Below are 54,829 nucleotides of genomic sequence, written 5' to 3'. Positions count from 1 at the left end.
CGAGCACCGACAAGGCCGCAACGGGACGCATCCTCTTCCACCTCACGGGTCTCGTCGACGGCGCCGAGGCGGGGTCGTCCATCCGGATCTCCCTGTACCTGTTCCACTCCCAGTACATGGCCGAGCGGCTGGTCGCCGCCCACCGGCGGGGCGTCTCCGTCCAGGTGGTCCTCGACGGCGACAGCACCTCCGGCGCCGCCACCTACCTCGCGACGGAGCTGGCGAAGCCCGGCAGCGCGCCGTCCTGGGTGCGTACCTGCAAGACGTCGGAGGCCTGCCTCGCCCTGGACCCGGGCACCACGGCCGCGAACCCCACCGGCTGGTACACCAACGTCAACCACAACAAGTTCTTCCTGTTCTCCCGTACCAAAGGCAAGGGCGACACCCCCGTCGACAACGTGGTGGTGCAGTCCTCCGGCAACCTCACCGGGCAGGACACGGACGCCTGGTGGAACGACGCCCTGACGGTGGTGGGCAACACGGAACTGTTCGCCGCGTACACCCGCTACTTCGACGACCAGGCGGCGGCGGCCGTCGGGGAGCGGCCGCAGGTCGCGGACTACGCCCACGACACCCAGGCCGGCAAGGCCAAGGTCTACTTCTTCCCCCGGTCCAGCACTGACGTGGTCGTCAACATCCTGAAGACGGTCGCCCCGGCCGGCACCGCGAACCCCTGCGGCGGCAACTCCCCGGGCTTCGGCACCACCGACGGCCGTACGAAGATCCGCATCGCCCAGGGCCACATCACCCGCACCGAGGTGGCGAAGCAGCTGTGGGAGCTCGCGGAGAAGGGCTGCCACGTCGAGATCGTGTACCGCTCCCTTGAGAACTGGGACGCGGCGACCGGGAAGCCCCAGTCCGAGGTGTCCTCCTGGCTGACGAGGCCGACGTCGGGGAAGGGCCGGGTCATCCTGCACAAGCTCGACAACGACAGCCGTGGCGGCTCCGACACCCACACCAAGTACCTGCTGGTCGAGGGCACGTACCTCAACGGCGTCGACAAGAAGATCGTCTTCACCGGCAGCCACACGTACACGGGGATGGCGCTCACGGTCAACGACGAGACGCTGCTCAAGTACGAGGACACGGCCGTCTTCGCCCAGTACGCGGCGAACTTCGAGGCCCAGCGCGCGGCCTCCCTCGCGGAACGCGAGCTGTAGGGGGTACGCGGCTCCCGCCGCCGGTCGGCCCGCACCGCCTCCGCTCCGTACGGTCGCGGGCCGTCAGCCCTCCTCCTCCCCGGTGTCCGCCGCCGCCGCGAGCACCGGGTCGATCACCGTCTCCCCGCGCAGCACCTGCCGGACCGCCTCGGTCAGCTCCTCCACCGGCCCGTCCTTGACCAGGAACCCGGCGGCCCCCGCCTCCCTCGCCCGCCGCAGGTACCCCGGCCGCCCGGAGGTCGCCAGGACCAGCACCCGGCAGTCCGGCACCTCGTCGCGCAGATCCCCGGCGGCGTCGAACGCCGACCGCCCGGGCAGTCCGGCGTCGAGCAACGCCACATCGGGCCGGGCGACGAGCGCCGCGTCCACGACCTCGTCGCCCCGCCCGACCTGCGCGACGACCTCGAAGTCGTGCTCCATCCCGAGCAGCACCGCCAACGCGCTCCGTGCCGCCCGCTGGTCCTCGGCGAGCAGGATCCTGATCATTCCGTGGGCTCCCCGTCGTGCGGGCCGGGGCCGCCACGGGGCTCCGCGGCGACCCGGACCGCCCCGGGGCGGTCCCGGGACAAGCGTGCCGCCTGCGGCCGCGAACCGCGCGCGCAGGACACGCCGACGCCGTTTCTGACGTAACGTCAGGAGGGTTCACAACCGCGATCGGCTCGGCTATACATGGGGACCACCGACCTAGAACGCGTTCTAGAACGGCCGCGTACGGGACGGTCCCCGCACGGCCTCGGTGCGGCCGACGGTGCGGACGGCCGCGCCGAGGTCTTCCACTCCACGAGGAGCAGCAGCCCGATGCCGATCGACCCTGCCAAGGCCGTCGCCGCCGAACCCCGCAGCGCCGAGATCTCCTGGGACCACAAGGACGTCCAGCTCTACCACCTGGGCCTGGGCGCCGGCACCCCGGCGACCGACCCCGACGAGCTCCGCTACACCCTGGAGTCCCGGCTCCACGTCCTGCCCAGCTTCGCCACCGTCGCCGGCGCCGGCATGGGGGTCGTCGGCGGGCTCTCCGCCCCCGGCATCGACATCGACCTCGCCGCCGTCCTCCACGGCGGCCAGTCGATCACGCTCCACCGCCCCGTACCCGTCGCCGGCCGCGCCGTCTCCACCTCCCGCGTCGCCGCCGTGTACGACAAGGGCAAGGCCGCCGTCCTCGTCCTGCGCTCCGAGGCCGCCGACGCGGACGGCCCGCTCTGGACCAGCGACGCCCAGATCTTCGTACGCGGCGAGGGCGGCTGGGGCGGCGACCGGGGGCCCTCCGAGCGCCTCGCCCTCCCCGACCGCGCGCCCGACGTCACCGCCGAACGCCCGGTCCGCGAGGAACAGGCCCTGCTCTACCGGCTCTCCGGGGACTGGAACCCGCTCCACGCCGACCCCGAGTTCGCCAAGCTGGCCGGCTTCGACAGGCCGATCCTGCACGGCCTCTGCTCGTACGGCATGACCCTCAAGGCGGTGGTGGACACGGTGCTCGGCGGAGACGTCGCCCGGGTCCACGCGTACCGCACCCGCTTCGCCGGGGTCGTCTTCCCCGGCGAGACCCTGCGCATCCGGATGTGGACCGGGGACGGCCGCGTCCAGGTGACGGTGACGGCCGTGGAGCGCGACGACGCCCCCGTACTCGCCGACACCCTCGTCGAACACTCCTGACACTTCCGTACCGCCGTACTCCTGAGGGGAGCCGCACCATGCGCGCAGCCGTACTGCACGAGATCGGCCAGGACAAACTCGAAGTCCTCGACGACGTCGAGGCGGTGGGCTTCGGCCCCGGCAAGGTACGGATCCGGGTCAGGGCCACCGGCCTCTGCCACTCCGACGTCTCCGCGATGAGCGGCGTCCTTCCGCAGCCCGCCCCCTTCATCCCCGGCCACGAGGGCGCGGGCGAGATCCTCGACGTCGGCGACGGCGTCACCGGACTCGACCAGGGCCAGCGCGTCCTGCTCTGCTGGCTGCCCGCCTGTGGCAGCTGCCCCGCCTGCAAGCGCGGCCAGACGCAGCTGTGCCTGGCCGGCTTCATGAACGCCGGCACGCCCAACTTCAAGCGCCCCGGCGGCGACCTCTTCGGCTTCGCCGGCACCGGCACCTTCACCGAGGAGGTCGTCGTCGACGCCGGCTGCGCCGTCCCGATCCCCGACGACGTGCCCTTCGAGATCGCCGCCCTCATCGGCTGCGGCGTCACCACCGGCCTCGGCGCCGCCATCAACACGGCCAAGGTGGAGGCCGGTTCGTCGGTCGCCGTCATCGGCTGCGGAGGCGTCGGCATCTCTGCGATCCAGGGCGCCAGGCTCCAGGGCGCCGCCCAGATCATCGCCGTCGACCCCGTCGAGTCGCGGCGCGAGGCCGCGCTCCGCTTCGGTGCCACCGAGGCCGTCGCCCCGGACGCCCTCGCCGACGCCAAGCAGCGGATCACCGGCGGGGAGGGCTTCGACTACGTCTTCGAGGTCGTCGGCAAGTCCGCCACCGCCCGCACCGCGTACGAGACGACCCGGCGCGGCGGCACCCTCTGCGTCGTCGGCGCGGGCGCCCTCGACGACTACCTCCAGCTCAGCATGTTCGAGCTGTTCTTCGACGAGAAGCGGATCCTGCCGTCCATGTACGGCGGCGGGGACGTGCTCCGCTCGTACGAGAGGGCCATCGCGCTCTGGCGGGCGGGCCGCATCGACCTGGAGTCGCTCATCACCCACCGGGTGCCGCTCGCGGGCATCAACGAGGCCCTGGAGCAGATGCGTACGGGCGCCGCCCTCCGCACCTGCATCGAGATCTGAGACTTCCGAGATCCGAGGCTCGAACTCCGAGATCTGAGAGGAACCGACCCATGTCACTCCCTCTTGAGGGGCTGAGCGCGATCGTCACCGGCGCCGGGCGCGGTCTCGGCCGCGCCGAGGCCCTGGAACTCGCCCGGCTCGGCGCCGCCGTCGTCGTCAACGACTACGGGCAGCCCGGCCGCGACGGCTCCGGCGCGGCCTCCGCCGCGCCCGCCGACGAGGTCGCGGCGGAGATCCGCGCGGCGGGCGGCCGCGCGGTCGCGCACCTCGGCGACGTCTCCGACTTCGAGACCGCACGGGCCCTGGTCGACCTGGCCGTCGCCGAGTTCGGCAAACTCGACGTCCTCGTCAACAACGCGGGCATCCTGCGCGACCGGATGGTCTTCTCGATGAGCGAGGACGAGTGGGACTCGGTCGTACGGGTCCACCTCAAGGGCCACTTCAACACCACCCACTTCGCCGCCGTGCACTGGCGGGGGCGGGCCAAGGCCGGGGAGAGCGGCGTCTACGGCCGGATCGTCAACACCTCGTCCGAGGCCTTCCTCGCCGGTTCGGCCGGTCAGCCCAACTACGCGGCGGCCAAGGGCGGCATCGTGGGCCTGACCACCTCGACGGCCCTCGCGCTCGCCCGGTACGGGGTGACGGCCAACGTGATCTGCCCGCGGGCCAGGACGCGGATGACGGAGGACGTGTTCGCGGCCATTCCCGCAATCAAGAGGGGCGCGGAGCCCACGGCCGAGGGCGGGCTCGATCCGCTGTCCCCGGACCACGTGGCGCCGCTCGTCGGCTATCTCGCCTCCCCGGCCGCCTCCGGGGTCAACGGCCAGCTGCTCGTCGTACACGGCGGGATGGTGGCGGTCGTGGACCGGCCGCGGGTGTCGGCCAAGTTCGACACGGCCAAGGAGGCGTTCACGTACGAGGAACTCGACGGCCTGCTCACCCCGCACTACGCCTCCCGCCCGGCGGGGGAGACCTTCGCGGCGGCGGAGGTGCTGGCCCTGAAGAAGGGCTGAGGGCGGCGCGGGGAGGCCGAGGGCCGGCCGTCGGGAGACGGTCCGCGGTGGGGAAGACGAAGGGCCCCGGGGGAGACCCCGGGGCCCTTCGCCTCACCGAACTACCTACTCACTGCGCGTCGGGCTCGCGGCGGTGGCGGCCGTGCGGGGAGGACGCGGAGTCCTCCGTCGGCGCGGCCTCACCGCGGTGCTTGCCGGAACCGTTCGGCTCCTGCCCGTGCGTGCTGTTTTCCGACATGGTCGAACTCACCCCGTTGACATCGGTCTTGCTGTGCAGCCCGAGAGTCTAACCAGCGGGTTTGCGGTCGGTGAGAGGTGCCTGCTGAAGCGGCACCGGACGGCACACCCGGGGCTCCTCGACGACCGCCGCCGCGACCGCGACCGGCACCGGCTCGGGCTCCGGCGGCGCCTGGAGGTCCGCGAGCCCGCAGGGCGCCCCGGGCGTCACGTACGGCAGCCGCAGTACGCCCCCGGCCGTCCACAGCCCCGCTCCCGCCAGCCAGCCCATGGGTGCGGCCACCTGGCCCATCCGCCGCGCCGCGGGCTGCCAGGTCCCGACCCAGCTGCCGCCCGCCGCGTCGATCCGCAGCGCCACCGCGCAGCTCTCCGGCATCAGCACCTGACCCGGCTGCACGGCGAACGGCGTCACCGCCGCGTCGTCGAGCCGCAGGCACTCCGGGAACCGCACCGGAAGCAGACTTCCGAGTACTCCCCAGCCGAGCCGCTCGTGCCCCGGCGACGGCGCGTCGGAGCGGATCAGGAGCAGCCCGCTGTCCGGGTCCGCGAGGAGCAGCCGGTCGTGGCTGTCGTCGGTGATCTGGAGCAGCGGCGTCGTCTCCCCGCCCCGCTCCAGGTCGACGGCGACGGCCTTCACAGGACCGTCGCCGAGCTGCCGGTCGAGCGCGAGCATCCGGCCCGTACGGTCGAGCCACACCCCGCCCGTGCAGCGGCCCTTGACCTCCGCCACCTGCTCCGGGCCGAAGGCGCCGCCCGCGACCAGCCACAGCGTGGTCGTGTCGGGGCCGACGCACATCGCGTACGCGCAGATGCCGTCCGGCGAGGGCGGGAGCAGCACCAGGCGCTCGGAGCCCGGGGCCTCCACGGAGCCGAGCGGGAGTTCGCCGGTGGCCGGGCCGGTGGGGTAGAGCAGCGAGAACGTGTTCCGCCGCCCGTCCACGCGGCGGGCGACGAGGACCCGGCCGTCCGCGAGGGGCCCCAGCTGGGTGCCCGGCTCCTCCGGCTGGCCGAGGGGGAGCGGCACGGCGTACGGCTCCGGCCCGTCGAGGGTCCACCGCTCCACGTACAGGGCGTCCCCGGCGCCCGCGAGCCTCGCCGCGTACGCGCCGTTCGCCGTGATCGTGAACCCCGTCGGCCAGGCGCCGCCGCCGCCGTCCTGCTTCCCGGCGTCGTCGTCCTCGGCCGTCGTTTCGATGGCACACGCTGTCATCGACTCGTCACCTCCGGCCACGAAGCTAGTTTTCGCACTTCCAGCCGAACAACACGAGCAGGGTCACTTCACACATAAGGGTGGTCGTGTGGCGATTCCGCTGAGGGGTGGGGGGTGGGTGTGCTGGAGTTGCCGGTGGTGAGTAAGGTAAGGCGAACCTAAACGGAGCCTGCGGCTCCGGACAGGCGCGCCCGTATCCCCGCCAGGACCCGTACAGGAGCCTCCTCATGTCCCTCCGCCGTCGCGGCACCGCCGCCGTCGTCGCCCTCGCCGCCTCGCTCTCGCTCGCGGCCTGCGGAGGAGGCGACGGAGGATCCGACGCCTCCTCGAAGGAGGACACGGGCAAGAAGAAGGACGTCGCCACCGGCGGCAAGGACTTCGGCGACGCGGCGGCCAAGACGGCGGCCATGGGCACGGACGCGAAGGCGGGCCAGTTCCCCCGCACCCTGACCCACGCCCTCGGCAAGACCGAGCTGAAGGCCGCGCCCAAGCGGGTCGTCGTCCTCGACGTCGGCGAGCTCGACAACGTCGTCTCCCTCGGCATCCAGCCCGTCGGCTACGCCCCCGCCGAGGGCGACGACGGCATCCCCGGCTACCTCAAGAAGGACGCCGGCGCCCCGAAGTCCGTCGGCACCATCAACAACCTCAACCTGGAGGCCATCGCCAACCTCCAGCCCGACCTGATCCTCGGCAGCCAGCTGCGCGCCGCCGACAAGTACGACGAACTGTCGAAGATCGCGCCGACCGTGTTCTCCATCCGTCCGGGCTTCATCTGGAAGGAGAACTACCTCCTCAACGCCGCCGCGCTCGACAAGACCGCAGAGGCGAAGGAGAAGCTCGGCGCGTACGAGACCAAGGCGAAGCAGCTCGGCACGGACATCGGCCCGAACAAGCCGACGATCTCCATGGTCCGCTACCTCCCCGGCAAGATCCGCCTCTACGCCAAGGCGTCCTTCATCGGCACCATCCTCGAGGACACCGGCCTGCCCCGGCCCAAGAACCAGCAGATCAACGACCTGGCGGCCGAGATCAGCCCGGAGAAGATCGACGAGGCCGACGGCGACTGGATCTTCACCGGCGTGTACGGCGACGCCAAGGCCACCAAGAAGGACACCGCCCAGGCCAACCCGCTCTGGAAGAACCTCAAGGCGGTCAAGGCCGGCCAGGCGAAGGACGTCCCGGACGAGACCTGGTACCTCGGCCTCGGCGTGACGGCCGCGAACAGCGTCCTCGACGACCTGCGCGCGGACCTCGTCAAGAAGTAGCCGCGCCGGGGACCGGGCGCCGCGGCGCCCACCGGGCCGGACAGTGGGGCACGCGGGACAGGTAGCCTTTCCTCGTGCCCCGTCTGTCTGAAGTCATCGCCGCGCTCGACGCCCTCTGGCCACCCGAGCGGGCCGAGTCGTGGGACGCCGTCGGCACCGTCTGCGGCGACCCCGACGCCCAGGTCACCCGTGTGCTCTTCGCCGTCGACCCCGTCCAGGAGATCGCCGACGAGGCGATCGCCCTCGGCGCCGACCTGATCGTCACCCACCACCCGCTCTATCTGCGCGGTACGACGACGGTCGCGGCCGGCCACTTCAAGGGCCGTGTCGTGCACGGGCTCATCAAGCACGACATCGCCCTCCACGTCGCCCACACCAACGCCGACACCGCGGACCCCGGCGTCTCCGACGCCCTCGCGGGCGCCCTCGACCTGCGGGTCACCGGCCCCCTCGTACCCGAGAACAACCTCGGCCGGATCTGCGAACTCGACCACCCCGAGACCCTCGCCGACTTCGCCGCACGCGCCGCGAAGCGGCTGCCCGCCACCGCGCAGGGCATCCGGGTGGCGGGCGACCCCACCATGACCGTCCGCCGCGTCGCCGTCAGCGGCGGCTCCGGCGACAGCCTCTTCGACGCCGTACGGGCCGCCGGCGTGGACGCCTTCCTCACCGCCGACCTGCGCCACCACCCCGTCTCCGAGGCCACCCAGCACTCACCGCTCGGTCTCGTCGACGCCGCCCACTGGGCCACCGAATGGCCCTGGTGCCAGCAGGCCGCCACCCAGCTCGACGAGATCTCCGACCGCCACGGCTGGGACCTCCGCGTCCACGTCTCGAAGACGGTCACCGACCCCTGGTCCTCCCACCACACCTCCCCTGGAGCCCCCAACTGAACGCCGCGCCCGCCGACCAGATCCGCCTCCTCGACGTCCAGGCCCTGGACGTCCGCCTCCAGCAGCTCGCCCACAAGCGGCAGTCGCTGCCCGAGCACGCCGAGATCGAGTCGCTGACCAAGGACCTCACCCAGCTGCGCGACCTGCTCGTCGCCGCGCAGACCCAGGAGAGCGACTGCGGCCGTGAGCAGACCAAGGCCGAGCAGGACGTCGACCAGGTCCGCCAGCGGGCCGCGCGCGACCAGCAGCGCCTCGACTCCGGCGCCGTGTCCTCCCCGAAGGACCTGGAGAACCTCCAGCGCGAGATCGTCTCCCTCGCCAAGCGCCAGGGCGACCTGGAGGAGATCGTCCTGGAGGTCATGGAGCGCCGCGAGTCGGTGCAGGAGCGCCTCACCGAGCTGACCGAGCGGGTCTCCGCCGTCCAGTCCAAGACCGACGACGCCACCGCCCGGCGCGACGCCGCCGAGAGCGAGTTCGACGCCGAGGCCGCCTCCGTGGCGAAGGAGCGCGAGCTCATCGCGGGCTCCGTCCCGGCCGACCTCCTCAAGCTGTACGAGAAGCTGCGCGAGCAGCAGGGCGGTGTGGGCGCGGCCCGGCTGTACCAGCGCAAGTGCGAGGGCTGCCACATCGAGCTCAACATCACCGAGCTGAACGAGGTCCGCGCCGCGGCCCGTGACGCGGTCGTACGCTGCGAGAACTGCCGCCGCATCCTCGTCCGCACCTCGGAGTCCGGCCTGTAATGTCCGCCCTTCCGTCTTCGCGAGAGCTGATCGTCGAGGCCGACGGGGGCTCCCGGGGCAACCCGGGTCCCGCCGGCTACGGGGCGGTCGTCCTGGACCCCGCCACGGGCGAGACGCTCGCGGAGGCGGCCGAGTACATCGGCGTGGCGACGAACAACGTCGCCGAGTACAAGGGCCTGGTGGCGGGCCTCAAAGCGGCCAGGGAACTGTTCCCCGACGCCGTCGTCCACGTCCGCATGGACTCCAAGCTGGTCGTCGAGCAGATGTCCGGCCGCTGGAAGATCAAGCACCCGGACATGAAGCCGCTCGCCGCCGAGGCCGGCCGGGTCTTCCCGGCGGGCCGGGTCCGCTACGAGTGGATCCCGCGCGAGCGCAACAAGCACGCGGACCGGCTCGCGAACGAGGCGATGGACGCGGGCAAGCGGGGCCGCCAGTGGGAGCCGTCGGCCTCGACGGCGGCCCTGGACACCTCCGCCGCCCGCAACGCCGCCGCCCCGCCCCCCTCGGGCCCGCCCGGAGACGCGACGGCGGGCGCGGCCCGCGCTCGGGCGGCGCTGGGGGCACGGCTGGGGGGAGTGGACGCCTCCACTCCCGCGCCCGCACAGGGCACCTCCGCCGCAGCCATCCCCGCCGCCTCCACCGCCCCCACCGCCGTCGAGGCGACCGGTGACTTCGAGGTCGAGGCCGCCGTGGCGCGGCCCGCGTCCGCCCTGCCGGCGCAGCCGCAGGCCGTCGCGCCCGCCCCCCGCCAGGGCTGGTCGGGCGGGCCCGACATGGGGGCGCCCGCCACGTTCGTGCTGCTGCGGCACGGCGAGACCGCGCTCACGCCCGAGAAGCGGTTCTCGGGGAGCGGGGGCACCGACCCCGAACTCTCGGCGGCCGGGCTGCGGCAGGCGCAGGCCGTCGCCGACGCGCTCGCCGCGCGCGGCACCATCCAGGAGATCGTCAGCTCGCCGCTCACCCGCTGCCGGCAGACCGCCGCCGCCGTCGCCGCCCGCCTCGGGCTGGACGTGCGGATCGAACAGGGACTGCGCGAGACCGACTTCGGCGCCTGGGAGGGGCTGACCTTCGGCGAGGTCCGGGAGCGCCACCCGGAGGACCTCGACGCCTGGCTCGCCTCCCCGAAGGCCGCGCCGACCGGCGGCGGCGAGAGCTTCGCGACCGTCGCCCGCCGTGTCGCCGCGACCCGGGACCGGCTGGCCGCCGCCCACGCGGGCCGGACCGTCCTCCTCGTCACCCACGTCACGCCGATCAAGACCCTGGTCCGGCTCGCGCTCGGCGCCCCGCCGGAGTCGCTGTTCCGGATGGAGCTCTCGGCCGCGTCGATCTCCGCCGTGGCCTACTACGCGGACGGCAACGCCTCCGTACGGCTCCTCAACGACACCTCGCACCTGAGGACCTGAAAGCCCAGCCGGGACCGGGGCCGGGACCGGGGTCGGCAAAGGGGTGGCGCGGTGCCGTCCCCCCGTACCACCATCCCGTCATGACCTGGCACTTCACCGAGGACGCCCGCGCGTTCCGTACCGCCGCGGCGGACCACCTCGCCGCCGAGCCCGCCCGTAACACCGCCGTACTGACCCTCATGGACCAGGCGGACCGGCTCGGCTGGTGGGCCGAGCCCGACGGACGCGTCACGGGCGTGTTCGCGGAGTCGCCGCCCCGCGTGCCCTCCTTCGGGGCGATGACCGTCGACGCGGCCCGTGCCCTCGCCTTCCCGGCGGGCGCCGAGCCGACGGAGCTGCGCGGCGAGACGGCCGCGGTCGAGGCGTACGCGGAGGCCTCGGGCCGCCCCTGGACGCCCACCGTCCGGATGCGGCTCTTCCGGCTCGGCGAGCTGACCCCGCCGGACCCCGCCCCCGAGGGCCGGGCCCGCGTCGCGGACGGGGTGGACATACCGCTCGTCGCCGCCTGGGCGCGCGGCTTCGCCCGGGACATCGGGGAGGACCCCGAGCAGGACTTCACGGGCCCGGTCACCGAGCGGATCTCCGAGGGCCGGCTGTGGCTCTGGGAGACCCCGGACGGCCGCCCGGTCTCGATGGCCGCGGTCTCCCGCACGATCGAGGGCCAGGCCCGGGTCCACCTCGTCTACACGCCGCCCGCCGACCGCGGCAGGGGCCACGCGGCGGGCGTCACCGCCGCCGTCAGCCGTGCCGCCCAGGACGCGGGTACCGACCAGGTCCTGCTCTTCACGGACCTGGCCAACCCCACGAGCAACGCCCTGTACCAGCGGCTCGGCTACCGCCCGGTGACCGACCACCTGGGCGTGGAGTTCACCGAACCGGCGCCGGCGTCTCGCTGACGGACGCCCCCGGCCCCGCCGCCAGCCTCGCCCCCAGCCCCGCCGCCTCGCGCGCCAGCGTCTCCACCCGCGCCCAGTTGCCGGCGGCGAGGGCGTCGGGCGGCAGCATCCACGTACCGCCGACGCAGCCGACGTTCGGCAGCGACAGGTACGCGGGGGCGGAGGCGAGGGAGACGCCGCCGGTCGGGCAGAAACGGGCCTGGGGGAGCGGGCCCGCGAGCGACTTCAGGTACGGGACGCCGCCCGCCGCCTCGGCCGGGAAGAACTTCATGGCGTCCACGCCCTGTTCGAGCAGCGCCACGACCTCCGAGGCCGTCGAAACCCCCGGCAGGAACGGTACGCCCGACTCCCGCAGCGCGCCGAGCAGCCGCTCCGTCCACCCGGGGCTGACGAGGAAGCGGGCGCCGGCGCCGACCGCGTCCGCGACCCCGGCCGGCGAGACGACCGTCCCCGCGCCGACGACCGCGTCCGGCACCTCGGCCGCGATGGCACGGACGGCGTCGAGCGCGGCCGGGGTGCGCAGGGTGACCTCGATCAGCGGCAGCCCACCGGCCACGAGGGCGCGCGCCAGGGGTACGGCGTCGGCGGCGTCGTCGATCACGACCACGGGGATGACGGGGACGGGCCCGGTGCCTGCGGGGGCGGCGGGGGTCAGATCGAAGACGCTGGTCATCATGAGCGCCATCCTGCCGGGGGTGCGTACCCTCCGCAACGAACGTTGCAGAGCATGCAACGACGGTCAGTGAATCTCGTCCACCAGCACGTCGAGCGCCCCCGCCTTCCCGCCCTCCTCCACCACGTACCCGAGGTCCCGCAGGGCCACCACCAGCTCATCCGGCGACCGCGGAGCCGCGCCCGCCTCCAGGAGGCTCCGTACGATCCGCCCCTTCGTCGCCTTGTTGAAGTGGGAGACCACCTTCCGGGTCGGCGCGTGCAGCACCCGTACCGTCGCCGTCCGCGCCGCCACCTCCCCCTTCGGCTTCCACGCCGACGCGTACGCCGACGACCGCAGGTCCAGGACCAGACCGTCCCCGGCCGCCTCGGGAAGTACGGACGCCATCGCGCCGCGCCAGTGCGCGCCGAGCGCGCCGAGCCCCGGCAGCTTGACCCCCATCGAGCAGCGGTACGACGGAATCCGGTCCGTCACCCGCACCGCGCCCCACAGCCCGGAGAACACGAGCAGCGACCGGTCCGCCCGCTTCCCGGCCGCCGCGTCCAGGGTCGCCAGCCCCAGCGCGTCGTACAGGACACCCGTGTAGATCTCGCCGGCCGGCCGGGCGCCCGCCGTCCGCAGCTCCACGTTCTTCGCGACCTCGCCCCGCAGGCCCTCGCTCAGACCGAGGACCTCCCGAGCCTTCTCCTCGTCGGCCGCGCACAGCTCGACCAGCTCGTCCAGGACCGCCGCCCGCGCCTGGGCGAGCCCCGGCAGGGACAGCGACTCCGGCTTGAGCGGCGCCCCGCGCCCCGAGGAGGCCTTGCCCTCGGAGGGCGGCAACAGCACGAGCACGGTGGTTCTCCTTCGTACGTACGGGACGGGGGTGCGGCCCCGGCAGCCCAGCCTACAAAGCGCGGGACGGGTTCCCCGCCGCCCGCCCGATCCCCGACCGCCCCGACATGCCCCGCGCAGATCCCCGCCCTAGGCTCGGTCCATGCCCCGCCGCCACATTCACGTGACCGGCGCAGCCGAGGCTCCGCTGCGGGCCGCCCTGCGCGCACTCCGTACCGAGCTCGCGATCCCCGAGGACTTCCCGCCCGCCGTCCTCGCCGCGGCCGAGGCCGCCGTGAAGGCCCCCCGGCTTCCCGCGCACGACGCCACCGACCTGCCGTTCTTCACCGTCGACCCGCCCACCTCCACCGACCTCGACCAGGCCATGCACCTGGCCCGCAGGGCCGACGGCGGCTACCGCGTCCACTACGCCATCGCCGACGTCGCCGCCTTCGTCGCCCCGGGCTCCGCCCTCGACGCCGAGGCCCACCGGCGCGTCCTCACCCTCTACTTCCCGGACGGCAGGATCCCGCTCCACCCCCCGGTCCTCTCCGAGGGCGCCGCGAGCCTCCTCCCCGGCGAACCCAGGCCCGCCCTGCTCTGGCGGATCGACCTCGACGCCGAAGGGCGCCGCGTCGCCACCGACGTCCGCCGCGCCCTCGTCCGCAGCCGCGCCAAACTCGACTACGCGGGCGTGCAGCGGAAGATCGACTCCGGTACGGCGGAGGAACCGCTGGCCCTCCTCCGCGAGATCGGCCGGCTCCGCGAGGCCCTCGAAGCCGAACGCGGCGGGATCTCCCTCAACGTCCCCGAGCAGGAGATCGTCGAGCAGGACCCGCGCGGCGAGCGCGGCCGCGACCACCCTGACGTTCCAGCCGATCCCCACGACCGCACCTACTCCCTCGCCTACCGCGCACCGCTCCCCGCCGACGGCTGGAACGCCCAGATCTCCCTCCTCACCGGCATGGCCGCGGCCGACCTCATGACCGCAGCCGGCACCGGCATCCTGCGCACCCTCCCCACCGCCCCCGACGGCGCCGTCGCCCGCCTGCGCCGTTCCGCGCAGGCCCTCGGCGTCGACTGGCCCCACCACGTCTCGTACGCGGACGTCGTCCGCGCCGCCGACCCCGCGAACCCGCGCCACGCCGCCTTCCTCCAGGAGTGCACCACCCTGCTGCGCGGCGCCGGGTACACCGTCTTCACCGACGGCCACGTCCCCACCCCCGCCGTGCACGCCGCCGTCGCCGACGAGTACACCCACTGCACCGCGCCGCTGCGGCGGCTCGTCGACCGTTACGCGGGCGAGCTGTGCCTGGCGGCGGTCGCGGGCGACGAACCGCCCGAGTGGGTACGGGCCGCCCTGCCCGCGCTCCCCGACGAGATGGCCGCCGGCTCGCGCCGCGCCAACGCCGTCGAGCGCGAGAGCGTCGACATCGTCGAGGCGGCCCTGCTGAGGGAGCGGGTCGGTGAGATCTTCGACGCGTACGTGATCGACGTGAAGGAGCGTGAGCCGTCCGTCGGCACCGTCCACCTGGACGACCCGGCGGTCGTCGCCCGGATCGCGGGCGGCGAGACGCGGCTGCCGCTGGGGGAGTGGCTGCGGGTCAGGCTGACGGAGGCGGACCCGGGGACGGCGAAGGTGCTGTTCGCACCCGTGTGAGCGCCTGCGTGAGTTGCTTGTGCAGGGCGCGCGGGTCGTCCGCGTGCACCCGGAAGACGCGTACGGGCCGATGCCCGCCGAGCAGCCGGGGTACGTCCATGGGCTCGGTCAGCTCGATCGTGACGGAGGTCTGGGAGCCGACGGGGAGGTTCAGCTCGCCCTCGGTCTTCTCATGTGTGAAACGCAGCTCGTGGCGGACGGCGGCGATCCGGTCGACGGGGAGGCGCACGTCGACGTGCGCGGCCTGCCGCAGTCGCAGGACGTCCCCGGTGAGGGTGTGCGGGCGGGTCACGGAGGCGGCGTGCAGCCCGAGGACGAAGAGCACGGTGTACACGTCCAGGACGAGGACGACGGCGTGGACGAGGGGCCAGTCGGCGAGCAGGTACGACATGCCGACCGTCTCGACCAGGCACACGAACGCGAAGCCGTACATCAGCGCCGCCTGGTCACGTGCGTGCGGGAACACCGCGTCCGCGCCGTCCACGCCCTGCGGCCGCCGGGCCGCCCACCGCAGCAGACTGGCCATGATCCGCAGCTCGTGACCGATGATCCGCAGCACGGGGAGGGGCACCAGCTCGGCCGCGGCGGCCCGCCGGGAGAGCCCGCGGCGCCGCAGCCGGAGATAGGCGAGACCTTCGGCGAGCAGGAGCACGACGGCGAGGAGTTCGGCGACGGCCCACACGGGCCCGGGTATCCGGACGCCGCCGACGAGCAGGACGGCGAGGACGACCTCGGCGGGAAGGGCGACGTAGGCGAGGAGACGGAGGAGGCGGAGGGGCCGGGTGCGGCGGATGGGGGTCCGGTCCACCCCCGCGGGGCGGCTGCCGTCGATGCCCGTAGTCGTCGTCATCGGCTCTGCTCCCGTCGTTCTCTGACCAGGCGGATCGCCAGGCGGACGGCCGCCGACTGGGCCGGGGCGAGGTCCGCGAAGAAGGTGTCGGCGAGGGAGGCGTCGGCGGAACCGGCGCCAGGGCCGGGGATCTCGACCCCCAGCTCGTCGGGCAGGCAGTCGGCGAGCGCCTGGGCGGCCTCCGTGACCCGGGGGTCGTCCGGCGCCGCCCCGGCGAGCGCGTCGAGGAGCGGGTACAGCACGGGCGCGTGCTCCGCCGTGTCCCGCATCAGGCCCATCAGCCGGGCCCGCTCCTCCTCCGGTACGACGACGTCGAGCAGCGCCAGGATCTCCCGGTCCTTCGCCGCCATGGGGGACTCGGGAAGCTCGCCGAGACCCGCGAGGAGTGCGGCGAGCTCCGGCGACACGGGCCCGTCGGCGGGCAGTCGCCCGGCGCGTGCCTCGGCGAGGAGCGGGGCGAGGCGCTCCCGGCGTACCCGGATCACCGCCTCCTGACGCGCCAGATCCTCCGCCAGCTCCTCCAACACCTCCACGAGCCCCCGCCCCTCGTCGTCCGCGAGCACGTCCCGCACCTCGTCGAGCCCGAGGCCCAGCTCGGTGAGCCGCCGGATCCGGGCGAGCAGGACGGCGTCCCGGACGCCGTACTCCCGATACCCGTTGGCCAGCCGCACGGGCTCGGGCAGCAGCCCCGACTGGTGGTAGTGCCGCACGGCCCGCGGGGTGACCCCGACCAGGGCGGCGATCTCGCCGATACGCATGCGCCCAGTAGAAACCCTGACGCTGCGACAAGGTCAAGCGACGCTCGGGGGACCGTGTCTCTCCTGGGCAGCTCTCCTCCGAGGCCGGCTCCCCGCCGAGGCCGGTTCGCTCCGAATCGGCGGGTAGCATGGGCGGCACGGCAGACGAGCCGGGCGGGCGGCCGCGTGGAGATCCTCGGATCTTCCCGAGGAACGTCCGGGCTCCACAGAGCAGGGTGGTGGCTAACGGCCACCCGGGGTGACCCGCGGGACAGTGCCACAGAAAACAGACCGCCGGGGACCTAGGTCCTCGGTAAGGGTGAAACGGTGGTGTAAGAGACCACCAGCGCCTGAGGTGACTCAGGCGGCTAGGTAAACCCCACTCGGAGCAAGGTCAAGAGGGGACACCCCGGTGTCCCTGCGCGGATGTTCGAGGGCTGCTCGCCCGAGTCCGCGGGTAGACCGCAGGAGGCCGGCGGCAACGCCGGTCCTAGATGGATGGCCGTCGCCCCGACGACCGCGAGGTCCCGGGGCACAGAACCCGGCGTATAGCCCGACTCGTCTGCCGGCCCGCGTGAGGGAAGGGCCCCTGACCAGTTTTCCGCCTGGTCAGGGGCCCTTTCGTGCAGTGCTTGAATGGATCGTCGTCTTCGGCTGAGCAAGGAGAAGCGCTGTGCCCCTGGTGTCCGTCGTGATGCCCGTGTACAACTCGGCAGCGACTCTTGGCGCAGCGGTTCGGTCGGTGCTCTCGCAGACCCACAGCGACCTGGAGCTGCTGATCACGGACGACAAGTCTTCCGATGGTTCGATGGACCTGCTCATGGAGTTGGCCCGGCAGGACGAGCGTGTCCTGCCTGAATCGGCGCCGGAACAGGGCGGCGCCGGCCGGGCACGCAACCTCGCTCTCGAGCGGGCCCGGGGGGACTACGTCGCCTTTCTCGACAGTGACGACATGTGGCTTCCGGAGAAGACCGAGCGGCAGATCGAATTTGCCGCGGCGGGTAGTGCGCCTCTGACGTTCACCTCGTACTTCAAGATGGACGCCGACTACGAGGGCGAGAGCATCGACTTCATCCCGAACGGGCGTGTGGTCCGTGCGCGGGAACACGTGGACTACCGCGCGATGCTGGTCCGGGACCACATCGGCGCTCTGACCGCCATGTACGACCGCACCGTCCTCGGCACGCGGCTGATGCCGGAGATGCGGAAGCGACAGGACTACGCCCTGTGGCTGTCGATCATGCGCGACGGCGCTGACGCCCGGGGTCTGCCCGAGCCGCTCGCGGTGTACAGGGCCCACCAGGCGGGATCGCTGTCCTCCAACAAGTTGTCGCTGGTCCGGTACAACTGGGAGCTGTACCGCGAGCACGAGGGGCTGTCTCTCCCGCGGGCGACACGGGCGCTGGCCGGCGCTGCGTGGCAGTCGATGCGCAACTCGCGGATCTAGGACCCACGGCGGGGCCCGTGCAGCCGCCTGGTGGGGTCCTCGTTCGTCGTCAGGGGCGCCTGACCTCGAAGTGGAAGCAGCCGTACTCGACCGCCCGGACGTGTACCAGGGCCACCGTGGGGTCGGTGAAGGCGTCCGTGAGGGCCTGGTTCAGGGCATCGTCGGGGGTTTCCGGGAGTTCCAGGAGGCGGCCTCCGGTGATGCGGCCCGTTGTGTCGTAGCGGCGGAGGGTGCGGAGGGCGCCGGGGCGGGTGAAGGGGTACGGCGCCGAGGGCGCAGGGCCGTCGCAGGTCTCGGCGTGGATGAAGACCGGGCCCTGTTCGTCGTACGCGCCCGGGTTCGCCCCCGTCTCGGCGGCCCAGCGCCGCAGCGGTGCGTACGAGACGAGCGCGATCCGCTCCCCGGGCGCCGAGGGGCGCAGGCAGCAGCGGAGCGGGTCGCCGGCGTCGGTGGTGGTCGCGGTGTACGGCACGCAGGCGCGTCCGGCGTCGTCGGCGACCCGCAGTTCCGCCAGGGCCGAGGGGGAGATGGGGAGGGGGGTGTGGATCGTCGTGTGGGTGCTCATGCCGTCAGGGTTACGTGGTGGGTGGCCGTGTCGCTGGCGTTATTCGGACGGGGCTTTGGGGCGCTGCCACCGGCCGGAGTTGCCTACCGCTTCGGCCACGGGCGTTGCAGCCATTCCGTGTACCACGCGTGGAAGTTCGGGCTCGCGGGCGTGAAGCCGGCCCAGTCCGGGTCCAGGCGCCAGACCTCGCCCGCTCGCGGGCCCGTCAGGATCAGCCGGATGTACATGCCGCAGCCCTCTTCGGCCAGCGTCAGCGTGCCCGGCGTCAGCTTCTCGGGTGCGGCGAGTGCACCGGGGAGGGGGTCTGGCAGGGGGAACGGTGTGGCCAGTCGGCCCGGGAGGCGGTCCTCCCGCCACTCGTCGTCCACCGCCCAGTCGTCGTCCACCCCCGGCCGGGGCTCCGTCAACGGCAGCACGCCGTAGGCCGGGCCCGCGGGGCCGTTTCCCACCTCCGTCACGAAGGAGCGGTACTCCGCCGGTAGTGCGATGCCGTGCTTCTCCTCGAAGGCGGCGACCTCCCCCTCCGGCAGCGCGGGCGTCAGCTCGTAGCGGTGCATGTCCGACCCGAAGCGCGTGCACTCCGGGTCCTGCGCCGCCATCGCGCGGATCCGCGCGCGTACTCCCGTCCCGTCCCAGCTCGTCATCCCCGGACCCTACGTCTCCGCCGCGAGCCCCGGGCTCACCGGGTCGCCCGGCGCGGGGAGCCGAACCGCACCCGTTCGGCTCTGGGCGCCCGCGGAGATGCGGACCGTTTCTGACCGCATGGGGTGTCAGGGTGGATTCATGGACGCGTCACCCCGCTACGAACGGAGCAGTCCCATGAGCCGCCGGTTCCAGGTCACCTTCGACGCCCACGACCCCCGGGCCCTGTCGTCCTTCTGGCGCGATGTCCTCCGCTACGTGCACCCCGGCCCGCCCGGGGTCGACCTGCCCGAGGGAGCCGACCCGCTGGCCGCGTGGGACGACTTCCTCGCGCGGATCGGCGTACCGGAGGAGCAGCGCAACACGCGGTCCGCCATCGAGGACCCCGAGGGTGCCGGTCCGCGCGTGTTCTTCCAGCAGGTGCCCGAGGACAAGGTCGCCAAGAACCGTGTGCACCTCGACGTCCGCGCGGCCCCCGGCCTTGAGGGAGAGGAGCGGATGGCCGCGCTGGAAACCGAGTGCGAGCGGCTTCTCGCGCTGGGAGCGAAGCGGCTGCGCCGCTTCGAGCCCGAGCCCCCCATGAGCACCGGCTTCATCGTGATGGCCGACCCCGAGGGCAATGAGTTCTGTCTGGACTGAGGCCTAGGTCGGTTGTCGCCGCTGGTGGCGGCTTCCGCTGGTGCTTTCGCCGCCTCAGGGGCAGAACGCCTTGTCCACTACCTTCTCCACGCTCCTCGTGCCCGCGATGTCCGCCGGGATGCTCGTCACCGCGATGTTCGCGGCGCGGCCGTCGTCGGTCGCGCCGCCCCGCGTCTCGTAGCCCACGATGTCGCCGCCGTGGCCCCAGTAGACGCCGCCGCAGGACAGCTTCCTGCTCATGAGCCCGAGGCCGTAGTGGGCGCCGGTGTCCGCGACCGGGACGGTGGTGCGCATCTGGGCGAGCTGGGCGTCCGGGAGGAGTTCGCCGTCCAGGAGCGCGGTGAAGAAACGGTTGAGGTCGGAGTTGGTGGAGATCATCTGGCCGGCCGCCCAGGCCGCCGACGGGTCGATCTCCGTGTAGTCGAGCGGCTTTCCGCCCTCCGTCAGCCAGCGGTAGCCCCTCGGGTGCGGCTCCCTGATGGTCTTGTCACCGGCGGCGGGGAAGTAGGTGTGGCGCAGCCCGATGCGCTTGACGATCCGCCGGTCGATCTCCTCGGCCAGGGGACGGCCGGTGACCTTCTGCACGATCAGGCCGGCCACGATGTAGTTCGTGTTGCTGTACGACCACTTCTTCCCCGGCGCGAACACGGCCGGGTACGCGAGGGCGATGTCCACGAGGTCGCGGGGCTCGAAGTACCGGTGCGCCAGCTCGTCGTCGCCGACGTGCTCCCCGTACTCGGGCAGTCCGCTGGTGTGCTGGAGGAGCTGACGGACGGTGATGCGGCGCCCGTCGATGCCCTTCCCGCGCCCCTTCCCCCGTACGAGGCCCGGGAGGTAGGTGTCCACCGGGGCGTCGAGGGCGACCTTCCCCTCGCCGACCAGTTGCAGGACGACCACGGCGGTGAACGTCTTCGTGTTGCTGCCGATCCGCACCTGGCCGTCCCTCGGCACCTTCGCGCCGGTGGCGAGGTCACCGACGCCCGCGGTGTAGGTACGGGTGCGGCCGTGGCCGTCCTGGACGGTCGCCAGGGCGGCGGGCTGGCCGTCCCGTACCAGCGCTTCCAGGCCCTGCTGCACGGCGTCCGGCCGCGCCATGTCCGCTCGCGCGGTGTCCGGTCGCGCGGCGGCGGACGCCGTCGGCGGTGTCAGGGCGCCCGCCGTCATGACGGCGACGGCCATCGCGGCGGCGGCCATGAGGGCTCCGCGCCGTCGGCCGTGAGGGGTGGGGGCGGGGGCGGCTTGGCTGGTCCGAGTGCGCATGAGTCAGCTCCGTGGAAGTCTCGGGGCCCGTCGACCGGGCAGGCCACGATCATGGATTCCGGGGCCCCGGCGCGCATCGCGGGAAAGCGGGAGAAAGTACTCCCCCGATCGGGGGAGGCCCTGCGTGAGCCGCGCGTCCATACTGGCTGATCATGATCAAGGGACTCCGGCCGCTGCTGCGCCGCTCCACGTACTCGGGTGCGCTGTTCGCCTACGGCGCCGTTCTGGCGAGCCTGCCCCTGCTGTCCTTCGCGCTGCTGCCGGCGCTGGCCTGGCGGTCCGCTCCCGAGGGCGTGCAGGTCGTCGTGGTGGTGGTCGTCTGGGCCGCGCTGATCGGCTTCGTCGGTCTCGCCCGCACCACCCGGCGGGTGCTCGTCGTGTCCGCCCGCCGGCTGCTGAGCGTGGCGCTGCCCGATCCCGTCGCCGGTCCCGTCGCCGATCCAGGTCCCGTACGGACGGCCGCGCGTGCGCCCGATGCCCCGCCGCTCCCCGCCGCCCCCTCCCGGCGCGACCGCTGGCGGACCCCCCTCTGGCTGCTGCTGCACGTGGCGCTCGGCTGGACGGGCGCCCTGGCCAGCGGTGTGCTGCTCTTCGCGGCCCTGACCCTCCCCGGGGGGTGGCTCGACGCCGAGTTGGGCCTGAGCCTGTTCGGCCGGTCGGTCCGGGTCGACGGCGGCTGGCAGAGCTGGGTCGCCGCCCTCGGCTGTCTGCTCCTCGCCGCCGCCGTGTGCGCGGTGGTGACGAAGGCGCTGCGGTGGTCGGCGCCCCGGCTCCTTGGACCGTCGGCGGCCGAGCGGCTCGCGCTGGCGGCCGAGCGGGAACGGCGGCTCGCCGAACGCAACCGGCTGGCCCACGAGTTGCACGACTCGATCGGGCACACGCTGACCACGACCACCATCCAGGCCGCGGTGGCGGGCGAGGTGCTCTCCGCCGACCCGGTGGCGGCGCGGGCCGCCCTGCGCAGCATCGAGGAGTCGGCGCGGGCCGCGCTGGAGGACCTGGACTACGTGCTCGGCGTCCTGCGCGAACGGGAGGCCGAGACGGCGCCGACCCGCACCCTGGCCGACCTGCCCGAGCTGTTCGACCGGTTGCGGCACGCCGGCGCGGTCGTGGAGCCTGAGCTCTCGGGGGACCTGGCGCGGGTGCGCGGGACGCTGTCCCGGGCCGCGTACCGGATCCTCCAGGAAGGGCTGACGAACGCGATGCGGCACGGAGCGGACGGCCCGATCCAGGTCCGCGTGGCCGCCGCGCCTGACAGCCTGGAGCTCGGTGTGGTCAACCCGACCGGGGACGCGGCACGTACGCGCAGGGGACCGGGCACCTTCCCCACGTCCGGGCACGGACTGCCCGGACTCGCCGAACGCGTACGGCTCCTGCACGGGGAGATCGACGCCGGGCCGGACGGGCCCGGGCACTGGCGGCTCGCGGTCCGGCTCCCCGTACGGGTGTCGCCGTGACCGGCCCCGAAGCGGCCGCGGCCGCCCCCGTCACCCTCCTCGTCGCGGACGACGACGAGGTGACCCGCATCGGTCTGCGCACGCTCCTCGCGGCCCAGCCGGGGCTCGCGGTGGTCGGCGAGGCCGCCGACGGCGTCGAGGCGGTCGAGCAGGCGCGGCTGCTGCGCCCGGACGTCGTCCTGATGGATGTACGGATGCCTCGCCGCAACGGGATCGAGGCCACCCGGCACCTGCTCGCCGGGGCCGCCGAACCGCCGAAGGTCGTGGTGATCACCACCTTCGAGAACGACGACTACGTGACCGCCGCGCTCAGCGCCGGGGCCAGCGGGTTCGTACTCAAGCGGCTTCCGGTCCCGCGGATCGCGGAGGCGGTGCGGGTGGTCGCGGCGGGCGAGGCGATCCTCTTCCCCGCGGCCCTGCGCCGGATGGTCGCCGCCCGTCCCCTGGACTCCGCCGAGGCCCTGCCGAGGGCCGCGCTGACCGGGCGGGAGGAGGAGGTTTTGCGGCTGATGGCCACCGGCCTGTCCAACCCGGAGATGGCGGAATCGCTCACGGTGAGCCTGGAGACGGTGAAGACGCACGTCGGGAACGTGCTGACCAAGCTCGGCGCCCAGAACCGGACCCATGCGGTGGTGATCGCGTACGAGTCCGGTCTGGTGGTGCCGGGGGTCGCCGGCTGAGGCGGCGCGGCGCCCCCCGGCCCGGGTGCCGCGACCCGCCCCGGGATGCCGGGTGGGGCGCGGCTCCACGACGTCAGTCCAGGACCTCGATCGTCCACTGGGGGTCGCGGTCGTCCGTACGGACGAAGACGCGCTTGGGGAGCGTGGACCGGTCCTCGAACAGGTCGCGGCCGAGGGCCAGGCCGTTCTGGTCGATCGCGTACGTGCCGTCCCGCAGGTCGGCCAGGGACGTGATCGTCGTGGCGCCGTCGCCGTCGACGCGCTGGATACGCCAGACGGAGGCGGGGGAGTCGTCGGGGCGGACGGCGACCGGGGCGCGCTCGGTGCCCTCCGACGCGACGGTCTCCTCGGTGCCCTTCGCGGTGAGACGGAAGCCGTCGGCCTCGTGGGTGACCAGCCACTCCGGCGCCCGGGCCCGGTCGGGCTCGGCGAGGAAGCCGACCAGGGCTCCGTCCTCGACCCCGACCGGGGCCCCCTTCACGTACAGCTTGACGACCTTGCCGTCGTTCGGCATCGATCCTCCTGGGTTGGATACGGGAGTTCACCCGACCATGCCCCGGGCGGCCCTGTTCGGGGCCGGTGAACACGCAGGTCATAGGCTGGGTGGAGCTGAGAAGTCGTCAGGGAGGTGACAGTTCCGCGCGCCCGGGCGGGGGTGTGCGCCGGCCCGGTGTACGGGTGGGGGCATGACGATTCCCGTGCATCAGCTCACCGATCCCGCCGTGCGTGCCTTCGTCACGGCCCTCAACGCCAACGACGAGGAGGCCTTCCGGGAGGCGCTCGCGCCCGGGGCGACCATGTCCGACGACGGGTCCGACCGTGACGTGGCCGCGTGGACGGAGAAGGAGGTCTTCTCCTCGCGCGGGCACATGGAGGTCGAGTCCGAGAAGGGCGACGGGCGTGACCTCGTCGCCCGCTTCCGCAACGACACCTGGGGCGAGATGCGGACCCGCTGGCGCTTCACGGTCGACGGCGGGAAGATCGCCCGCTTCGAGACCGGTCAGGCCTGACCGGGCGAGGGGCCGGCCCCGCTGGGGTCAGCCCCTCCCGATGTACGGCATCCCCGTCGCCATCACCGTCGCGAACTGCACGTTCGCCTCCAGCGGCAGGGACGCCATGTGCACCACCGTCGCCGCCACGTCCGCCGCGTCCATCACCGGTTCCGCCGCCAGTTGGCCGTTGGCCTGGAGGATCCCGGTCTGCATGCGGGCCGTCATCTCGGTCGCCGCGTTGCCGATGTCGAGCTGGCCGCAGGCGATCCGGTACGGGCGGCCGTCGAGCGACAGGGACTTCGTGAGGCCCGTCATCGCGTGCTTCGTCGCCGTGTACGCGATCGAGTGCGGGCGCGGTACGTGGGCGGAGATCGAGCCGTTGTTGATGATCCGGCCGCCCTGCGGGTCCTGTTCCTTCATGGTCCGGAAGGCGGCCTGGGCGCAGAGGAACGCGCCCGTCAGGTTGACGTCGACGACCGACCGCCAGGTGGCCGGGTCCAGGTCCTCGACGGGGACGCCGCCGCCCGCGAACGTACCGGCGTTGTTGAAGAGCAGGTCGACCCGTCCGTAGCGGTCCCGTACCGCCGCGAAGAGGGCCGCGACCTGCTCGGCCGAGGTGACGTCCGTCGGGACGCACAGCGTCTCCGCGGAGCCCGCGGCCGCCGCCGTCTCCTCCAGGGCCTCGGCCCTGCGCCCCGCCAGGGCCACCGACCAGCCGGCCGCCGCGAGGGCCAGTGCCACGCTCCGGCCGATGCCCGACCCCGCTCCCGTCACCACTGCGATGCTCATGGGCGCGCAGCGTACGCGAGACGCGTGCCCCATGAACTCATCGTTCCGACACGTGGATGTTCTGTACCCGACAACGTGAGGTCGTCGGGCCCCCCTCGAATGACGGACGGACAGCATCCGTCTGGGGAGGGGCACATGCATCACATATCGGGCCACAGCGAGGAACTCCGCGCTGCCGCACGGCACTTCGGGCGTCGGCGCTTCCTGACCGTCACCGGGGCCGCCGCCGCGCTCGCCTTCGCCACCCAGCTGCCGACGGCCGGTGCCGCGGCGGCCGCCGAGCTGGACGGCCGACGTGTCACCGAGGACCCGTTCACCCTGGGGGTGGCCTCCGGCGACCCCCTGCCCGGGTCCGTACTGCTCTGGACGCGGCTCGCGCCCCGCCCCTTCGAGCCGGGTGGCGGGCTGCCGGCCGAGCGCGTCTCCGTCCACTGGGAACTCGCCCGTGACGAGCGCTTCACCCGGACCGTGCGGCGCGGCCGGGCCACCGCGCACCCGGAGTTCAGCCACACCGTCCACGTCGAGGTGGACCACCTCGAAGCCGACCGGGCGTTCTTCTACCGCTTCCGCGTCGGCGACTGGATCAGCCCGGTCGGGCGCACCCGCACCGCGCCCGCCCCCTGGGCCCGCAACTCCGCGCTCAAGCTCGCCGCCGTCTCCTGCCAGGCCTACCACGACGGCTACTTCACGGCCTACCGCCATCTCGCGGAGGAGGACGTCGACGTCGTCTTCCACCTCGGCGACTACCTGTACGAGTACGCCGTGAACGCCACCGGCGGCGCCCGCGCCTACACCGACCGCACCCTCCCGGCCGTCTTCGCCCGCGAGACGATCACCCTGGAGGACTACCGGCTGCGGTACGGCCTCTACAAGACGGACCCCGACCTGCGGGCCGCGCACGCCGCCCACCCCTTCGTCGTCACCTGGGACGACCACGAGACCGAGAACAACTACGCGGGCGGCACCCCCGAGAACGGCGTCCCGCCGGAGGAGTTCCTGCTCCGCCGCGCCGCCGCCTACCGCGCGTACTGGGAGCACCAGCCGCTGCGCCGCCCCCAGCAGCCGGAGGGGCCCGACATGCGGCTCTACCGGCGGCTGCGCTTCGGGAGCCTCGCCCAGTTCGACATCCTCGACACCCGCCAGTACCGCTCCGACCAGGCGTACGGGGACGGCTGGCAGGTCCCGGGGCCGGAGTCCGAGAACCCGGCGCGGACGATGACGGGCGCCGCCCAGGAGCGCTGGCTGCTCGACGGCTGGGGGGCCTCCCGCGCCCGCTGGAACGTCCTGCCGCAGCAGGTCGTGTTCGCCGAGCGCCGGGACCGCCCCACCGCCGACTTCAAGGTGTCCATGGACTCCTGGGACGGCTACGCGGCGTCCCGGCGGCGTCTCCTCGCGGGCGCGGAGGCCGCCGGGGTCGAGAACCTGATGGTGCTCACCGGCGACGTCCACGTCGGGTACGGCCTCGACATCAAGGCCGACTTCCGCGACCCGGCCTCCCGGACCGTCGGCACCGAGATCGTCGCCACCTCGATCAGCAGCGGCAAGGACGGTGCCGACCGGCCCGCCAACTACGACAAGCTCACGCAGGCCAACCCGCACCTGAGGTTCTTCAACGGGCGTCGCGGTTACGTGACGGTCGCCCTCGGCGCCGAGGCCGCCCGGGCCGACTTCCGTACGGTGCCGTACGTGACGACCCCGGGCGCCCCCGTCACCACGGCCGCCTCCTTCGTCACGGAGGCGGGCGACCCGGGACTCACGCCGGCGTGACCAGCGCCTCCTGCGGATAGCGGACGCCGATGCGGTCCCGTACCGCGTCGAGCGTCCGCATCACCGCGAGCGAGCCGCCGAGGGGGACGAGCGGGGACTCGGTCGCGCCCGCGCGCAGGCAGCGCATGACCTCGGCGGCCTCGTGCCGCAGCGAGTGCGGATCGTCGTCGTTGACGAACTCCTCCGGGTCCCGGCCGTCGCGGTGCAGCGTGAACCGCTCGGGGAAGAAGAAGCCGCGCGGCAGGTCGATCCGGCCGAGCGTGCCCGTCACGGACGCGGTCAGCGGGGTGTCCGCGACGAGCGAGCAGGAGAGCAGCGCCGACGCGCCCGTGTCCCAGCCGAGCAGCATGCCGGTGTTGAGGTCGACGCCCTCCGGCGAGAGCAGCGCGTGCGCCTGGACGGTGTCCGGCTCGCCCAGGAGCAGCTGCGCGAACGACACCGGGTACACGCCCAGGTCGAGCAGCGCCCCGCCGCCCACCGCCGGGTCCCGCAGCCGGTGGTCCGCGGCGAACGGGCCCGCGAGCCCGAAGTCCGCCTGTACGGTCCTGATCTCACCGATCGCCCCGCCGCGGACCAGCTCCACGAGCCGCCGGATCAGCGGGTTGCAGTACATCCACATGGCCTCCATGAGGAAGAGGCCGCGGTCCCGGGCGAGAGTGACCAACTCCTCGGCCTCGCGGGCGTTCAGCGTGAGAGCCTTCTCGCAGAGGACCGCCTTTCCCGCCTCAAGGGCGCGGCCGGTCGCCTCCCGGTGGGCGTGGTGCGGCGTCGCCACGTACACCACGTCGACGTCCTCGTCGGCGAAGAGGCCGTCCCATCCGCCGTACGCCCGCGGGATGCCGAACCGGTCGGCGAAGGCCTTCGCCGACGCCTCCGTCCGGGAGGCCACGGCGACGACCTCCGCGCCGTCGAGCGTCAGCAGGTCCGCCGTGAACCGCTCCGCTATGCCGCCCGTCGCCAGGATTCCCCAGCGCACCTTCTCGCTCATGTTCCCCACCCATTCCAGAGAGGTCTCGACCATGCCGGTCGAGCTGAGAGCATAGGCAAGGATTCAACGAAATGGAGCGGTTGATGCCGAAGAGCGGCCAGAAAGCAACAGAAGAAAACATAATACAAACCGCTCCGGTCGAGGCCGCCCGGCGGACCGGGCTGCTCGTCACCCTCGTCCTGGGCGGCCTCACCGCCCTGCCCCCGCTCTCCATGGACATGTACCTCCCGGCGCTGCCCGAGGTCACCGACGCCCTGCACGCCCCCGCCGCCACCATCCAGCTCACCCTCACCGCCTGCCTCGCCGGCATGGCCCTCGGCCAGCTCGTCGTCGGCCCCATGAGCGACAAGTGGGGGCGCCGCCGCCCGCTGCTCGTCGGCATGGTCGTGTACGTGCTCGCCACCGCCGTCTGCGCGCTCGCGCCCACCGCCGAACTCCTCATCGGCTTCCGGCTGCTCCAGGGCCTCGCGGGCGCCGCCGGCATCGTCATCGCCCGCGCCGTCGTCCGCGACCTCTACGACGGCGTGGAGATGGCCCGATTCTTCTCCACCCTGATGCTGATCTCCGGCGTCGCCCCGATCATCGCGCCCCTCATCGGCGGCCAGATCCTGCGCCTCACCGACTGGCGGGGCGTCTTCCACGTCCTCACCGTGATCGGCTTCCTCCTCACCCTCGTCGTCTGGCGCTTCCTCGGTGAGACGCTGCCCGAAGAGCGGCGGCACGAGGGCGGCGTCGGCCAGGCCCTGCGCACCATGAAGGGCCTCCTCGCCGACCGGGTCTTCACCGGCTACATGCTGACCGGCGGCCTCGCCTTCGCGGCCCTCTTCGCGTACATCTCGGCCTCGCCGTTCGTCGTCCAGGAGATCTACGGGGCCTCGCCGCAGACCTTCAGCCTCCTCTTCGGGCTCAACTCGATCGGGCTCGTCGCCGTCGGCCAGATCAACGGCAAGCTGCTCGTCGGCCGCGTCAGCCTCGACAAGGCGCTCGGCTGGGGCCTCGGGACCATCCTGCTCGCCTCGCTCGCGCTGCTCCTCATGACCAGCGGCGTCTTCGGCGAGGTCGGGCTCGTGCCGGTGGCCGCCGGACTGTTCGTCCTCATGTCCGCGATGGGCCTCGCCATGCCGAACACCAACGCCCAGGCCCTGATGCGCACCCCGCACGCCGCCGGATCGGCCTCCGCGCTCCTCGGCACCACCTCGTTCCTCGTCGGCGCGGTCGCCTCCCCGCTCGTCGGCATCGCGGGCGAGCACACCGCCGTCCCGATGGCGGTCGTCCAGCTCACGTGCGCCGTCCTCGCCGCCGCCTGCTTCCTAGGCCTGTGCCGCCCGTGGCGGGCCGCCCCGGGAGCGGCAGGCACGCAGGACCCGGCCGCCTAGGGCCCGTCCGGGAGCTGGTGGGGCCCGGGAGGGCGGCCGCCTAAACTGTCTCGGTGAACGCCTCCGCCCCCTCCGCCGACTCCCTGCGCGCCGCCCTCGCCGGGCTCCTCGACGGGCTGCCGCCCTCCCAGGCCGCCCGGTCCGTCGAGCGGCTGATCGCCAACTACCGGGGCACCACCCCGACGGACGCCCCCGTGCTGCGCGACCGCTCCGACGTCGCCGCGTACGCCGCTTACCGCATGCCGGCGACCTTCGAGGCCGTACGGGGCGCCCTCGGCGCCCTGCGCGAGGCCGCGCCCGACTGGGAGCCGCGTACCCACACGGACGTCGGCGGCGGTACGGGCGCGGCGAGCTGGGCCGTCGCCGAGGCCTGGGAGGACCGGCCGCCCCGCACCACCGTCCTCGACTGGGCCGAGCCGGCCCTCGCGCTCGGCCGCGAGCTCGCCGCCGGGACCCTGGACGCCGAGTGGCGCACGGCCAGGATCGGCGGCGCGCTGCGGCTCGCGGACACGGACCTCGTCACCGTCTCGTACGTCCTCAAGGAGCTGACCGGGACCGACCGGGCGGCGCTCGTGACCGAGGCGGCGCGGGCGGCGCGGACGGTGGTGATCGTCGAGCCCGGCACCCCCGACGGATACGAGCGGATCATCGCCGCCCGCACCCTGCTGATCGACGCCGGCTTCACCGTCGCCGCGCCCTGCCCGCACAGCGGGGCCTGCCCGATCGAGCCGGGCACGGACTGGTGCCACTTCTCGGCGCGGGTCAGCCGCTCCTCGCTGCACCGGCAGGTGAAGGGCGGCTCGCTGCCGTACGAGGACGAGAAGTACAGCTACGTGGCGGCCACCAGGGACCCGGCGACCCCGACGGTCTCCCGCGTCACCCGCAGGCCCCAGATCCGCAAGGGCCTGGTCTCCCTCGAACTGTGCGGCCCCGACGGACTCGCCCGCGAGACGGTCACCAAGCGCCACGGGCCCCTGTACAAGCAGGCCCGCGACGCCGAGTGGGGCGACTCCTGGCCGCCGGAGGGCACCGACTAGGGCCGCAGCTCCTGGGTGCAGCACTTCACGCTGCCGCCGCCCTTGAGGAGTTCGCCCAGGTCCATGCCGATCGGCTCGAAGCCGCGCCGCCGCAGCGGGTCGTAGAGGCCCACCGCGGCCTGCGGCAGCAGGACGTGGCGGCCGTCGCTCACCGCGTTCAGACCGAGGGCCGCCGCGTCCGCCTCCGTCGCGACCAGGGCGTCCGGGAAGAGCCGGGCGAGGACCGCGCGGCTGCCGGGCGAGAAGGCGTCCGGGTAGTACATGACCTCGTCGCGGGCGTCGTCCAGGACGCACAGCGCGGTGTCCAGGTGGTAGTAGCGCGGGTCCACCAGCTCCAGGCCGATCACCGGGCGGCCGAAGAACTCCTGCGCCTCGTCGTGGGAGAGCGGGCTGGAACGGAAGCCGCGCCCGGCGAGGATCCAGGAGGCGGTGACGGCGAAGTCGCCCTCGCCCTCGTTCACGTGCTCGGGGGCCCGTACGTCCTCGTCCGCCCAACCGTTTCCGCGGAACCAGGCCAGGTGCGCGTCGGCCTCGGCCGCGCGCTCCGCGTGGGCGAACTTCGCGCCGAGGACCCGGCCCTCGACGACGGTGGCGCCGTTCGCCGCGAAGACCATGTCCGGCAGCGCCGGGTCGGGGGTGAGGAGCTCGACGGTGTGGCCGAGGGCGCGGTAGCGGTCGCGCAGGTCCTCCCACTGGGCGAGGGCGAGCGGCAGGTCGACCGGTTTCGTGGGGTCCATCCAGGGGTTGATGGAGTACGTCACCGTGAAGTGCGCGGGTGGGCACATCAGGTAACGGCGGGGCGAGGACGAGCGCGGGGTGGGGCGCAATGAGGGCTCCTCACGGACGGGTGGGCGGAAGAACCGCGGCACGGTGGACCCCATGGTCCGCCTTCGGCGCCCCGCACGCTGTGGACCGTTCGGGTGGTTCGGGCCCGACGGAACGGGCCCCCCGGGCGTGGGGCCGCCACGGAGCGGGCCCCCGGGCGGGAGACCGCCACGGAGCGGGCCCCCGGGCGGGGCCCCCACCGGCCCTCGAGCCGCCTCAGGCGAGACGTGACGTCTCGCCGACTGTTAGATTGGCCCCATGCCCGAGCCCAAGGCCCCCGACGCCTCCCGCCGCAGTGAACGCTCCCGCCGCGCCATCTTCGACGCCGCCCTCGCCCTCGTCACCGAGACCGGCTACGCGAAGACCACCATCGAGGGCATCGCCGCCCGCGCCGGCGTCGGCAAGCAGACCATCTACCGCTGGTGGCCCTCCAAGGCGGCCGTCCTCCTCGACGCCTTCCTCGACCTCCAGACCCGGGCCGCCGAGACCCTGGGCGGCGACGCCGACAGCGGGATCCCCGACACCGGCGACCTCGCCGCCGACCTCAGGCACGTCCTGCGCGCCACCGTCGACGAGCTGAACGACCCCGCCCTCGACGGACCCACCCGCGCCCTCGCCGCCGAGGGCGTCGTCGACCCCGAACTCGGCGCCCGCTTCACCGCCGCGCTCCTCGAACCCCAGCTCCAGCACTACGTCCGCCGCATCGAGGCCGCCCAGGCCGCCGGCGACGTCGACCCGGACGTCGACCCCCGCACCGCCCTCGAACTCCTGATCGGACCCCTCCACCACCGGTGGATCCACCGCACCCTGCCCCTCACCCACGCCTACGCCGACACCCTCGTCGACCTCGCCCTTCGCGGCCTCGCGCCGAGGATCTGAGTCCCGGAGGGGCACCCCGGTTCCGCACTCCGGTCACCCGGGGCGCAGGATGGTGGGACCATGGGCAGAGCCGAACGGGCGAGCATGAGGTGTGAGGGGATAGATGGGCGACGGCATCGGCCGCTACCGCGGCACGGAGAGCAAACTCGCACAGTGGCTGCGCAGGCGCCCGAAACGCACCGCGGCCGACGACGAGAACGACCGCGAGAAGCTGCTCCTGGCCGCCGCCGCCGCCGGGCTGCCCCTGGCCCCCGCCGCGTACCCCGTCGGCTACAGCTGTTCCTGTGAGCGGATCGGCTGTCCCACCCCCGCCCGGCACCCCGTCTCCTTCGCCTGGCAGACCCAGTCGACCACCGACCGCGCCCAGATCGAGCGCTGGGCCCGGAACGCGCCCGAGGCGAACTTCATCACCGCCACCGGCATGGTCCACGACGTCCTCGACGTACCGATGGCCGCCGGCCGCGCCGCCCTCGACCGTCTCCTCGCCGAGGGCGTCGACGTCGGGCCGGTCGCCGAGTCCGCCGACGCCGACACCCCCGGCGGGCGGATGCTCTTCTTCACCGCCACCCGCGGCACCCCCGAGGACGAGGACGAGTGGTGGCCGTGTGAGCTCGACTGCCACCCCGAGACCATGGACGAGCACCCGGGGCTCCGCTGGCACTGCCGCGGCAGCTACGTCCTCGTACCGCCCGCCCGGCTCCCCGGGGACGAGAGCGCCCACCCGGTCGTCGCCTGGCTCCGCGGCCCCGAGCACCCCCTGCCCGACCCGCTGAACCTCCTGGAGACCCTCCAGGACGCCTGCGCGCGCCACGCGGCGGAGCGCCAGGCGGACGGGGACGGGGAGCACACGGCCCACGAGATCGCCTGGCCCCTGACCCGCTGACCCGCGGGTCGGTCACCGACCGAGGTCCGAGGCCCTACGAGCCCTGTGCGCCCACCACGCCCTGGAGCCGGCCCGTGATCGTGACGCCGTCGCGGGCCGTGCCCGCCGGCCGCACCAGGGCGACCTGGTTCGACACCCACTCCTTGGTGACCGTGTTCTTGACCTGGCCGGTCAGCAGCGCCTTGACGCCCGCGTCGACCTTGGGCCGGTAGCCCGGCGCCGCCGTCTGCCGCTCGAAGAACCGGGTCGCGAAGAAGACGAACGCGCCGCCGTCCTTCGTCCGCAGCCCGAGCGGCGCGAAGTCGCCCTGGTTCGCGGTCCGGTCGAGGTACTGGGTGGCGAGCCCCGGCTTCTTGGCCTGCTTCAGCCGCTGCTCCCGCCACACCGAGGTGTGCGACCCCGCCGCGAACGGCCCCGCCTGCCCGTCCTTCAGATACGAGACGTACCGCTCGCCGAGTTCCTCCGGCGCGACCGCGAGGGCCCCGGTGTCCGCGGCGACCGCCACCGCGTACCCGTCCTCCTCGGCGAACTCCGGCACCGCGGACGGGCTGAGGACCACCAGATGCGCGACCTCCCACAGCTGCTGCGGCCCGTTGCGTACGAAGACGAGGAGCCAGCGCTGGTCACCGGGGCCTGAGTCGGTGTCCCGGTTGGGGTCGGCGTCCGCGAGGAACCAGCGCGGCCAGCCCGCCTTCCGGGGCAGCACGAACCGCGCGTCCGACAGTTCCAGGGGCCGGTGCTTCGCGTTGCCCCCGGGGGTGAGGACCGCGCGTGCCCGCAGGCTCGCCTGGTTTATCTCCCCGAAAGGACCGGTGACCCGGCCCGCGTCCAGGGCCGGATCGTAGGCCTTGTCGGCCCGGTTGTAGGCGTTCGTGAAGTCCGCGAGGGCCTGCGCCGCCTCGGCCTTCGTCGCCGGCGGCATCAGGGCGAGCTCGCCGTGCACCGTCACACAGCCGCTCGCCGCCAGCGCCAGGACGGTCGTCGCCGCCGTGGCCGCGAGGAGCCTCGCGGGCCGTGCCGACAGCCGCTCAAGCGGTCTCGGCGCTCGCCTCAGCCTCAGCCTTCTCATCGGTCGCCTTCTGCCTCTTCACCCGCACGGACGGACCCGACCCTATCGGGGCCAGGAACAGCGCGAGCGCCGGGACCAGATACAGCGCCCACACCGTGACCTGAAGCACCGTCGGGTCCGGCTGGAAGTTGAAGACGCCCTTGAGCAGCGTGCCGTACCAGCTGTCCGGCGGGACCGCCGCCGAGACGTCGAAGGCCTTGTCCGCCAGGCCGTCGAGGAAGCGGGCCTCCTGGAGGTCGCGCACGCCGTACGCGAGGACACCCGCCGCCACCACGACCAGCATCCCGCCGGTCCAGGTGAAGAACCTCGCCAGGTTGATCGCCAGGGCGCCCCGGTAGAACAGCCAGCCGAGGAGGACCGCCGTGAGGAGGCCGAGCAGGACCCCGGTCAGCGGCTCGTACGTGCCGCCGGACGACGCCCGTACCGACGCCCACACGAACAGCGCCGTCTCCAGGCCCACCCGGCCCACCGCGAGGAAGGCGGTGGCGACGAGCGCCGCCTTCCCCACCTGGAGAGCCGCGTCCAGCCCGTCGTGCAGCTCGTGCTTCAGGTGCCGGGCCGTGCGCCGCATCCAGAAGACCATCCAGGTCACCAGGACCACCGCGACGATCGACAGCGAGCCGCCCAGCAGCTCCTGCGCCTCGAAGGTCAGCTCCCGGGAGCCGAACTCGAGACCGGCACCGAAGGCCAGCGAGACGCCGACGGCCGTGCCGACGCCGATCCAGATCGGTTTCAGGGCGTCCCGCCGACCGGACTTCACCAGGTACGCGAGGAGGATGCAGACGACCAGACCGGCTTCGAGACCCTCGCGCAGGCCGATCAGATAGCTACCGAACACGTCGGTTCTCCTCGGCGACGGCGGCGGCGAGCTTGGAGAGCGGCCCGGCCAGCGCGTTGACGGCGTCCGACAGCTTCTCGCGCTCGGGCTCGCCGACCTTGTCGTACGAGGTGAAGACGTAGCTGTTCTTGTCCGTGCGGTACGTGTCGAGCAGCGCGTTCAGCGCGGTGAACTGCTTGTCCAGTTCGGCGACGAGCTTCGGGTCGTTCTTCGAGGCGACCGGCTTCAGCAGGTCGAAGGACTTCCGCGCGCCCTCGACGTTCGCCTTGAAGTCGACGAGGTCGGTGTGCGAGTAGCGCTCCTCCTCGCCGGTGACCTTGCCGGTGGCGACCTCGTCCAGGAGCTCCTTGGCGCCGTTGGCCATGGAGGTCGGGGTGATCTCGGCCCTGCCGACCCGCTTCGCCCAGTCCGCGAGGTCCTTGTCCAGGGTGTCGGCGAGGGCCTTCTCGGCGGCGCCGATCCTCTTGTCCTTCCACAGCGCCTTCTCCAGGCGGTGCCAGCCGGTCCAGTCCGCGGCCGGGTCCTGGCCGGCCTCCAGGCCGTCCTCGCGGACGTCGACCTTGGGGCCGATGTCGCCGAAGGACTCGGCGACCGGCTCGGTGCGCTCCCAGCCGACGCGGGACTCGGCGTACGCCTTCTTCGCGGCCTCGATGTCACCGGCGCGGACGGCGTCGGTGAAGACCTTCGCCTTGGGGAGGGTCGTGTCGGCCTGCCTCTGGACGTACTGGCGGTACGCGGCGACGGCGGCGTCCCTCTCGGGGGAGCGCCTCGGGCCGGCGGCGCCGCCGGTGACCTCGACCTGCTGGCGTATGCCCTCGCCGGTCATGCCGGGCCTGCAGACGATCGCGTAGGCGCCGGCCTTGATCTCCGCGGTGACGGCGGCCCTGGTGCTGGGGCCGATGTTCTCGCGCTCGGTGACGATCCGGTCGTCCGGGTGGAGGATGTGGACCTCGGTGACCTTGGAGCCGCGGTTCTCGACGTTCAGCTTCACGTGTCCGGCCGGGAACCGCTTCTTCGACACCTCGCAGGAGTCGTCCTTGGCGACGACGGTGATCGCGCCGTCCTCGGCGCCGCTCTTCTCGGCGCAGCCCGTGACGGCGGTCAGAGCGGCCGCGGTCGCGGCCGCGGTGACGACGGAGAAGCGGGCGGCGCGCATGAGGACTCCAGAACGGCGACGGGAACGGGGGTGGGGACAGGGGGCAACGCGGCTGAGGCGGACCCAACTTAACCGAGGCTCACCTCAGCCATCCCGGCCCGCCCAGTGATGCGGCCCGTCCCCGCACGGGTACGACGAGGGGCACCCCGGTCCGCGGGTGCGGGAACACCTCCACCGGCTGCCGGTACACCCGGCCGAGCAGCTCCGCCCCGAGGAGCTCCGCGGGCGGCCCGGCCACCGCGACCCGGCCGTCGTGCAGCACCCCGACCCGGTCCGCGTGGGCCGCCGCGAGCCCCAGGCCGTGCAGCACCACCACCACGGCGTCCCCGGCGGCCGCGCGCTCCCGGCAGACCCGCAGGACCAGTTCCTGGTGGCGCAGGTCCAGGGCCGCCGTCGGCTCGTCGAGCAGCAGCAGGCCGGTCCGCTGGGCGAGGACCCGGGCCAGCGCGACCCGGGCCCGCTCGCCGCCCGAGAGACCGGAGAACGGGCGGGCGGCGAAGGCCCCGACCCCGGTGGCCGCCATCGCCTCCGCGACGGCCGCCTCGTCCTCGTCCTCCCGCTCGGTGTCCGCCCAGGGCGCCCGGCCCGTCCGTACCACCTCGGCGACGGGGAACGGGAAGGACAGCGCGGCGTCCTGCGGCAGCACCGCCCGCCGCAGGGCGAGTTCACCGGCCGCCCAGTCGTCCGCCGGCCGCCCCCCCGATCCGTACCTCCCCGGCGCTCCGGGCGAGATCGGCGGCGAGCAGCGTCGACTTCCCGGCCCCGTTGGGCCCCACCAGGGCGAGGACCTCCCCGGCCCGCACCTCGATCCCGACCCCGTCGAGCACCACCCGCCGCCCCCGCGCGACCCGGACCCCGACGGCCTCGGCGACCACAGCACGGTCGCGAGCCCGGCGGCGAAGGCGCAGACGGACACCGTCCAGTTGCCGAGGAAGGTGGGGCCGAGATGCCGCCGCGCCATGGAGTCCTGAGCCTCCCTCCCCGAGCGGCGGGGCCGTACTCGGCGGGTGCGGCCCTGCCGCCATGTCGCGGAATGGTTCAATTTCCGCCATGAACACGACCGCCACTGACATCGACGTCCTTCGGGTCTTCTGCGCGGGCGACGGCCGGTACGGCAACGCGCTCGGAGTCGTACGGGACGCCCGTACCCACCCCGACGAGGCCTCCCGGCAGGCGCTCGCCAAGGAACTCGGCTTCAGCGAGACGGTGTTCGTGGACGACCCGGAGCGCGGGATCGTCGACATCTACACCCCCGGCCTGCGGCTGCCGTTCGCCGGGCACCCGCTCGTCGGCGCCGCCTGGCTGCTCGACCTGGAGGTCGTGTGCCCGCCCGCCGGCGAGGTGTGGGTGCGCGGCGACGGCGAGTTCACCTGGATCGGGGCGCGCGCCGAGTGGGCGCCGCCGCGGACCCTCCGCCAGTACGGCTCCGCGGCGGAGGTGGACGCCCTGGAGATCCCCGAACCCGGCGAGTGGATCTACGCCTGGGCCTGGGAGGAGGAGGCCGCGGGCCGGGTCAGGGCGCGGGCGTTCCCGGGGCGCGGCGACGGCATCGACGAGGACGAGGCGACCGGCGCGGCGGCGCTGCTGCTCACGGTGGAGCTCGGCCGGGCCCTGAACATCACGCAGGGCCGGGGTTCGCAGCTGCTCACCGCCCCCGGCCCCGACGGCATCGTGGAGTTGGGCGGAAGGGTCCGCCTGGAGGGAACGCTCACGCGCTGACCCCGCCGCTCACGCGCTGAGCGGGAACTCGCCTCCCAGCTGGTGGAAGACCGCGCTGTTGAACGCGAAGGCGCGCTTGCACTCGTCGACGATCCGCTGCTTCTCCAGGTCGTCGGCGTTCACCCCGTCGAGCAGCTCCCGGTACGCCCGCTTGAACGCGGCCGGGTTGGCGATCTCCTCGAAGACGTAGAAGCGGACGCCGTCGCCCTTGCGCGAGAAGCCCCAGGTGCGCTCCGCCTTGTCGCGGATGATCTGACCGCCCGACAGATCGCCCAGGTACCGCGTGTAGTGGTGGGCCACGTACCCCGCGGGCCAGTCACGGGCGCACTCGGCGACCCGCTCGGCGTACGCGACGGTGGCGGGCAGCGGGGAGACCCCGACGCGCCAGCCGGGGCCGCGCAGATGGGCCAGGTCCTGCTCCAGGGCGACCGTGCGGAACAGCTCGGGCTGTATGAACGGCCCGGCGACCGGGTCCGCGCGCAGCGCCTCCGCGCCCTCCTCCAGGGCCCGGTACACGAACCAGAGCTGCTCCGTGTAGCGCGCGTAGGCGTCGACGCCCAGGCGCCCGCCCAGGAGGTCGCCCATGAAGGACGAGGTCTCCGCCTCGGTGTGCTGCTCGTGCGAGGCCGTGCGGATGAGCGTCGAGAAGGGCGTGTCCAAGGTAGGCCTCCGGGACCGATGGGACGGGAACCAGTGACGATCCTGCCAAGTTAGGCATACCTAAGTCAACTGGTTCCCGACGTCCTGTCGGTAAGACGGTACCCATCCTGGGGGTCAGGGCAACGTGAGGATTTCGGCCCCGTTCTCGGTCACCACGAGCGTGTGCTCGAACTGCGCGGTCCGCTTCCGGTCCTTGGTGACGACCGTCCAGCCGTCGTCCCACATGTCGTAGTCGTGCGTGCCGAGCGTCAGCATCGGCTCGATGGTGAAGGTCATGCCGGTCTTGATCTCGGTGGTGTGGTGGGGCGAGTCGTAGTGCGGGACGATCAGACCCGAGTGGAAGGACGAGTTGATGCCGTGCCCGGTGAAGTCACGGACGACGCCGTAGCCGAAGCGCTTGGCGTACGACTCGATGACCCGCCCGATGATGTTGATCTGGCGGCCCGGCTTCACCGCCTTGATGGCCCGGTTCAGGGACTCCCGGGTCCGCTCCACGAGCAGCCGCGACTCCTCGTCGACGTCCCCGCAGAGATAGGTGGCGTTGTTGTCGCCGTGGACGCCGTTGATGTACGCCGTGACGTCCAGGTTCACGATGTCGCCGTCCCGGAGGACGGTGGAGTCCGGGATGCCGTGGCAGATGACCTCGTTGACCGAGGCGCAAAGCGACTTCGGGAACCCGCGGTAGCCGAGGGTGGAGGGGTAGGCGCCGTGGTCGCACATGAACTCGTGCGCGACCCGGTCGAGCTCGTCGGTGGTGACGCCCGGGGCGATGTGCTTGGCGGCCTCCTCCATCGCCTGAGCGGCGATGCGGCCGGCGATCCGCATGCGTTCGACGGTGTCGGAATCCTGCACCTCGGGCCCGGTGTACGGGGCCGGGGCGGGCTTCCCGACGTACTCGGGGCGGCGGATGGAGCCCGGGACGGAGCGGTGGGGGGAGAGCTCCCCCGGTACGAGAAGCGACTGGCCAGACATGACAGCGAGTCTAACGACCGGGTCTGGGGCAGCATGGTCCCAGAGGAAGGAGCCGACGACGATGGCCCTGTTCAAGAAGCGCACGGTGGGCAAACCGGGCGAGTGGTACTACTGCCTGGAGCACAGACAGGTCGAAGAGGGCCCCGAGTGCCCGGCGAAGAACCGATTCGGCCCGTACACCAGCCGCGAGGAGGCCAACCGCGCCATGGAGACCGCCCGCGAGCGGAACCAGGAGTGGGAGACCGACCCGCGCTGGCACGACCAGGGGCGGACGCAGGAGCCGCCGGACTAGGGCCGCGCGGCCTGCGCCTGGGGCGCGTCCGCCCCGGGGTGCGCCCGGCGCCCCCGCGGCCGGGACCGTTCAGACGGTCCCGGCCGTGGTCCGCCCGTCCGGATCCCGCCCGGCCCCCTGCTGGGCCTTGCGTCGCAGCGAGTCCTCGTCGGTCTCGGAGTCGTACGTGAGGAGCTTCGGCAGCGCGAGGCAGAGCAGCCCCACCGAGGCGACACAGGCCACGCCGCCCGTCCAGACCGCCGACCGGGTGCCGGTCCAGCCGGCCATCACGCCCGCGCGTACCTGGCCCAGCTGCGGGCCGACGCCGTAGGAGAGCACCTCGATGCCGGCGAGCCGCCCGCGCAGCTCCTCGGGGATCGTCTGGTTCCAGATCGTGGCGCGGCCGAGCCCGCTCAGCATGTCGCCCGCGCCCGCGAAGACCAGGCAGAGCAGCACCAGCCAGACGTTCCCGAACCACCCCGCCGCCGCGATGGCGAGCCCCCAGCCGGCCGCGCCCCCGACCACGAGCAACCCGTGCCGCCGCACCTTCGACGTCCAGCCGCTGGTCAGGCCGAGCAGCAGGGAGCCGACCGAGCCCGCCGCGTACATCAGGCCCAGCGACCAGTCCGCGTCCAGCTCGTCCGCGAGGAACGGGAAGATCGTGTTCGGGAAGGCGAAGAACATCGCCGCGAGGTCGATCGCGTACGTGCCGAGCAGCACCGGCCGCGACCAGGCGTACCGCGCGCCCTCCGCGATGCCCCGCAGCGAGGGCTTCTCCGCGTCGTGCGCGGCCGGGGCCGGGGAGAGCCGGCGGCACAGCAGCACCGAGACGGCGAAACCGGCGAGCGTCACCCCGTACGCGGGCGCGTGACCCGCGTACGCCACGACCAGACCCGCGAGGGCCGGGCCCGCGATCGAGCCCATCTGCCAGCGCAGCGAGTTCAGCGCGGCCGCCGCGGTCTGCTGCTCGTGCGGCACGATCCGGGCGAGCAGCGAGTCCAGGGCGGGCCGCTGGAGCCCCGCGAGCGCCGAGACGCCGGCCGCGACCACGTACAGCGGCCAGAGCACCGGCTCCGGCAGCAGCGCGTTGACCAGCAGGATCAGGGCGAGGACCCCGAGGCCCGCCTCGGTCGCGAGGATCACCTTCCGCCGGTCGACGGCGTCGGCGAGCGCCCCGCCGTACAGGCCGAACACCACGAGCGGCACCAGCTCGACCGCGCCCATCGCACCGACCGCGAGCGGCGAACCCGTCAGCTCCTTGATCTGCAACGGCAGGGCGATCATCGCCATCGCGCTGCTGAAGTAGGTGACGAGCCCCTGGATCCACAGCAACCGGAAGTCGGAGGACGAGCGCCACGGGGCCAGATCGGGGAGCAGCGCGGAGATCTTCGCGAGGGGGGAGGACACGAGGGGCCATGCTCCGGCGCGAGAGTGCCGGGGGCAACCGAATTTGAGGGGCGCGTGGGGCCGCCCCCCGCTCCTACCAGCGCGGCGGCGGCGGGGCCGTCAGCCGGTCGGCGAGGCTGGAGAGGCGGTCCCGGAAGCGGCGGTTCCCGCGCGGGGACGGCAGGCTGTTCTCCCCGGCCGCCGCGCTCACCAGGTGCTGCACCGTGTCCAGGTCCACCTCCGCCCCCTCCGCCACCGTGAGCGTCTCGTGCGCGAGCCCCCGCACCTCCTCGTCGCCCCCGTCCAGCGAAAGGACCGTCGCCCCCGCCCGCCGGGCGTCGTGCACCCGCTGGAGAAGCCCCGCGTCCGGCCGCTCCGGCGCCACCATCAGCACCGTCGCCCCGCGCCCCGCCGCCTCGAGACGGCCGAGGCCCACCGCCAGATGCGCCGGATCCCCCGGCCGCACCCGGTGCCGTACCAGCGTCGGTGCCAGCTCCGGCAGCCCCGACCAGGCGGACTCGTCGACCAGGTGCGCCGCCAGGTGCCAGGGCTCGTACTCCGCCGTGCCCACCAGGAGCAGCCCGTCCCGGTGCCGGACCACCGAGGACCGGAGCGTGCCCGCGAACCGGCGGGCCGCCGTCGGCCACTCCGTCCCGGCGAGCACTTCCCGCAGCAACGCGACCCGTACGGCATCCATGAGCCCGCATCATGCACCAGCCCGCGGCCCGCGCGCGGGTGGTCGTGACGGATCCACCCGTACGGGAGTCCCGGCGCCCCGACCGCTCGGTAATGTCGGGGCCATGACTACCCCCAGCGACACCAGCGACGCCGGCGACGCCACCGCCGCACCCGCCACCCCCGCCGCGTCGAAGCCCGCGCCCAAGGACCCGTGGGACCTCCCCGACGTCTCCGGCCTCGTCGTCGGCGTCCTCGGTGGCACCGGCGAGCAGGGCCGCGGCCTCGCCTACCGGCTCGCCAAGGCCGGCCAGAAGGTGATCATCGGCTCCCGCGCCGCCGACCGCGCGCGCGATGTCGCCGCGGAGATCGGCCACGGCGTCGAGGGCGCCGACAACGCCGAGTGCGCCCGCCGCAGCGACATCGTGATCGTCGCCGTGCCGTGGGACGGTCACGCCAAGACCCTGGAGTCCCTCCGCGAGGAACTCGCCGGCAAGCTCGTCGTGGACTGCGTCAACCCGCTCGGCTTCGACAAGAAGGGCGCCTACGCCCTCAAGCCCGAGGAGGGCTCCGCCGCAGAGCAGGCCGCCGCGCTGCTCCCCGACTCCCGGGTCGCCGCCGCCTTCCACCACCTCTCCGCCGTCCTCCTCCAGGACACCTCCCTGGAGGAGATCGACACGGACGTGATGGTCCTCGGCGAGGAGCGCGCCGACGTCGAGCTCGTGCAGGCCCTCGCCGGCCGCATCCCCGGCATGCGGGGCGTCTTCGCCGGCCGGCTGCGCAATGCCCACCAGGTCGAGTCGCTCGTCGCCAACCTGATCTCGGTCAACCGCCGCTACAAGGCCCACGCCGGGCTCCGCGTCACCGACATCTGAGCCGACCCCGGCCGGACGCTCCCGGCCGGACGGTTCGGCCGGACGCACCCGGCCGGACGCTTCGGCCGGACGCTCCCGGCCCGCCGCAGGGCGGAGCCGGGGACCGGACGCTTCCGGGCATGGGGGACACTGGACGGGCACCAGCAGCCGTACCCGGACAGGAGCCGACCCCCATGCCCCGCCTCGCCCTCTACGCCCTCGCGGTCTGCGCACTGGCCGTCACCGCGGCCGTCGTCTCCTTCGTCGAGGGCAGCTTCCTCGGCATCGTCTGGGTCCTGCTCGCCGGCCTCTCCTCCAACATGGCCTGGTACTACCTCCGCCGCGCGAAGGTCGAGAAGGCCGCCGCCGCCCAGGGCTAGACCTGGCAGAACTCCGGCGTCTCCTGCCAGAACCGGAACAGCTGCGAACCGCAGTAGCGGAAGGCGTCCGGCACCCCGAGCGACCGCATCAGCGCGTCGATCGCGTCGAAGAAGGCCCCGTTGATCGCGGGCACGAACAGCAGCGCGATCACGATGAAGAAGCCGTACGGCGCGTACGGCTCGATCTGCCGCTTCACCTTGTACGACAGCCAGGGCTCCACGACCCCGTACCCGTCGAGCCCCGGCACCGGCAGCAGGTTCAGGAGCGCCGCCGTCACCTGGAGGAACGCCAGGAACGCGAGCGCGAACCGGAACGCGGGCGGTACGCCGTCAAGCGCGTCCAGCCAGAACGGGGCCGTGCAGACCAGCGCGAACAGCACGTTCGCCAGCGGGCCCGCCGCCGAGATCAGGCTGTGCTTCCAGCGGCCCTTGATCCGGCCCTGCTCGATGAAGACCGCGCCGCCCGGCAGACCGATCCCGCCCATGATCACGAAGAGGACCGGCAGCACGATGCTCAGGACGGCGTGGGTGTACGCGAGCGGGTTCAGGGTCAGATAGCCCTTCGCGCCGACCGTGAGGTCCCCGCCGTGCAGGGCGGTGCGGGCGTGCGCGTACTCGTGGAGGCAGAGCGACACCACCCACGCCGAGGTCACGAAGAGGAACACCGCCAGGCCGGGCGAGGCGGCGAAGTCCGTCCACACCGCCCAGCCGGTGACGGCCATGACGGCGAGGATCGCCAGGAAGACGGGGCTGATCCGCCGTTCGTGGCGCCGGGTGGTGGCCGTGGTCATCGCGGGAGCTCCCAGGGGACGGGGACGGACGGGGCGGGGCGGGGCGGGGCGGGGCGGGGACGGAGGGGCGGTGGACGTGCCCGGCGGACGAGCCCGACGTGCCCGACGGACGAGCCCGACGTGCCCGACGGACGAGCCCGACGTGTCCGGCGTGTTCGGCAGACTGTCCGAGTGGGTCTTGCCGGTCCCGATGTGCGGGAAACGTACCGGAGTACGGGGCGAGTTCCGGAGTCCGGGGCCTTCTCGCGGAGAATGGGCCCGTGCGCTACTCCGTCCTCGGCCCCACCCTCGCCCACACGCCCGACGGCGCCGACGTGCCCGTCGGCGGCCCGCGGGTCCGTGCGCTGCTGACCGTCCTCGCCCTCCGGGCCGGCCGGACCGTGCCCGTACCCGACCTGGTCGACGAGGTCTGGCACGGCGACCAGCCGCCCGCCGACGCCGTCGCCGCGCTCCAGGCCCTCGTCGGACGGCTCCGCAAGGCGCTCGGCCGGGACCGGGTGGTCTCCGCCGAGGGCGGCTACCGGCTCGACGCCGAGCCCGGGGACGTGGACGCCCGCCGCTTCGAGCGCCTCGCCGCGGAGGGTGCGGCCGCGCTCGGCGCCGGAGACCCGGCACGGGCCGCCGCCCTCCTCGACGAGGCCCTCGGGCTCTGGCGCGGCCCCGCCCTCGCCGATCTGCCGGACCGGGACGCCGAGGCCGCCCGCTGGGAGGCCCGGCGCCTCGACGCCCGGCGGGCCAGGCTCGACGCGTCCCTCGCGCTCGGTGAGGCGTCCACGGCGCTCCCCGAACTGACCGCCCTCTGTGCGGCCCACCCCCTCGACGAGCCCCTCCAGGCGCTGCGGATCCGCGCCCTGCGGGACACCGGGCGGGCGGCCGAGGCCCTCGCCGCGTACGAGACGGTCCGCCGCGCCTTCGCCAACCGCCTCGGCACGGACCCCTCACCGGCCCTTCGGGCCCTGCACGCGGAGCTGCTGTCCCCGGCGCCCGCGACGACGGGCCCCGCGCTCGCACCGAAGCCGGCGTCCGGACCGGCGTCCGGCTCGGCCCCCGAGTGGCCGGCGTCCGGACCGGCATCCGGGACCGCTCCCGCTCCCGCCGCCCACCCGGCGCCCGGACCCCTGCCGCAGCCGCCCGCGCCCGTCCCGGGCAACCTGCGGGCCCGGCTCACCAGTTTCGTCGGCCGCGACAAGGAGATCGCCGCCCTCCAGGAGGACCTGCGGACGGCGCGGCTCGTCACCCTGCTCGGCCCCGGGGGAGCAGGCAAGACCCGGCTCTCGCAGGAGGCCGCCGAGCGTGGGGCCGAGGCCTGGCCGGACGGCGTCTGGGTCGCCGAGCTCGCTCCCGTCACCGACCCGGAGGCCGTCCCCGACGCCGTGCTCGCCGCCGTCGGCGCCCGTGAGACCGTCCTGCGCGGCGCCGGGGCCGAGGAGTTGCGGGCCGGCACCGACCCGATCGACCGGCTCGTCGAGCACTGCGCGGGGCGCCGGATGCTGCTGCTCCTCGACAACTGCGAGCACCTCGTCGCCGCCGCCGCCGAACTCGCCGAGACCCTCCTCGCCCGCTGCCCCGGCCTCCGGGTCCTCGCGACGAGCCGGGAGCCGCTGGGGGTGCCGGGGGAGATGGTGCGGCCGGTGGGCCCGCTGCTCACGGCGACCGCCCTGCGGCTGCTGGGCGAGCGCGGCGCGGCGGTCCGGCCCGGGTTCCGCGTCGAGGAGGACCCGGAGGCGGCGGCCGAGATCGTACGCCGCCTGGACGGGCTGCCCCTGGCGATCGAACTGGCGGCGGCGAGGCTGCGGATGCTGACCCTGCGCCAGATCGCGGAGCGGCTCGACGACCGCTTCCGGCTGCTGACGTCGGGCGCGCGGACGGTACTGCCCCGCCAGCAGACCCTCCGCGCGGTCGTCGACTGGTCCTGGGACCTCCTCGACGAAGCCGAACGCGCCGTCCTGCGCCGCCTGTCGGTGTTCACCGGCGGCACCGCCCTGGAGGCGGCGGAGGCGGTCTGCGCCGACCCGGCCGGAGCGGACGCCCCCGCCCCCGCCCCCGGCGACGTCCTCGACCTGCTCGGGTCCCTCGTCGACAAGTCGCTCGTCGTGGCCGTGCCCGGTGAGGGCGGGATGCGGTACCGGCTGCTCGAAACAGTCGCCGAGTACGCGGGGGAGCGGCTCGACAAGGCCGGGGAGCGGGCCGTGGTCGAGCGGCGCCACCTCGCGTACTACCGGGAACTGGCCCGCCGCACCGATCCCGAGCTGCGCGGAGCGAAGCAGGTCGCCGCCCTCGCCCGCTTCGGGACCGAGTACGGCAACCTCCGCACCGCCCTGCGCCGGGCCGTCGACGCCCGCGACGAGGACGAGGCGCTCGTCCTCGTCCACTCCCTGCTCTGGTACTGGCAGATGCTCGACCTGCGTGCCGACGCCCTGCACTGGGCCCGGGCCGCCGCCGCCCTCGGACCCGACCCGTTCGGGCCGGCCGCCGCCCCCGTCGTACCCCTGCACGAGCCGTGCACGGCCGCCCCGCCACCGCTCGAAGAGGAGCAGCGCTGGGAGGCCAGGCGCGGGGTGCGTCTCGTCGAACTGATCAACATGAACCACGAGACCGGCCGCTGGACCAGCCCCCAGGGCATGCGGCGGCTCCGCGAGATGACCGCCGGCTACGACCCCGGCCTGCCCCAGACCTGCCGGCTGCCCGGCTCCTACGCCTTCTTCGCGGTCCTCCTCATCGGGGAGGCAGGCCGGCTCCAGGAGCTCCTCGACACGACCGTCGAGGCCTGCCGCCGGTACGGCTACGACTGGGACCTCGCCAACGCCCTCCAGTTGCGCGCCAACTTGCTCGCCAACCGGGGCGACCTGGCCGGGGCGGCGATCCGCGACGCCGACGAGAGCCTGGAGATCTTCGGCCGGCTCGGAGACGCCTGGGGCGCGGCCGAGGCGCTCTCCTCCCGCGCGGAGGCCCGGGAACGGCGGCTCGAGTTCGAGGAGTCGGCCGCGGACTACGCCGCCGCCATCGGCTACGCCGAACAGATCGGCGCCCAGGCCCAGATGGCGCTCCTGCGGGCCCGGTACGCCGGCACGCTCGTCGAGACCGGGCGGCTCGCGGAGGGCGAGGCGATCCTGCGCGAGATCCTGGACGGCGCCCACGGCCGCAGCCACGAACCCCAGCTCGGCACCCGCATGTTCCTCGGCATGGCGCTCGGCCGCAGCGGACGCACCGCCGAGGCCCGCGAGCACTTCCTCGCGCTGCGGCGGGACTTCGACTCCGAGACGCTCTCCCTCTTCGAGGGCTTCACCCTCGGCGTCCTCGGCTGGCTGGACGACCTGGAAGGCCGCTACGGATCCGCGCTCGCCCTCGCCGCGGAGGCGTTCGAGCGGTCCCTGGGCTCGCTGTCGATGACGGTCGCGCCGCAGATGCCCGCGGTCCACGCGGTCACCGCCGCCTGGGCACTCGCCGGGCTCGGCGGCCCGGAGGCGCGGCTCGGCGCGGTGCTGCTCGGCGCCAGGGACGGGCTGCTCCCGCCGGGTCACCTGTCGCCGCCGATGGAGCGGGAGAGCCTGGAGCGGGCCACCGAACTGACCCGTTCCGTCCTCGGCGAGGACGCGTTCGCGGCGGCGTACGCCGAAGGCGGCGGTCTCTCCTTGGAAGAGACCGCCGCCCTGCTCGGCCGCGCCGCCGACGCGATCAGTGAGCGCGCCGAGTCCTGACCCCCGTCCCGGTACCCCGTACCGGAGGACTCAGGTCTTGTTGCGGAACTTCGTCACCGCGAGCGGCGCCGTGACGACCGTGATGGCGAGGGCCCAGCCGAGGGTCATCCACACGGAGTCGGCGACCGGGCCGCCGTTGATCAGGTTCCGTGCGGCGTCGGCGAGGTTCGACAGCGGGTTGTAGTCGGTGAAGGCCTTCAGCCAGCCGGGCATCGACGTCGGCGGGGCGAAGATCGACGAGCCGAACTGCAGCGGCATCAGGACGAGCATGGCCATGCCCTGGACCGCCTGCGCGGTCTTCAGGGTCAGCCCGAGCAGGATGAAGATCCACATCAGCGACGCTCCGAAGACCATCGACAGGCCGATGGCGGCGAGGAGGTGGAAGACCGAGGTGTGGATCTCCATGCCGAGCAGGAAGCCCATGCCGAGCAGGATCGCGGTGGCGATCAGCATCCGGCCGACCTCGACGACGATCTTCGCGATCAGGACGGAGGACCGGGCGATCGGCATCGTCCGGAACCGGTCCATGACCCCCTTCTTGAAGTCGTCGTTGATGCCCACGCCGACGGCCATCGCGATGTTCATGCCCATCATCGCCATCAGGCCCGGGGTCACGTAGTTGACGTAGGCCTCGTTGTTGCCCTTGCCGGCGATGGCGCCGCCGAAGACGTACACGAACAGCAGGATGAAGATGATCGGCATCAGGACGGCGTCGAACATCGACTCCGGGTCCTGCTTGATCTGGAGGGCGTTGCGCCGGGCCAGGGCGCCGATGTGGCGCAGATTGCCGCGGAGGCCGATCCGGCCCTCGTCGACGGGCGCGCGCCGCGCCGGAGCCGCGTCCGGACCGGGGGCGCCGACGGGGGACTTGGTGACCGTGGTCGTGCTCATGCGGCGACCTCCTCGTTGATCGCGTCGGACAGGTCGGAATCGGCGGTCTTCTGGCCGGTGATCGCCAGGAACACCTCGTCCAGGCTGGGCAGATGGGTGCCGATGTGGGCCAGGCCGAAACCGCGCGCCCCCAGCAGGGCCACGACGGCCGTCAGCTGCTGGTCGGTGAGGATCGGCACGTACAGCGCGCCGTCGTCGGGCACGACCGTCGCGCCGGCGACACCGTCGAGCCCCGTCTCGCGGAGCGCGGCGGCCATCGCCGGCAGCTGCCCCGGGTCCACCGGGCGGACCTTCAGGGTCCGGCCGCCGACCTTGGCCTTCAGCTCGTCGACCCCGCCCTTGGCGATGACCTTGCCCCGGTCGATGACGGTCAGCTCGCTCGCGAGCTGCTCCGCCTCCTCCATGTACTGGGTGGTGAGGAGGACGGTGACGCCCTCGGAGACCATCCGCTGGACCTCGTCCCACACCTCGTTGCGGGTGCGGGGGTCGAGACCGGTGGTCGGCTCGTCCAGGTAGAGGACGGCCGGCCGGCCGATCATCGAGGCGGCGAGGTCGAGACGGCGCCGCATGCCGCCGGAGTAGGTCATCGCGGGCCGCTTGGCGGCGTCGGTGAGGGAGAACCGCTCCAGCATCTCGTCGGCCCGGCGGCGGGCGTCGGCACGGGAGAGATCGAGCAGCCGCCCGATCATGTACAGGTTCTCCCAGCCGGACAGCTTCTCGTCGACCGAGGCGTACTGCCCGGTGAGCCCTATGGTGCGGCGCAGCTGGCGGGGGTGCTTCACCACGTCGTACCCGGCGACGACGGCGGTCCCGGAGTCCGGGACGAGGAGGGTGGACAGGCAGCGGACGAGGGTGGTCTTCCCGGCGCCGTTGGGGCCGAGCACCCCGAGGACCGTGCCCTCCCGTACGTCGAGGTCGACCCCGTCGAGGGCCTTGGTGGCGCCGAAGTGCTTCACGAGGCCCCGGACCTCGACGGCGTTGGTATGTGATCGCGTCATGGCCACCACTACACCAGGTGCCACCGACAATCCCCCTACAGACGACCGACAGCCCGCCGATGGGGGATGTCGGCGGGCTGTCGGCCTATCGGTGGAACCGCGGTGGTCTCGTGGAAGCCTCTAGTGGAAGGTGTGCTCCTCGGCGGGGAACGCCCCGCCGCCGACGTCCTCCGCGAAGGCGCGCGCGGCGTCGCCGAGCGTCTCGCGGAGGTTGGCGTACTGCTTGGTGAAGCGCGGGACCTTGCCGCCGGTCAGGCCGGCCATGTCGGTCCAGACGAGGACCTGCGCGTCGGTGCCGGCGCCCGCCCCGATGCCGATGGTCGGGATGTGCAGCGAGCGGGTGACCTCGGCGGCCAGCTCGGCCGGTACGAGCTCCAGGACGACCGCGAACGCGCCCGCGTCCTGCGCCGCCTTCGCGTCGCGGAGCAGCTTGTGCGCGGCCTCGTCGGAACGGCCCTGCACCCGGTAGCCCATGGTGTTCACGGACTGCGGGGTCAGACCCAGGTGGGACATGACGGGGATGCCGGCCTGGACGAGCAGCTCGGTCTGCGGCAGCGAGCGCTCGCCGCCCTCCAGCTTGATCGCGCCGACACCCGCGTCCTTGACCAGCCGGGTGGCGTTGCGCAGGGCCTGGACGGGCCCCTCCTGGTACGAGCCGAAGGGCAGGTCGCCGACGACGAGGGCGCGCTTCGTGCCCCGGACGACGGCGGCGGACAGCAGCGTCATCTCGTCCATCGTGACGGGCACGGTGGTCTCGTAGCCGAGGTGGCAGTTGCCCATGGAGTCGCCGACGAGGATCACCGGGATGCCGGCCTCGTCGAAGACGGAGGCGGTCATCGCGTCGTAGGCGGTGAGCATGGGCCACTTCTCGCCGCGGGTCTTCGCGGCGGCGATGTCGTGGACGGTGATGCGGCGTGTGCCCTTGCCGCCGTACAGCGCCTTGCTGCTGTCGGCGGGCGGCTTCTGGGCAGCCTGAAGCGTCATCGTGAAGCTCCTTTGTCATCTCGAGGCGCCCTGACGGCGTCCCCGGACCACATCCATGGTGGCACTTCGCCGGGCGGGCGGGGAAGTGGGCCGGAGTGGCGCTGTTCACACCGGCGCGCCGCCAGGTGGTGACCGTGTGTCGCGAGGGGCCACCGGGGCGTCCGTGCGTCGCGGCCGCCCGGTCGAATGTGCGCGTTCTGTCACAGCCCGCCCGCAGGCGCCACCCGCAGGAACCCGCCACGCCGCCGGTGTCGTCCTTCGGGGCGTACGCCGGACCCGTCATCCCCTAGTGTCGACGTCGGGTCACGGAGCAAGACGGCACGGCAGCAAGGCAGTGAGGACAGACGATGGCGCGGGTGGACATGACGGAGACCGAGCAGGGCCGCCGGGGGAACGAAAGCTCCGGCTCACGCTTCCGGACCACCCTCGACCGGCTCCGCCACGACCGCGGGATCTGGCGCCGCGGCATCCTGCTCGCCCTGTGCGCGGTCGCCCTCACCCTGCTGATGGTCCTCCACGCCGACATCCCCAACCGGATCGGCAACCTGGGCAGCCTGACCGAGACGTTCCTGCCCTGGATCGGCCTCTTCGTGCCGCTCCTCCTCGTCCTCGCCCTGCTGCGGCGCTCCGCCACCGCGCTGATCGCCCTGCTGCTGCCGGCCGTGGTGTGGCTCAACCTCTTCGGCGGGCTCGTCGCCGACAAGTCCGCCGCGGGCGGTGACCTGACCGTCGCCACCCACAACGTGAACGCCGACAACCCGGATCCCGAGGGCACGGCCCGGCTGCTCGCCGCGTCCGGCGCCGACGTGCTGGCCCTGGAGGAACTGAAGGGCGACGTGGTCCCGGCGTACGAGCGCGGTCTGGCGGAGACGTATCCGTACCACTCCGTCCAGGGCACGGTGGGCCTGTGGAGCAAGCTGCCGCTGCGCGCCGCGCAGCCCGTCGACATCCGGATGGGCTGGACCCGGGCCATGCGGGCCACCGTCGTCACCCCGCAGGGCGAGGTGGCCGTGTACGTCGCCCACCTGCCGTCCGTACGGGTCAAGCTGAACGCCGGCTTCACCGCCAACCAGCGTGACGCCAGCGCCAATGCCCTCGGCGAGGCCATCTCCGACGACCCGCACGAGCGGCTCGTCCTCCTCGGCGACCTCAACGGCACCATGAACGACCGGGCGCTCAACGCCGTCACCTCGCAGCTCCGCTCCACCCAGGGCGCGGCAGGCGACGGCTTCGGCTTCAGCTGGCCGGCCTCGTTCCCGATGGCCCGGATCGACCAGATCATGGTCAAGGGCGTCGAGCCGATGTCGTCGTGGGCCCTCCCGGAGACGAAGAGCGACCACCTCCCGGTCGCCGCCCGCGTGAAGCTCGACACGACGGCGTCGTAGCGCGCGTAGTCGAAACCTCCCCTTCATCCCTCGGAAGCCGCGGGGAAGAAAACACCTGGGAGTCTTTGTTCCGACGAAGAACTAACTTCCGGAAAGGCTCTTCCCATGCCCCTGGCGCTGCTCGCGCTCGCCGTCTCCGCCTTCGGCATCGGCACCACCGAATTCGTGATGATGGGCCTGCTCCCGCAGGTCGCCGACGACCTCGGCACCTCCGTCCCCACCGCCGGGTACCTCGTCTCGGCGTACGCGATCGGCGTCGTCCTCGGCGCCCCGCTGCTCACCGCCCTCGGCTCCCGCGTCCCGCGCAAGCGGATGCTCCTCCTCCTGATGGCCCTGTTCACGGTCGGCAACCTCGCCTCCGCGCTCGCCCCCGACTTCGGCTGGCTGGTCGCGGGCCGGGTCCTCGCAGGGCTGCCGCACGGCGCGTTCTTCGGCCTCGGCGCGGTCGTCGCCGCCCGGCTCGTGCGCGAGGACCGGCAGGCGCGGGCGGTGGCCACCATGTTCCTCGGCCTCACCGTCGCCAACATCCTCGGCGTACCGGCCGCGACCCTGCTCGGGCAGCACCTCGGCTGGCGGGCCACCTTCCTCGTCGTCTCCGCCATCGGCCTGGTCGCCATCGCCGCGCTCGCCCGTCTCGTGCCATACGTCCCCGTGGACGCGCGGCAGGGCCTGGGCCGCGAGGTGCGCGCCCTCGGCCGTCCGCAGGTGCTGCTGGGGCTCCTCACCGCCGTCTTCGGGTTCGCGGGCGTCTTCGCCGTCTACTCGTACCTGGCCTCGATGACCACCGAGGTGATGGGCTTCGGCGACTCCACCGTGACGATCGTCCTCGCCCTCTTCGGCCTCGGCATGACCGGTGGGGCACTCGCCGCGGGCCCGCTGACCGACCGGGCGCTGCGCCCGACCCTGTACGGCTCGCTCGCCGCCCTCGTGCTCGCCCTGGTCGCCTTCCGCTTCACCGTCCACGTGCCCTGGCTGGCCCTGGTCACGGTCGTGGTGCTCGGCGCGGTCGGCTTCATGACGACCACCCCGCTCCAGATGCTGGTCATGAACAAGGCCGAGGACGCGCCCACGCTCGCCTCCGCCTCCAACCACTCCGCCTTCAACCTGGCCAACGCGGGCGGCGCCTGGGCGGGCGGGGCCGCCGTCGCCGCCGGCTGGGGCTGGACCTCGCCGGCGCTCGTCGGCGCGGGGCTCACGGTGGTCGGCCTCGCGGTCGCCGTCGTGGCGGGTCTGCTCGACCGCGACGGCGGTACGGGGAAGGGGGCCTCCCGCGTCGTCGCGGGAAGCCCCCTCAAGGCGGCCGGGGCGGCCGGGGCGGAGGTCAGCCCGTCGCCGGCGTCTCCCGCCAGCGGTTCGTGATCGGCAGGCGCCGGTCCTTGCCGAAGCCCTTCGCCGAGATCTTGGTGCCCGGCGGGTACTGGCGCCGCTTGTACTCCGCCGTGTCCACCATCCGCAGCGTCCGCGTGACGAGCTCCTCGTCGAACCCGGCGGCCACGATCGCGTCCCTGCCCTGGTCCTGGTCCACATACAGGGAGAGGATCGCGTCCAGGACGTCGTAGTCCGGCAGCGAGTCCGTGTCGACCTGGCCGGGGCGCAGCTCGGCGCTGGGCGGCTTGGTGATCGAGCTCTCCGGGATCGGCGGGGTCTGGCCGCGCTCCTCGGCCGCCCGGTTCCGCCACCGCGCGAGCCGGAACACGGTCGACTTGTACACGTCCTTGATGGGCCCGTACGCGCCGACGGAGTCGCCGTACAGCGTCGAATAGCCCACCGCCAGCTCGGACTTGTTGCCCGGCGCGAGGACGATGTGGCCCTCCTGGTTGGAGATCGCCATCAGCGTCGTGCCCCGCAGCCGCGACTGGAGGTTCTCCTCCGCGAGGCCGGTGAGACCGAGCGAGCCCATGTACGCGTCGAACATCGGCTCGATCGACACGGTGCGGAAGTTGAGGCCGGTGCGGCGGGCGAGCTCGTCCGCGTCGCCGCGCGAGTGCTCCGAGGAGTACTTCGAGGGCATCGACACCCCGTACACGTTCGCCGCGCCGAGCGCGTCGCAGGCGATGGCCGCGACGAGCGCCGAGTCGATACCGCCGGAGAGACCGACGAGCACCGAGCGGAAACCGTTCTTCGCGACATACGCCCGCACCCCGATCACCAGCGCGGAGTACACCTCCTCGTCGTCGTCGAGCCGGTGCGCGTACCCGCCCGCCAGCTCCGGCTCGTACGCGGGCAGCGGCTTGTCGGAGAGCACCACCCGGTCGATCCGCAGCCCGTCGTCGACCACGCCCTCGGGGGCGTCGGCGGCGGCCGCCGGAAGGTCGAGATCCAGGATCACGCTGCCCTCCACGAACTGCGGGGCCCGCGCGATCACCTCCCCGTCCGCGTCCACGACGATCGAGTCCCCGTCGAAGACCAGCTCGTCCTGACCGCCCGTCATCGCCAGATAGGCCGTGACACAGCCCGCCTCCCGGGCCCGCGCGCTGACCAGTTCGAGCCGGGTGTCGTCCTTGTCCCGCTCGTACGGCGAGGCGTTGACCGACAGGAGCAGCCCGGCCCCCGCGCTGCGCGCCGCCGGCACCCGGCCGCCGTCCTGCCACAGGTCCTCGCAGATCGCCAGGGCCACGTCGATCCCGTGGACCCGGACGACCGGCAGGGTGTCGCCCGGCACGAAGTAGCGGTACTCGTCGAAGACGCCGTAGTTGGGGAGGTGGTGCTTGGCGAAGCGCAGCACGACCTCACCCCGGTGCAGCACGGCGGCGGCGTTCTCGGGGGAACCGGCGGGCCTGCCGAGCCTCGGCTCGGCCTGCTCGGAGCGGTCCAGGTAGCCGACGACGACCGGCAGCTCCCCGAAGCCCTCGTCCGCGAGCCGGCGGGCGAGACCGCGCAGGGCCGCGCGGGACGCCTCGACGAAGGAGGAGCGCAGGGCGAGGTCCTCGACGGGGTATCCGGTCAGCGCCATCTCGGGGAACGCGACGAGATGCGCGCCCTGTCCGGCGGCGTGCCGGGTCCAGTGCACGATCGCCTCGGCGTTCCCGGCGATGTCTCCGACGGTCGAGTCGATCTGATTGAGGGCGAGGCGTAGTTGAGGCACCCGCCCAGTGTAATCGTCAGACCGACGCTATGTCCTGGGGTACGCGACCCGAGTCCTGGATCCCGGCGCCTCCCCCCCCACGACCGCACGCCCCGCCGGGTCCACCCCGACCAGCGGCAACCCCCCGGTACGCCGTAACGTCTGACCCACTATGCCCCGAACGGTGACACGAGCCTCGGCCGTCCTGCTGGCCCTCGGTGCGGTCGCGTACACCGCCTGGGTGCTCGAAGCCGTCCTCGGGACGGGGCTCGACCCGGTCCGTACGTACGTCTCCGAACTCGCGGCGGCCGACCAGCCGTTCGGCGGCCTGTTCCGGGCGACGGACCTCGCGGCGGGACTGCTCGTCCTGGCGGGGGCGGTCACGGTCCTGCTGGGGACGCGACGAAACGGGGACGCGGGGCGACCTCTGGACCCGCTCCCAGGACGCCTCCGTCGTCTCCTTCGTCCAGCGCGGCTGGGACGAGTGCCTGGCG

53 protein-coding genes, 1 other RNA gene and 2 pseudogenes (1 of these 56 cut by a window edge) are annotated in these 54,829 nt (G+C 73.3%); 29 read left to right on the top strand and 27 right to left on the bottom strand.

What is annotated here, in order from left to right:
- Window positions 1–1,160, top strand: partial view of a phospholipase D-like domain-containing protein gene (locus ABT034_RS29555; protein WP_351220128.1) — the 3' portion only. The gene continues 130 nt to the left of window position 1, outside the view; the window shows 1,160 of its 1,290 coding nt (coding positions 131–1,290); its start codon lies beyond the left edge, outside the window; it ends in the stop codon at window positions 1,158–1,160.
- A 49-nt stretch (window positions 1,161–1,209) separates the two neighbouring features.
- Here the strand turns inward: ABT034_RS29555 and ABT034_RS29550 are convergent.
- Window positions 1,210–1,646, bottom strand: a pseudogene (locus tag ABT034_RS29550) (response regulator); the annotation flags it as partial.
- Window positions 1,647–1,958: 312 nt separating this feature from the next.
- Between ABT034_RS29550 and chsH3 the strand changes: the two are divergent.
- The 3 genes from chsH3 to ABT034_RS29535 are packed head-to-tail and all read left to right on the top strand — an operon-like array spanning window position 1,959 to window position 4,941.
- Window positions 1,959–2,813, top strand: coding sequence for an enoyl-CoA hydratase ChsH3 (gene chsH3 / locus ABT034_RS29545; RefSeq protein WP_351220127.1), 855 nt, complete (start codon window positions 1,959–1,961; stop codon window positions 2,811–2,813).
- 38 nt (window positions 2,814–2,851) lie between these two features.
- Entirely contained in the window at window positions 2,852–3,928 is a 1,077-nt protein-coding gene (locus ABT034_RS29540; RefSeq protein WP_351220126.1) for a Zn-dependent alcohol dehydrogenase, read from the top strand.
- A 50-nt stretch (window positions 3,929–3,978) separates the two neighbouring features.
- Window positions 3,979–4,941: a 3-oxoacyl-ACP reductase gene (locus tag ABT034_RS29535; protein WP_351220125.1), complete on the top strand. Its 963-nt coding sequence runs from the start codon at window positions 3,979–3,981 to the stop codon at window positions 4,939–4,941.
- A gap of 109 nt (window positions 4,942–5,050) precedes the next feature.
- Here the strand turns inward: ABT034_RS29535 and ABT034_RS29530 are convergent, their stop codons facing one another.
- Both ABT034_RS29530 and ABT034_RS29525 read right to left on the bottom strand, forming a co-directional pair.
- Window positions 5,051–5,179 (bottom strand): hypothetical protein, encoded by a 129-nt coding sequence (locus ABT034_RS29530; protein ID WP_351220124.1) that lies wholly within the window; start codon window positions 5,177–5,179, stop codon window positions 5,051–5,053.
- A gap of 48 nt (window positions 5,180–5,227) precedes the next feature.
- The gene (locus ABT034_RS29525; RefSeq protein WP_351220123.1) at window positions 5,228–6,388 is read right to left on the bottom strand and encodes a hypothetical protein; all 1,161 of its coding nucleotides are present in this window, start codon (window positions 6,386–6,388) and stop codon (window positions 5,228–5,230) included.
- 227 nt (window positions 6,389–6,615) lie between these two features.
- Between ABT034_RS29525 and ABT034_RS29520 the strand changes: the two genes are divergently transcribed.
- From ABT034_RS29520 to ABT034_RS29500, 5 genes are all read left to right on the top strand, one after another.
- Window positions 6,616–7,653: an ABC transporter substrate-binding protein gene (locus ABT034_RS29520; RefSeq protein ID WP_351220122.1), complete on the top strand. Its 1,038-nt coding sequence runs from the start codon at window positions 6,616–6,618 to the stop codon at window positions 7,651–7,653.
- A 74-nt stretch (window positions 7,654–7,727) separates the two neighbouring features.
- Window positions 7,728–8,546 (top strand): Nif3-like dinuclear metal center hexameric protein, encoded by an 819-nt coding sequence (locus tag ABT034_RS29515; protein WP_351220121.1) that lies wholly within the window; start codon window positions 7,728–7,730, stop codon window positions 8,544–8,546.
- Complete coding sequence (locus ABT034_RS29510) at window positions 8,543–9,286, top strand: zinc ribbon domain-containing protein (protein WP_351220143.1); 744 nt, start codon at window positions 8,543–8,545, stop codon at window positions 9,284–9,286. Before ABT034_RS29515 ends, ABT034_RS29510 begins: the two co-directional genes overlap by 4 nt.
- Window positions 9,286–10,689 (top strand): bifunctional RNase H/acid phosphatase, encoded by a 1,404-nt coding sequence (locus ABT034_RS29505; protein ID WP_351220120.1) that lies wholly within the window; start codon window positions 9,286–9,288, stop codon window positions 10,687–10,689. The genes ABT034_RS29510 and ABT034_RS29505 overlap by 1 nt, the downstream gene beginning before the upstream one ends.
- Window positions 10,690–10,769: 80 nt before the next feature.
- Window positions 10,770–11,585, top strand: coding sequence for a GNAT family N-acetyltransferase (locus ABT034_RS29500; RefSeq protein ID WP_351220119.1), 816 nt, complete (start codon window positions 10,770–10,772; stop codon window positions 11,583–11,585).
- On the opposite strand, the gene eda is transcribed toward ABT034_RS29500, so the two are convergent.
- Together eda and yaaA are read right to left on the bottom strand one after the other, a co-directional pair.
- Complete coding sequence (gene eda, locus ABT034_RS29495) at window positions 11,557–12,258, bottom strand: bifunctional 4-hydroxy-2-oxoglutarate aldolase/2-dehydro-3-deoxy-phosphogluconate aldolase (protein ID WP_351220142.1); 702 nt, start codon at window positions 12,256–12,258, stop codon at window positions 11,557–11,559. The genes ABT034_RS29500 and eda overlap by 29 nt on opposite strands.
- Before the next feature lie 66 nt (window positions 12,259–12,324).
- A complete protein-coding gene (yaaA, locus tag ABT034_RS29490) occupies window positions 12,325–13,092 on the bottom strand; it encodes a peroxide stress protein YaaA (RefSeq protein WP_351220118.1) in 768 nt (255 codons plus the stop codon).
- Window positions 13,093–13,234: 142 nt separating this feature from the next.
- Here yaaA and ABT034_RS29485 point away from each other — a divergent pair, with 142 nt between their 5' ends.
- Window positions 13,235–14,731, top strand: a complete 1,497-nt coding sequence (locus ABT034_RS29485; protein ID WP_351220117.1) for an RNB domain-containing ribonuclease — start codon at window positions 13,235–13,237, stop codon at window positions 14,729–14,731.
- On the opposite strand, the gene ABT034_RS29480 is transcribed toward ABT034_RS29485, so the two are convergent.
- The gene (locus ABT034_RS29480; protein ID WP_351220116.1) at window positions 14,676–15,581 is read right to left on the bottom strand and encodes a hypothetical protein; all 906 of its coding nucleotides are present in this window, start codon (window positions 15,579–15,581) and stop codon (window positions 14,676–14,678) included. The two genes, ABT034_RS29485 and ABT034_RS29480, sit on opposite strands and share 56 nt — an antisense overlap.
- On the bottom strand, window positions 15,578–16,339 hold the full coding sequence (locus ABT034_RS29475) for a MerR family transcriptional regulator (RefSeq protein WP_351220115.1): 762 nt from the start codon (window positions 16,337–16,339) through the stop codon (window positions 15,578–15,580). The genes ABT034_RS29480 and ABT034_RS29475 overlap by 4 nt, the downstream gene beginning before the upstream one ends.
- Window positions 16,340–16,484: 145 nt before the next feature.
- On the opposite strand from ABT034_RS29475, the gene rnpB reads away from it, so the two are divergent.
- Together rnpB and ABT034_RS29465 are read left to right on the top strand one after the other, a co-directional pair.
- An RNA gene (gene rnpB, locus ABT034_RS29470) (RNase P RNA component class A) lies at window positions 16,485–16,883 on the top strand.
- 108 nt (window positions 16,884–16,991) lie between these two features.
- Entirely contained in the window at window positions 16,992–17,765 is a 774-nt protein-coding gene (locus ABT034_RS29465; RefSeq protein ID WP_351220114.1) for a glycosyltransferase family 2 protein, read from the top strand.
- A 49-nt stretch (window positions 17,766–17,814) separates the two neighbouring features.
- Here the strand turns inward: ABT034_RS29465 and ABT034_RS29460 are convergent, their stop codons facing one another.
- Entirely contained in the window at window positions 17,815–18,330 is a 516-nt protein-coding gene (locus ABT034_RS29460; protein WP_351220113.1) for a DUF1203 domain-containing protein, read from the bottom strand.
- An 83-nt stretch (window positions 18,331–18,413) separates the two neighbouring features.
- Complete coding sequence (locus ABT034_RS29455) at window positions 18,414–18,974, bottom strand: SMI1/KNR4 family protein (RefSeq protein ID WP_351220112.1); 561 nt, start codon at window positions 18,972–18,974, stop codon at window positions 18,414–18,416.
- A gap of 175 nt (window positions 18,975–19,149) precedes the next feature.
- On the opposite strand from ABT034_RS29455, the gene ABT034_RS29450 reads away from it, so the two are divergent.
- Complete coding sequence (locus ABT034_RS29450) at window positions 19,150–19,611, top strand: VOC family protein (protein WP_351220111.1); 462 nt, start codon at window positions 19,150–19,152, stop codon at window positions 19,609–19,611.
- Between the two features lie 54 nt (window positions 19,612–19,665).
- Here ABT034_RS29450 and ABT034_RS29445 read toward each other — a convergent pair whose 3' ends face one another.
- Window positions 19,666–20,871, bottom strand: a complete 1,206-nt coding sequence (locus tag ABT034_RS29445) for a serine hydrolase domain-containing protein (protein WP_502973083.1) — start codon at window positions 20,869–20,871, stop codon at window positions 19,666–19,668.
- 152 nt (window positions 20,872–21,023) lie between these two features.
- On the opposite strand from ABT034_RS29445, the gene ABT034_RS29440 reads away from it, so the two are divergent.
- On the top strand, window positions 21,024–22,328 hold the full coding sequence (locus ABT034_RS29440; protein ID WP_351220110.1) for a sensor histidine kinase: 1,305 nt from the start codon (window positions 21,024–21,026) through the stop codon (window positions 22,326–22,328).
- Window positions 22,325–23,008 (top strand): response regulator transcription factor, encoded by a 684-nt coding sequence (locus ABT034_RS29435; RefSeq protein ID WP_351220109.1) that lies wholly within the window; start codon window positions 22,325–22,327, stop codon window positions 23,006–23,008. The genes ABT034_RS29440 and ABT034_RS29435 overlap by 4 nt, the downstream gene beginning before the upstream one ends.
- A gap of 73 nt (window positions 23,009–23,081) precedes the next feature.
- Here ABT034_RS29435 and ABT034_RS29430 read toward each other — a convergent pair whose 3' ends face one another.
- Window positions 23,082–23,522: a ricin-type beta-trefoil lectin domain protein gene (locus tag ABT034_RS29430; RefSeq protein WP_351220108.1), complete on the bottom strand. Its 441-nt coding sequence runs from the start codon at window positions 23,520–23,522 to the stop codon at window positions 23,082–23,084.
- 172 nt (window positions 23,523–23,694) lie between these two features.
- Here ABT034_RS29430 and ABT034_RS29425 point away from each other — a divergent pair, with 172 nt between their 5' ends.
- The gene (locus ABT034_RS29425; protein WP_351220107.1) at window positions 23,695–24,018 is read left to right on the top strand and encodes a nuclear transport factor 2 family protein; all 324 of its coding nucleotides are present in this window, start codon (window positions 23,695–23,697) and stop codon (window positions 24,016–24,018) included.
- A 27-nt stretch (window positions 24,019–24,045) separates the two neighbouring features.
- Here the strand turns inward: ABT034_RS29425 and ABT034_RS29420 are convergent, their stop codons facing one another.
- Complete coding sequence (locus ABT034_RS29420) at window positions 24,046–24,822, bottom strand: SDR family oxidoreductase (RefSeq protein ID WP_351220106.1); 777 nt, start codon at window positions 24,820–24,822, stop codon at window positions 24,046–24,048.
- A gap of 102 nt (window positions 24,823–24,924) precedes the next feature.
- Between ABT034_RS29420 and ABT034_RS29415 the strand changes: the two genes are divergently transcribed.
- On the top strand, window positions 24,925–26,556 hold the full coding sequence (locus ABT034_RS29415) for an alkaline phosphatase D family protein (RefSeq protein ID WP_351220105.1): 1,632 nt from the start codon (window positions 24,925–24,927) through the stop codon (window positions 26,554–26,556).
- Here ABT034_RS29415 and ABT034_RS29410 read toward each other — a convergent pair.
- A complete protein-coding gene (locus ABT034_RS29410) occupies window positions 26,543–27,544 on the bottom strand; it encodes a Gfo/Idh/MocA family protein (RefSeq protein ID WP_351220104.1) in 1,002 nt (333 codons plus the stop codon). The two genes, ABT034_RS29415 and ABT034_RS29410, sit on opposite strands and share 14 nt — an antisense overlap.
- A gap of 83 nt (window positions 27,545–27,627) precedes the next feature.
- On the opposite strand from ABT034_RS29410, the gene ABT034_RS29405 reads away from it, so the two are divergent.
- Together ABT034_RS29405 and ABT034_RS29400 are read left to right on the top strand one after the other, a co-directional pair.
- Entirely contained in the window at window positions 27,628–28,920 is a 1,293-nt protein-coding gene (locus ABT034_RS29405; RefSeq protein WP_351220140.1) for a Bcr/CflA family multidrug efflux MFS transporter, read from the top strand.
- A 53-nt stretch (window positions 28,921–28,973) separates the two neighbouring features.
- Complete coding sequence (locus ABT034_RS29400; RefSeq protein WP_351220103.1) at window positions 28,974–29,957, top strand: small ribosomal subunit Rsm22 family protein; 984 nt, start codon at window positions 28,974–28,976, stop codon at window positions 29,955–29,957.
- On the opposite strand, the gene ddaH is transcribed toward ABT034_RS29400, so the two are convergent.
- Window positions 29,954–30,784 (bottom strand): dimethylargininase, encoded by an 831-nt coding sequence (gene ddaH, locus ABT034_RS29395; protein WP_351220102.1) that lies wholly within the window; start codon window positions 30,782–30,784, stop codon window positions 29,954–29,956. The genes ABT034_RS29400 and ddaH overlap by 4 nt on opposite strands.
- 256 nt (window positions 30,785–31,040) lie before the next feature.
- Here ddaH and ABT034_RS29390 point away from each other — a divergent pair, with 256 nt between their 5' ends.
- The gene (locus ABT034_RS29390) at window positions 31,041–31,661 is read left to right on the top strand and encodes a TetR/AcrR family transcriptional regulator (protein WP_351220101.1); all 621 of its coding nucleotides are present in this window, start codon (window positions 31,041–31,043) and stop codon (window positions 31,659–31,661) included.
- Window positions 31,662–31,764: 103 nt separating this feature from the next.
- Window positions 31,765–32,544, top strand: a complete 780-nt coding sequence (locus ABT034_RS29385) for a bifunctional DNA primase/polymerase (protein WP_351220100.1) — start codon at window positions 31,765–31,767, stop codon at window positions 32,542–32,544.
- A gap of 34 nt (window positions 32,545–32,578) precedes the next feature.
- Here ABT034_RS29385 and ABT034_RS29380 read toward each other — a convergent pair whose 3' ends face one another.
- The 4 genes and pseudogenes from ABT034_RS29380 to ABT034_RS29365 all read right to left on the bottom strand — a co-directional run bounded on the left by ABT034_RS29380 (window position 32,579) and on the right by ABT034_RS29365 (window position 36,530).
- Window positions 32,579–33,613, bottom strand: a complete 1,035-nt coding sequence (locus ABT034_RS29380) for an SCO2278 family lipoprotein (protein ID WP_351220099.1) — start codon at window positions 33,611–33,613, stop codon at window positions 32,579–32,581.
- Window positions 33,573–34,451 (bottom strand): iron uptake transporter permease EfeU, encoded by an 879-nt coding sequence (gene efeU, locus ABT034_RS29375; protein ID WP_351220098.1) that lies wholly within the window; start codon window positions 34,449–34,451, stop codon window positions 33,573–33,575. The genes ABT034_RS29380 and efeU overlap by 41 nt, the downstream gene beginning before the upstream one ends.
- Complete coding sequence (gene efeO / locus ABT034_RS29370) at window positions 34,441–35,607, bottom strand: iron uptake system protein EfeO (RefSeq protein ID WP_351220097.1); 1,167 nt, start codon at window positions 35,605–35,607, stop codon at window positions 34,441–34,443. The genes efeU and efeO overlap by 11 nt, the downstream gene beginning before the upstream one ends.
- Before the next feature lie 79 nt (window positions 35,608–35,686).
- Window positions 35,687–36,530, bottom strand: a pseudogene (locus ABT034_RS29365) (heme ABC transporter ATP-binding protein).
- A gap of 127 nt (window positions 36,531–36,657) precedes the next feature.
- Here ABT034_RS29365 and ABT034_RS29360 point away from each other — a divergent pair.
- Entirely contained in the window at window positions 36,658–37,326 is a 669-nt protein-coding gene (locus ABT034_RS29360; protein WP_351220096.1) for a PhzF family phenazine biosynthesis protein, read from the top strand.
- 9 nt (window positions 37,327–37,335) lie between these two features.
- On the opposite strand, the gene ABT034_RS29355 is transcribed toward ABT034_RS29360, so the two are convergent.
- Window positions 37,336–37,986, bottom strand: a complete 651-nt coding sequence (locus tag ABT034_RS29355) for a biliverdin-producing heme oxygenase (protein ID WP_351220095.1) — start codon at window positions 37,984–37,986, stop codon at window positions 37,336–37,338.
- Between the two features lie 114 nt (window positions 37,987–38,100).
- Entirely contained in the window at window positions 38,101–38,958 is an 858-nt protein-coding gene (gene map, locus ABT034_RS29350) for a type I methionyl aminopeptidase (RefSeq protein WP_351220094.1), read from the bottom strand.
- Between the two features lie 61 nt (window positions 38,959–39,019).
- Between map and ABT034_RS29345 the strand changes: the two genes are divergently transcribed.
- Window positions 39,020–39,250 carry a hypothetical protein gene (locus ABT034_RS29345; protein ID WP_351220093.1) on the top strand — a complete coding sequence of 77 codons (231 nt, stop codon included), beginning with the start codon at window positions 39,020–39,022 and terminating at the stop codon, window positions 39,248–39,250.
- 69 nt (window positions 39,251–39,319) lie between these two features.
- On the opposite strand, the gene ABT034_RS29340 is transcribed toward ABT034_RS29345, so the two are convergent.
- Both ABT034_RS29340 and ABT034_RS29335 read right to left on the bottom strand, forming a co-directional pair.
- On the bottom strand, window positions 39,320–40,636 hold the full coding sequence (locus tag ABT034_RS29340; protein WP_351220092.1) for an MFS transporter: 1,317 nt from the start codon (window positions 40,634–40,636) through the stop codon (window positions 39,320–39,322).
- Window positions 40,637–40,709: 73 nt separating this feature from the next.
- Window positions 40,710–41,312 carry a hypothetical protein gene (locus tag ABT034_RS29335; RefSeq protein ID WP_351220091.1) on the bottom strand — a complete coding sequence of 201 codons (603 nt, stop codon included), beginning with the start codon at window positions 41,310–41,312 and terminating at the stop codon, window positions 40,710–40,712.
- Window positions 41,313–41,415: 103 nt separating this feature from the next.
- On the opposite strand from ABT034_RS29335, the gene npdG reads away from it, so the two are divergent.
- On the top strand, window positions 41,416–42,165 hold the full coding sequence (gene npdG / locus ABT034_RS29330) for an NADPH-dependent F420 reductase (RefSeq protein WP_351220090.1): 750 nt from the start codon (window positions 41,416–41,418) through the stop codon (window positions 42,163–42,165).
- A 119-nt stretch (window positions 42,166–42,284) separates the two neighbouring features.
- Window positions 42,285–42,524 carry a hypothetical protein gene (locus ABT034_RS29325; protein ID WP_351220089.1) on the top strand — a complete coding sequence of 80 codons (240 nt, stop codon included), beginning with the start codon at window positions 42,285–42,287 and terminating at the stop codon, window positions 42,522–42,524.
- Here ABT034_RS29325 and ABT034_RS29320 read toward each other — a convergent pair.
- Window positions 42,521–43,315, bottom strand: a complete 795-nt coding sequence (locus ABT034_RS29320) for a site-2 protease family protein (RefSeq protein ID WP_351220088.1) — start codon at window positions 43,313–43,315, stop codon at window positions 42,521–42,523. The genes ABT034_RS29325 and ABT034_RS29320 overlap by 4 nt on opposite strands.
- A 260-nt stretch (window positions 43,316–43,575) precedes the next feature.
- On the opposite strand from ABT034_RS29320, the gene ABT034_RS29315 reads away from it, so the two are divergent.
- Window positions 43,576–47,013: an AfsR/SARP family transcriptional regulator gene (locus ABT034_RS29315; protein ID WP_351220087.1), complete on the top strand. Its 3,438-nt coding sequence runs from the start codon at window positions 43,576–43,578 to the stop codon at window positions 47,011–47,013.
- Between the two features lie 30 nt (window positions 47,014–47,043).
- On the opposite strand, the gene ABT034_RS29310 is transcribed toward ABT034_RS29315, so the two are convergent.
- The 3 genes from ABT034_RS29310 to panB all read right to left on the bottom strand — a co-directional run bounded on the left by ABT034_RS29310 (window position 47,044) and on the right by panB (window position 49,886).
- Window positions 47,044–47,904 carry an ABC transporter permease gene (locus ABT034_RS29310; protein WP_351220086.1) on the bottom strand — a complete coding sequence of 287 codons (861 nt, stop codon included), beginning with the start codon at window positions 47,902–47,904 and terminating at the stop codon, window positions 47,044–47,046.
- Window positions 47,901–48,902, bottom strand: a complete 1,002-nt coding sequence (locus ABT034_RS29305) for an ATP-binding cassette domain-containing protein (RefSeq protein ID WP_351220085.1) — start codon at window positions 48,900–48,902, stop codon at window positions 47,901–47,903. Before ABT034_RS29305 ends, ABT034_RS29310 begins: the two co-directional genes overlap by 4 nt.
- Window positions 48,903–49,022: 120 nt before the next feature.
- Window positions 49,023–49,886, bottom strand: a complete 864-nt coding sequence (panB, locus tag ABT034_RS29300; protein WP_351220084.1) for a 3-methyl-2-oxobutanoate hydroxymethyltransferase — start codon at window positions 49,884–49,886, stop codon at window positions 49,023–49,025.
- Between the two features lie 347 nt (window positions 49,887–50,233).
- Between panB and ABT034_RS29295 the strand changes: the two genes are divergently transcribed.
- Entirely contained in the window at window positions 50,234–51,271 is a 1,038-nt protein-coding gene (locus tag ABT034_RS29295) for an endonuclease/exonuclease/phosphatase family protein (protein ID WP_351220083.1), read from the top strand.
- 105 nt (window positions 51,272–51,376) lie between these two features.
- Window positions 51,377–52,630: an MFS transporter gene (locus tag ABT034_RS29290; protein WP_351220082.1), complete on the top strand. Its 1,254-nt coding sequence runs from the start codon at window positions 51,377–51,379 to the stop codon at window positions 52,628–52,630.
- Here the strand turns inward: ABT034_RS29290 and ABT034_RS29285 are convergent.
- Complete coding sequence (locus ABT034_RS29285) at window positions 52,593–54,356, bottom strand: NAD+ synthase (protein WP_351220081.1); 1,764 nt, start codon at window positions 54,354–54,356, stop codon at window positions 52,593–52,595. The two genes, ABT034_RS29290 and ABT034_RS29285, sit on opposite strands and share 38 nt — an antisense overlap.
- Window positions 54,357–54,507: 151 nt before the next feature.
- On the opposite strand from ABT034_RS29285, the gene ABT034_RS29280 reads away from it, so the two are divergent.
- On the top strand, window positions 54,508–54,829 hold a 322-nt coding region (locus ABT034_RS29280), incomplete at its 3' end, for a DUF998 domain-containing protein (protein ID WP_351220080.1).

Origin of the sequence: Streptomyces sp. NPDC002773, from assembly GCF_040295605.1 — a bacterium.
Classification (GTDB): domain Bacteria; phylum Actinomycetota; class Actinomycetes; order Streptomycetales; family Streptomycetaceae; genus Streptomyces.
This window is presented reverse-complemented; position numbering and strand designations above follow the sequence as displayed.

Excerpts from the sequence above, each read along its gene's own strand:
- chsH3 (WP_351220127.1), top strand. The coding sequence starts at position 1,959 with ATGCCGATCGACCCTGCCAAGGCCGTCGCCGCCGAACCCCGCAGCGCC.
- ABT034_RS29540 (WP_351220126.1), top strand. The coding sequence starts at position 2,852 with ATGCGCGCAGCCGTACTGCACGAGATCGGCCAGGACAAACTCGAAGTC.
- ABT034_RS29535 (WP_351220125.1), top strand. The coding sequence starts at position 3,979 with ATGTCACTCCCTCTTGAGGGGCTGAGCGCGATCGTCACCGGCGCCGGG.
- ABT034_RS29530 (WP_351220124.1), bottom strand. The coding sequence starts at position 5,179 with ATGTCGGAAAACAGCACGCACGGGCAGGAGCCGAACGGTTCCGGCAAG.
- ABT034_RS29525 (WP_351220123.1), bottom strand. The coding sequence starts at position 6,388 with ATGACAGCGTGTGCCATCGAAACGACGGCCGAGGACGACGACGCCGGG.
- ABT034_RS29520 (WP_351220122.1), top strand. The coding sequence starts at position 6,616 with ATGTCCCTCCGCCGTCGCGGCACCGCCGCCGTCGTCGCCCTCGCCGCC.
- ABT034_RS29505 (WP_351220120.1), top strand. The coding sequence starts at position 9,286 with ATGTCCGCCCTTCCGTCTTCGCGAGAGCTGATCGTCGAGGCCGACGGG.
- ABT034_RS29500 (WP_351220119.1), top strand. The coding sequence starts at position 10,770 with ATGACCTGGCACTTCACCGAGGACGCCCGCGCGTTCCGTACCGCCGCG.
- eda (WP_351220142.1), bottom strand. The coding sequence starts at position 12,258 with ATGACCAGCGTCTTCGATCTGACCCCCGCCGCCCCCGCAGGCACCGGG.
- ABT034_RS29485 (WP_351220117.1), top strand. The coding sequence starts at position 13,235 with ATGCCCCGCCGCCACATTCACGTGACCGGCGCAGCCGAGGCTCCGCTG.
- ABT034_RS29480 (WP_351220116.1), bottom strand. The coding sequence starts at position 15,581 with ATGACGACGACTACGGGCATCGACGGCAGCCGCCCCGCGGGGGTGGAC.
- ABT034_RS29475 (WP_351220115.1), bottom strand. The coding sequence starts at position 16,339 with ATGCGTATCGGCGAGATCGCCGCCCTGGTCGGGGTCACCCCGCGGGCC.
- ABT034_RS29460 (WP_351220113.1), bottom strand. The coding sequence starts at position 18,330 with ATGAGCACCCACACGACGATCCACACCCCCCTCCCCATCTCCCCCTCG.
- ABT034_RS29455 (WP_351220112.1), bottom strand. The coding sequence starts at position 18,974 with ATGACGAGCTGGGACGGGACGGGAGTACGCGCGCGGATCCGCGCGATG.
- ABT034_RS29450 (WP_351220111.1), top strand. The coding sequence starts at position 19,150 with ATGAGCCGCCGGTTCCAGGTCACCTTCGACGCCCACGACCCCCGGGCC.
- ABT034_RS29445 (WP_502973083.1), bottom strand. The coding sequence starts at position 20,871 with ATGCGCACTCGGACCAGCCAAGCCGCCCCCGCCCCCACCCCTCACGGC.
- ABT034_RS29440 (WP_351220110.1), top strand. The coding sequence starts at position 21,024 with ATGATCAAGGGACTCCGGCCGCTGCTGCGCCGCTCCACGTACTCGGGT.
- ABT034_RS29430 (WP_351220108.1), bottom strand. The coding sequence starts at position 23,522 with ATGCCGAACGACGGCAAGGTCGTCAAGCTGTACGTGAAGGGGGCCCCG.
- ABT034_RS29425 (WP_351220107.1), top strand. The coding sequence starts at position 23,695 with ATGACGATTCCCGTGCATCAGCTCACCGATCCCGCCGTGCGTGCCTTC.
- ABT034_RS29420 (WP_351220106.1), bottom strand. The coding sequence starts at position 24,822 with ATGGGGCACGCGTCTCGCGTACGCTGCGCGCCCATGAGCATCGCAGTG.
- ABT034_RS29415 (WP_351220105.1), top strand. The coding sequence starts at position 24,925 with ATGCATCACATATCGGGCCACAGCGAGGAACTCCGCGCTGCCGCACGG.
- ABT034_RS29410 (WP_351220104.1), bottom strand. The coding sequence starts at position 27,544 with ATGAGCGAGAAGGTGCGCTGGGGAATCCTGGCGACGGGCGGCATAGCG.
- ABT034_RS29405 (WP_351220140.1), top strand. The coding sequence starts at position 27,628 with ATGCCGAAGAGCGGCCAGAAAGCAACAGAAGAAAACATAATACAAACC.
- ABT034_RS29390 (WP_351220101.1), top strand. The coding sequence starts at position 31,041 with ATGCCCGAGCCCAAGGCCCCCGACGCCTCCCGCCGCAGTGAACGCTCC.
- ABT034_RS29385 (WP_351220100.1), top strand. The coding sequence starts at position 31,765 with ATGGGCGACGGCATCGGCCGCTACCGCGGCACGGAGAGCAAACTCGCA.
- ABT034_RS29380 (WP_351220099.1), bottom strand. The coding sequence starts at position 33,613 with ATGAGAAGGCTGAGGCTGAGGCGAGCGCCGAGACCGCTTGAGCGGCTG.
- efeO (WP_351220097.1), bottom strand. The coding sequence starts at position 35,607 with ATGCGCGCCGCCCGCTTCTCCGTCGTCACCGCGGCCGCGACCGCGGCC.
- ABT034_RS29360 (WP_351220096.1), top strand. The coding sequence starts at position 36,658 with ATGAACACGACCGCCACTGACATCGACGTCCTTCGGGTCTTCTGCGCG.
- map (WP_351220094.1), bottom strand. The coding sequence starts at position 38,958 with ATGTCTGGCCAGTCGCTTCTCGTACCGGGGGAGCTCTCCCCCCACCGC.
- ABT034_RS29345 (WP_351220093.1), top strand. The coding sequence starts at position 39,020 with ATGGCCCTGTTCAAGAAGCGCACGGTGGGCAAACCGGGCGAGTGGTAC.
- ABT034_RS29335 (WP_351220091.1), bottom strand. The coding sequence starts at position 41,312 with ATGGATGCCGTACGGGTCGCGTTGCTGCGGGAAGTGCTCGCCGGGACG.
- npdG (WP_351220090.1), top strand. The coding sequence starts at position 41,416 with ATGACTACCCCCAGCGACACCAGCGACGCCGGCGACGCCACCGCCGCA.
- ABT034_RS29325 (WP_351220089.1), top strand. The coding sequence starts at position 42,285 with ATGGGGGACACTGGACGGGCACCAGCAGCCGTACCCGGACAGGAGCCG.
- ABT034_RS29320 (WP_351220088.1), bottom strand. The coding sequence starts at position 43,315 with ATGACCACGGCCACCACCCGGCGCCACGAACGGCGGATCAGCCCCGTC.
- ABT034_RS29310 (WP_351220086.1), bottom strand. The coding sequence starts at position 47,904 with ATGAGCACGACCACGGTCACCAAGTCCCCCGTCGGCGCCCCCGGTCCG.
- ABT034_RS29305 (WP_351220085.1), bottom strand. The coding sequence starts at position 48,902 with ATGACGCGATCACATACCAACGCCGTCGAGGTCCGGGGCCTCGTGAAG.
- panB (WP_351220084.1), bottom strand. The coding sequence starts at position 49,886 with ATGACGCTTCAGGCTGCCCAGAAGCCGCCCGCCGACAGCAGCAAGGCG.
- ABT034_RS29295 (WP_351220083.1), top strand. The coding sequence starts at position 50,234 with ATGGCGCGGGTGGACATGACGGAGACCGAGCAGGGCCGCCGGGGGAAC.
- ABT034_RS29290 (WP_351220082.1), top strand. The coding sequence starts at position 51,377 with ATGCCCCTGGCGCTGCTCGCGCTCGCCGTCTCCGCCTTCGGCATCGGC.